Source organism: Sciscionella sediminilitoris (assembly GCF_000737195.2).
GTDB lineage: Bacteria > Actinomycetota > Actinomycetes > Mycobacteriales > Pseudonocardiaceae > Sciscionella > Sciscionella sediminilitoris.
Genome location: NZ_JALM01000042.1, coordinates 1 through 57,671, shown reverse-complemented (window position 1 = coordinate 57,671; position 57,671 = coordinate 1). Strand labels below are relative to the sequence as shown.

The window sequence follows — 57,671 nt, the reverse complement described above, 5'->3', positions numbered from 1 at the left end:
TGGGAAAGCTGCGCGTCCGTACATTTGCCGCTTGATCAGCTTTGTCTTGTTCGGTTCGTCCATTGTGGAATGAGTGCGTGAGGGCGGCATTGACGGCGTGGCGATCGAGTTCGAGTCCGCGAGTGAACGCGTGTAGATGGGGCAGGTTTTCGGCCCGGGCCAGCTCGATCCAGTCGGTGAGGCGCATATCGTTGCCGGTGGCAGGAGCCAGAAGCGCGGCGAAGTCGCCGACGAGACCGGCCAGGGCTGTATCTCGGGGCAGGCGCTCACGGCGGCGTCGAGCCGTTCTCGCTGGTGGGCTTTGAGTCGGTCTGGTCGTGTGAGCAGGTAACGGGCCAGGCGCCGTGGGGAGATCGCTGGTCGGTCGGATTCGACGCGGCCTTGGGTGATGTAGCGGTAGAGCAGGTTGTGACTTCCTGGGTAGCCGAGCTGTGTGATCTCGGCGAACAGGGTCTTCACCGGGACGGCGGGATCGGCTTCACGGCGACGGCGTAGATGCTCCCGGTAAGGGTCGACCAACGTGGGGCGGTATTTCGGCGCCCGAACCAGACTGTCGGCGCTCACGGATTTCCCCAGGTTAGGGTGGTTTTCGCTCACGTTATTCCCCAGGTTGGCGTTCACGTAATTCCCGTGTGGGTGTTGAGCGTGTCGCTGTTGGTGTGGTCCTCGCAGGACGAAGGCTGCTCTCGTTGGATCGAGCTGACGGGAGCCTGGATTGGCGAGGAGACGTTCAACGTGGTCGACGTGACCGAGATTCTGGTTCATTGGTATGCGGGCCGCTCGCAGAGTGAGATCGCGACCAGTCTGGGAGTGGATCGCAAGACGGTGAAGAAGTACGTCACTCCGGCGGTCGAGGCTGGGTTGGTGCCGGGTGGTCCGGCGAAGCCGGTGCTCGAGTGGGAAGAGCTGGTGCGGGGCTGGTTCCCGGAGTTGGCTGATTTGCGGCTGCGGCAGACGACGTGGCCCGAGATCGAGACCCACCGTGACTATATCGTGGCGATGCTCGCGGCCGGGGTGTCCAAGCAGACGATCTGGCAGCGGCTGGCTGATGAGCATGGACTGGTCGCGTCGGTGGCGTCGTTGAAGCGCTATATCGCGGCGAATCTGCCCGAGGACGACCGGCGGGCCCGGGTGACGGTGTTGCGGGAGGATCCGCCACCGGGGCAGGAAGCACAGATCGATTACGGCTATCTGGGGTCGTGGACGGATCCGGTGGGTGGCCGGAAACGTCGGGTGTGGGCGTTTGTGATGGTGCTGGCCTGTTCGCGGTTGATGTTCGTGCGCCCGGTGCTGACCATGGATCAGCAGGCCTGGACCGAGGCTCACGTGGAGGCGTTCGCGTTCTTCGGTGGGGTGCCGCACCGGCTGGTGCCGGACAACTTGCGCACCGGGGTGGACCGCACTGATCTGTATGACCCGAAGATCAACCGCTCGTATGCCGAGCTCGCGCAGCATTACGGGACGCTGGTGGACCCGGCCCGAGCGCGCAAACCGAAGGACAAGCCCCGGGTGGAGCGCCCGATGCCTTATGTTCGGGACTCGTTCTGGCGCGGCCGCGAGTTCGGTTCGTTGCAGCAGATGCAGGAGACCGCGGTCCTGTGGTGCCGGGAGGTCGCTGGCCGCCGGTCCTGCAGGCCCCTGGCCGGTGCGTCCCCGGTCTCGGTGTTCGAAGCGGTCGAAGCCGAAACACTGCTGGCGTTGCCGCGCAAGCCGTTCGTGCTCGCCACGTGGTCGAAAGCCACCGTGGGCCCGGATATTCACGTCAAGGTCGGCAAGAGTCTGTATTCGGTGCCGTGGCGTCACATCGGCCGGAAAGTGGATGCGCGGGCGACCGCGACCATGGTGCAGATCTTCGATGACGGTCAGCTGATCGCGACGCATCCGCGCAAGCAGGCCGGGAAACAGACCGATTTCGGGCACTATCCACCGGAGAAGATCGCGTTCAAGATGCGCACTCCGGTGTGGTGTCGCACCCGCGCCGCCGAGATCGGGCACGCGTGTGTCGCCGTGATCGCTGAGCTGCTCGAGGTCAATGCCTTGTTCCGGTTGCGCGGTGCTCAAGGAGTGCTCGGGCTGGCCGACAAACACGGCCCCGAACGGCTCGAAGCGGCCTGCGCCAAAGCGATCGCGGTCGGCGACCCCTCGTATCGCACGATCAGGGGCATCCTCGCCGCTGGGTTGGAAACCGATCCCGCGCCGCCACCGACCGGTGACGGTGGTGCCGCGGCGTTCCTGCATGGTCCTTCGCGGCTGTTCCGCAACGTCATGGCCATGCCCACCGCGGACGCCACGCTCGCTCAGGACCGGTCCACCGCGAGCACCGACCGCGATCCCAGCGGGGACAACGAGCCGGGGGTGTCGGCATGATCGTCGATGTCGCGCTCGAGCAGGCACTGCGGAATCTGAAACTGTCCGGGATGCTTCAAACTCTGGAAGCCCGCCTCGCCCAGGCCCGCGCCGGGGAACTCGGTCATATCGAGTTCCTGCAGGTGCTCTGCCATGACGAGATCGCCCGCCGGGAATCCCAGGCCATCACCCGCCGGATCCGGCGAGCGCAGTTCGAACAACAGGTCACCCTCGAGGGATTCGACTTCGCCGCGAGCCCGAAACTGCCCGCGGCACAGATCCGTGATCTGGGTGCGCTGCGCTGGCTGACCGCCGGTGAGTCGGTCATCCTCTACGGGCCGGTCGGGGTCGGAAAGACCCACGTCGCTCAAGGCCTCGGGCACCTCGCGATCCGCCAGGGCGCCGACGTCAAGTTCGCCAAAACCAGCCGCATACTAGCCACCCTCGCCGGCGGACACGCCGACCGCAGCTGGGACAAACGCCTACGCGAACTGGCCAAACCCGCCGTGCTCATCCTCGACGACTTCGGCATGCGCGAACTGTCCACCACCCAAGCCGACGACCTCTACGAGCTGATATCCGAACGCGCCACCACCGGCCGCTCCCTGGTTCTGACCTCGAACCGGTCACCAGTCGACTGGTATCCACTGTTCCCCAACCCCGTGGTCGCCGAATCACTGCTCGACCGGCTCATCAACACCAGTCACCAAGTCTTCATGAACGGCCCCAGCTACCGGCCCAACAAACGCCCCACCCCGGGCGACTCAACCACCAAGGAGGCCACCGGGTAAAACAACACCACAAGGACCCACCACCTGCGGAATAACATGAGCACAGGCGCCGGGAATTACGTGAGCGCCGACACGCATCAAGGCCCGCAGCGCGGTCTGCGGCGAGAGCGCGACTCCGAGCCCGCCCAGCACCCGGGCGCCGGCACGTCCGGCCAACTCCCGGACGACGATGCCCACCTGCGTGGTCAGCCGCACGGTCCGTCGCTGATACCACTCGATGACGCCAGCAGGCTGCTCACGGAAAGTCTGCCGTGGACAGTCAAGGCTGGGGCAGCGCATGCGCCGCGCCCGCAGGCAGATCAGCACGCGCCGCCCGCCGACTGGCAGGTCGGCGATCTGCCGATGGATGTAGCCATGCACCCGGCCAGTCCGAGTCGCGCATCCCGGGCATGCCACCGGATCGGGCCGAGTTGACGCCCACACTGCCAGAGACCCTGCGTCCTCATCTACACCGTCGATGACCAGGGACGGCAGTCCCGGGAACACCAGCTTCAGAAGGTGATCAGCATCGCACTGGCCTCACACTGGCCCGAGGTACCCGATGCGACACGCACCGACACGCACAGCCACCACCGGATTCGGATCAGAGCCGTTGATCTGACACTCCCCTGTCCGGACGAGCGTTGGTCATGCGATGACCTTGTTCGGGGTTTCTTCCGTACGGTCAGATTTCCGGTGGGGGCACGATGCCGGAGAGTACCGCTCCGCTGATGCCGCCGTCGATCACAAGCGGATGCCCGTTGATCCAGGAGGAATCCGGCGAAGCCAGAAACAGGATGGCGGAGGCGACCTCGTCGGGCGTGGCGTGTCGGCCGAGCAGACCCTTCAGCCCGTCCAAGGTGTCCTTGCCCATCGACTGTTCGAAGTCCGGCAGGATCGGGGTCTGCACCGGCCCGGGAAGTACCGCGTTCATCCGCAGTTCCTGCTCGACGAGGCCGGTCGCCATCGCCATCGTGTAGACGGTGACGCATTCCTTGGCGAAGTTGTACGCGTTTCCCTCTTGCGGGTGCTCTTCGAACCAGCGCAGCCCTGACTCGAAGGTGTCCTGCGTCAGGAGTTCACGGATGGCGCCGAGACGCTCGGCCCACTGGAAACCCGCGGTCGACGAGACGTTGACGATGGTTCCGCCCGGTTCGAGCCGGTCGAACATCGCCTCGGACAAATGACGCATGCCGAGGAAATTCACCTTGAAAACGAGCGTCGGATCGTACGTGCCCGGCAGTCCGGCGACGTTGATGTGCGCGTTCCATCCGGTACCGAGCTGTTCGACGGCCTGATCGATGCTCGCGCGATCGGAAAGGTCGACGGTGATGTGCTCATCGACGGCGGCCGCTGGTTCGTTGCGGTCGAGACTGGTCACGCTGGCCCCGCCCTTGATGAGCTGTTCGGCAACCGCGTGGCCGATACCGGAAGCTGCGCCCGTCACCACGCAGCGGAGCCCGTTCGTACTCGTCATTGAGATTCCTTTCGCTGCACGCCACGCTTACGGTAGGCATGCTATCGCAGTTGTTTAACGTAGACTATAAAGTGCGGTACGCTGTCGCTTCAAGGGTGGCCCGGACCGGTCCCTGATGGCTGTAGCAAAGGAGCAGAGCAGTGACGTCTGACCTGACGAGCGGGACACCGAAGGCGCCGACCGTCGCAGCCGTGCAGCGGCCGGACTCGTCGGCCGTGACAGAACTGGTAAGTAGGCTGCGCGCCACGTTCGCCGCCGCGAAGACCAAGGATGTGCAGTGGCGAATCAGGCAGCTTCACGGTGTCGAGCGGTTGCTCGAAGAGCATGAGAAGGCGATCGCCGATGCGCTCTATGCGGATCTCGGGCGCCCCTATGGCGAAGCGTGGCTCGGTGACATCGCCTCGTCCAAAGCGGAGGCCGCGTTCGCGCGCAAGCGAGTACGGCGCTGGGTCAAGCGCAGGCGCACCTCGGTCGCGTTGACGTCTCTTCCTGGGCGCGGCTGGTATGAGTACGAACCACTCGGCACGGTGCTCATCATCGGTCCGTGGAACTACCCGGTCTACCTGACACTGGGGCCGTTGGTAGCCGCGATCGCAGCGGGGAATTGTGCGGTGATCAAACCGTCGGAACATGCGCCCGCAACGGCGAGGCTGCTGGCCGATCTGCTGCCGAAGTATGTCGATCGGCAGGCATACTCCGTGGTGCAGGGTGAGGCGGAACTGACGAAGGCATTGATCGGTGAAGGGTTTGACCATGTCTTCTTCACCGGTGGAACCGAGGTGGGCAGGCGCATCATGGAAGCCGCCGCACCGAACCTGACTCCGGTCACGCTGGAACTTGGCGGCAAAAGCCCGGTAATCATCACGGAGAGCGCGAATCTGGCCGTTGCCGCGAAGCGGATCGCCTGGGTCAAGTTGCTGAACTCCGGGCAGACCTGTATTGCTCCCGACTACGTACTGGTGCAGCACTCTGTCCAGGACCGATTCCTCGAAGAGTTGACGAAGGCGGTGCGCGCTTTGCGTGCACACCAGTCCTGCTCGACCCAGCCGATCGTGAACAGGCGGCAGTTCGAACGGCTCACCGCGGCGCTCGATGGTTCGGACGGTGAGCGGGTGGTCGGGGGCGGCTATGACGCGGCAGCGCTCGGGATCGAGCCGACGATCATCCTCGATCCGGCGCCGGACTCTCCGGTCATGGCCGAAGAGATCTTCGGTCCGATCCTGCCGGTGCTCACAGTGGACTCACTGGATTCTTCGGTTCGTTTTGTGAACGAACGGCCCAAACCGCTTGCGATATACCTATTCACCAAATCGAACGCTCAACGGGAACGAGTGCTGCAGGCGACGAGCTCCGGAGGTGTCGTGGTCAACCACGTCGCCATGCATTGTCTCGAGCCGAACCTTCCGTTCGGGGGTGTGGGCGACAGCGGTATCGGTGCCTACCACGGACGGTGGGGCTTCGAAAACCTCAGCCACCGGAAGGCTGTGCTCTCGAAACCGTCCAGGCCGGATCCCGCGCTGCTGTACCCGCCGTATACCGAACGGAAGCTGCGTTTGTTGCGCCGATTCTTCTGAGTACCTCCACGTTCTCCTGATTGTCGCTGCGATTGGCGCCGTAGCGCCGGTGGCCGACCATGGCGAAAAGGGCGGTCCCGGGCGGACTGAGCGCGGGCATTTCTACCAGGGCGCCGAATTCCGCAGGGTTCCGCCGATCCCGTACCTGAACAAGGGACGGTCCGGCTCCGGTGCGGCTGTCGGCGTCCCGAACCCGAGGGCGCTTGCTTTTTACTTTAATCTTGACTATAAAATCTGTAGCAGTTGGCCACCCGAGGGCTTCAGCGGTGCGTGGCCAGCGGGTACGCAATGAGGCGTGGGAGCGATGACGATGAGTATCCGATTACGTCGATGCAGGGGCCGTTGCGGCGTTCCGATGCCGGCTCGAGACCTATTCTCGGTGCGGCGATACCGGATTGCTCTGGTTCGTCCGGTGCGGCCTGCCGGTGGCCAGTCATGAACCGGCTCGCACCGGAGGCAGCGGCAGCAGAGCACGGCGGGCAGGGGGCACAACTTCGGCGCGCCGTGCTCGTCGATGACCACCAGCTGGTGCTGGACGGCCTGGCGCGCTTGGCGAACCGCTTCGGCATCAAGGTCGTCGCAGCGTTCCTGGACCCGGCCGAGGCGATACGATTCCTGACTTCACGGACGATCGATCTGTTGGTCGTAGACCTGCGTCTCGGCTCTCTATCAGGTGTCGATCTCGTCCGAAGCGCTCGCCTGCTCAGCCCTGGCGTTCACATCGCCATGTTGACCAGTTATGACGACCCCACATCGGCGGCCAGTGCCCTTGACGCCGGGGCGCGGAGCTTCCTGCTGAAAAGCACACCGTCCGAGGAGCTGGGAAAGCAGCTCCGCGCCGCGGCGGATGGGCAGAGCGTGATCGATGTGACGGCGGTGCCGGAAGACCTGAGCGAGGCCGAGATTTCCTTGACCCCGAACGAACGCGCTGTGCTGGAGCTCGTCGCCGAAGGTCTCACCAATCGCGAAATCGGCGAAAGAATACATTTGAGCAGATACACCGTCAAAGATCACCTCACCAGGGTCATGCGAAAACTCGGAACCGGAACCAGAACGAAGACGGTGACCCGTGCTGTCCAATACGGACTACTTGAGGAGATGGCCGTAATATGATGAATCGTGGCGCGCTCCGTCGGCCTTTTTACCGTATCGATCTTATGGCGTGGGCGGAACATGTCGATGCGCCCGTGTTGGTGCGTGGAGCGTCTCGCGGTTTCACCCTTTTCGTTCTCGGCGGTCTCGCGGAGCCTCTGGTGGCAGATCTCGTTCCGTCAATCGGCCGGTACTGCCTCATCGCTGTCGCCGTCTTGGCTTTTGTGTCGGCTTCCGCGCGTATAGGAGAGGCGGAGTGGCCGATTTTGCACGGGGCCATTGCCTCGCTTTCTGCTTATCTTCTCGTGTTGCCATTGGTGATACTCGGCGGGGGACTGCACGGGGGACAGGTTGCTCTGACCGTGTGCACCGGAATTGTCATCGGCGGTCTTCGCGGATTTGCTTCAACTATTATGCGATCGCGAAAGGCGCGGCGGTGATACCTCCATGTGGGGGTTCCGAGACCGACAGCCGGAGGTTTTCGGGGTAATCGTGTGGAAATATAGATTCTGATCGGGTTCACTTTGTAGCAATGTCGGAGCGAGGAGCGAGGAGCCTGCGTTGACCGTTTCCAGGGTTTCGCTTGGCCGGCGCCGGGCGTTACGTATCCGTAAGGCCCTGGATGCCGTGGCGGCGCCGCTCGCCGATGCCGGCGATATCGTCCGGTTCGGCGCCAAGGTGCTGTGGTCGGCCGCGCGGCATCCGGTCGGCTACTGGGGTGAAGTGCGCAACCAGCTGTTCGACGCGCTGAAGCTGTGCTGGTTTCCCCTTTTTCTCTCCAGCACGGCGTTCGGGCTCGGTGTCGTGGGGATCCAGGCAGGCAACCTTCTTGCGCTACTCGGTGTCCCCGAACGGCTCGGATCGCTGATGGTGGTCGGTAGCGTTCGTGAGTTCGGGCCGTGGATCGACGCCATGATCGTCGCGGGCGTCGTCGGTACCGCCTTGACTGCCGACCTCGGCGCTCGGCGTACCCGCGAGGAAATCGACGCCATGGAAGTGCTCGGCGTCGACGCGATACGGACGCTCGTGGTGCCGAGAGTAGTGGCGATGGTGATCGTGACGGCGCTGATGGATCTGCTCTCCCTCGCCTGCGGTGTCATCGGCGGTTATGTAGGAGCGGTACCGCTGCACGGGGCGGACGCGGCTTCGTTCTTCTCGCTGTTCTTTGCCAACTCGACAACGACCGATATATGGGCCACGGTAGCGAAAACTGCACTGTTCGGACTCATCATCGGGGTTGTGTGCAGTTACAAGGGATACCGTGCCGCCGGCGGTCCGGTCGGGGTCGGCCGTGCGGTAAACCAGGGGGTCGTGATCGCCTTCGCGTCCACATGGATCTTCAACGCCGTCTTCACGGCGATCCTGCTCGGGCTCAACCCCGGCATGCAGGCATTCAAGTGAGGTGGAACTGCCGTGACGACTACCGATTCGCAAAACGGGCGTGAAAGCAGGTCACCCCGGAGTCCACGAGAGGACTACGTCGAACTCTCGCTCTCCGGTGCCCTTGGCAAAGTACGTACAGCCGTAGGAACAGGTGGTGAGATCGCCAAGTTCTCCGGGCGCACCGTCCGGTCGTTCGGTGACCTTCGGCATTTCGTTCCCGAGATATTTCATCAGACCGGGATCATCATCCTATCGAGCGGGCTGATTATATGGCTGATGCAGTTCGTCATCGGCTATGAGTGCGGCCTGGAAGGGAAATACGTACTCGATCAGATCGGAGCGCCGCTCTATTCGGGTGTGTTCAACGCATGGTGCCTGCTGCGGGAAATGTCGCCGTATATGTACGGTTACATCTTCGCGGCGAAGGTCGGCTGTGGACTGGTGGCGGAGATCGGTTCGATGCGTATATCGGACGAGATCGATGCACTGGAGGTCATGGGCGTCAAATCCCGGAGCTATCTGGTCGGCACACGGGTGGTCGCGGCATGGCTGGCGATCCCTTTTCTGTTCGTCGTCGGTCTCGGGATCTCCTTCATCGGCGGCTACCTGGTGACCGTGCAGCTGCTCGGCGGTGTCTCGTCCGGGGGTTACTCGTTCATATTCTGGCTTTTTCAGAATCCGCTTGACCTGTTGTACGCGCTGATAAAGGTCATTCTCATGGCCACGGCCATCATATTTGTCGGCTGTTATTACGGATACAACGCGGGCGGTGGACCCGTAGGTGTCGGGAGAAATACTGCGAGATCGATGATGCTGAACATGGTGCTGGTCCACGTGATCGCGTTCCTTTCGACCCAGTTGCTCTGGGGCGGAAACGTCAATGCGCCGGTTGCCAACTGAGGAGTCGAACACTTCGGAGGAACAAGTGTACGGGAACCGCGCCGACACCGGAACGATCAACGGTGAAGTAGATTCCGCCGCCATGCGCGGTGATCAGCGGCTGGATCCGGAGCCGTCGACCATGCAGGTGCGAAACTTGAAGAAGTCTTTTGGCGATTTTCAGGTCATGAAAGATCTGACGCTGAACTTCAAGGATAACGCGATCACCACTATCCTTGGTCCTTCGGGTACTGGGAAGAGCGTCTTGATCAAACATCTCGTCGGCCTGCTCGAACCCGATGAGGGTGAGGTGATCGTCTTCGGGAAGAACATCTGGAATATTCCGGAAGCCGAACGTTACGAGATACGAAAGAATTTCGGCGTCCTGTTCCAAGACGGTGCGCTTTTCGGATCTATGAATCTTTACGACAACATAGCCTTCCCGTTGCGAAAGCATACCGATATGAGCGAGGATGACATCGAGGAGCTCGTGATGAGCCGGGCGAAGGAAGTCGGGCTGGAGGCTTCGATCGGCAAGACGCCCTCCGAGATTTCCGGAGGAATGCGTAAACGCGCCGGATTCGCCCGTGCTTTGGTGCTGAACCCGAAGATCGTACTTTTCGACGAGCCCGACTCCGGCCTTGACCCGGTGCGGACGAGTCTGCTCTGCGATTTGATCCTCGATATCCACAAAGAATACGGCGGTACCTACCTCGTGGTCACTCACGATATTCGGAGCGCGAGGAAGTTGAGCGACTATGTGGGCCTGATCTGGCGAGGCGAGGTCGTGCATTACAGCGGGGCCGAGGAGGCCTTCGCTTGTTCGGATCCGTTCGTCCGCCAGTTCCTCGCGGGCGAGTCGGCCGGCCCGTTGGGAATGGACTGACGATGCGTAGAACGCTGCTTGTCGTGATCGCGGTGGCCGTCGTGCTCGGTGCCGCCGGATTCGTCTTCCTCGGCGGCGATTCGTATCGGGTGACGGTGATGCTGGCTTCGGCGACGAACCTGGTCCCCGGGGGAACCGTGCAGATGCACGGATTCGAGGCAGGAACCGTCGAGTCGATCGAGGCCGAGAACGGCAAGGCGAAGGTGACCCTCGATCTGGACTCTTCCCACACGCCGCTGCACGCCGGTGCGAGCGTGGTCGTGCGCTGGAAGGCCCTGGTAGGGGAACGGCACCTGGATCTCACCGATGGTCCCGCTTCGAACATAGTGATCCCCAGTGGGGGGATGATCCCGGGCAGCATGCCCCAGCCGATGGAGATCGACCAGGTGTTGGCTGCACTGGACAAGCCGACACGGGACAAGCTCAACGCGCTGGTCAACCGGCTCGACGGAACGCTGAAGGGGCATGAGCAGGACGTCAATGACACGGTGCGCTCGGCGGGCCCCGCACTCGGTGCACTCGGCGAGGTACTCAAAGGCCTGGGGACCGACGGTCCGGCGATCAAGGCACTGGTGACGCAGGTCGAGCAGATGCTCTCGACACTGTCTAATCGGGACGGACAGGTGCGCGATATCGTGGACCGGCTCTCGCAACTGAGTTCGGCGACCGTCGATCAGCGCGGCGCACTCGCCGCGACGCTGCGCAAGTTGCCTGGGACGCTGGACACCGCCAAATCGACGCTCGACACGGTACCTTCTGCCACCGACCGGGCGGTACCGCTGCTCGATGAGCTCAAACCGGCCACCGATCGGCTTCCCTCGGTGGCGGGGAACCTTCAACCGGTACTGAGCGATTTGCGTCCCCTGACCGCGCAGCTGCGCCCGACACTGGCCTCGGCGAGCACACTGCTGCGCTATACGCCCGGTCTGCTCGACCGTGCGCACGCTGTGGTTCCCGGGGTGAACTCGCTGGTGACCAACCTGACGCCGGCCGTGGACTTTCTCCGGCCCTACACTCCCGAGCTCGCCGGGCTCGTGTCGAACTGGGGTTCGGCGATGGGGAACTACTCGGGTACCGGTCATTACGCGCGGGTTCTCGCGCAAGTCGGGCTGAGCAGCGTGAACATCAACCCTGGCATCACACCGCCCGGATTCAAGGTCGAACAGCAGCCGTCCCCCGGTGCGCTCGCCGGCCAGCCGTGGACCGATGCCGCGGGGGAGGGAGTCCGGTGAACGCACGTAAGTCGAGTATCAAGCCCGGCCTGCGGCGGATGCCGGTCGGAAAAACGGTACTGCTGGTCGTCGCGGTCTTGCTCGCGGCCTCCGGCTGGACGGTAGTGGGCACGACAGCCGATCAGCAGGGCGGAGTGCTTCGTGCCCAGTTCACCGATGCGAGCCCGTTGCTTGAGGGCAGCGATGTGAAGGTGCACGGGGTGAAGGTGGGGTCCATCTCGGCTATCCGGCTCGCGAAGCCGCATGAGGCCGTGGTGTCGATGAAGCTCGACAGCAGCGCATACCCGATCCACACGGACGCACACGCGACGATCCGGGCAGTGAGCCTGCTCGGCGAACGTTATCTTGACCTCGATCGTGGCTCGGACGCGGCGCCTGCGCTACGGCCCGGTGAAGTGTTGCCGACGAAGCAGACGGCCCAGAGCACCGATCTCGACCAGGTGCTCGACACGGTGGACCAGCCCACAGGTGATGCGCTGAGCGCGCTGATCGGTACGCTGGGCGAAGGCCTGGACGGGAACGGTCAGAACGCCAGGAAAGCGATTGCCGCGCTCGAACCGGCGATGCGTGACACCGGCAAGTTTTCCCGGATCCTGCACGATCAGAACGGTGTGCTAAACGATCTGGTCGACAAGCTCGGGCCGGTGACCAAGGCACTCGCCGACGACCACGGGAAATCGCTCGACGGCCTGATGTCCTCCGCGAATCAGGTGACGGCTGTCACCGCTGCGCGGCAGCGAGAGTTGAATGACACGCTGGAGCAGTTGCCCGCGACGCTGACGGATGCGAGCCGCACCCTCTCGACGTTGACCTCCACGGCGCGCCAGACGACGCCCTCGCTACGGGCGTTGCGCCCGGCAACGGACAATCTCGACCGGATCAGCGCGGAACTCCAAGGATTCACCGCGTCCGCGAATCCGGCGCTGGGCAGCGCCGAACCGGTGCTCGACCACGCCAAGCAGCTCCTCGAGCAGGCCCGCCCCGTAGCCGATCAGCTTCGTGCCGCGAGCCCGAACCTTCGTGGTGTGGTCTCGAATGCGCGGCCGGTGGTCACCGATCTTTCGGACAACTTCGGCAACGTATTGAACTTCTTGCGCTACTGGGCATTGACGACCAACGGCTACGACGGCATCTCGCACTACTTCCGCGCCCACCTGAGTTTCGACGCCAACATCACCCTCGGCAGCGTACTGCCCGAACTGCTCGGCAAGAAGGCGACCGGAATTCCCTCGCTCAACCAGCCGCCGCCTGGTGCCGCCGGTGGCGCCCAGCCACAACGTCCGGCGCCGGGACCGATCGCCCAAGAGCAGCCACATGGACTCGGCGGTGTGCTCTCCTCGCTGTTGGGTAAGCAGGGCAGCCAGCCGAGTGGATTGCTTGCACCGCAGAAGAAACCGGACGGAAGCGCCACAGGCCTGAGCGCGCAGCAGGAATCGAACGCGATGCAATTCCTCATCGGAGGCGGGAACTGATGGCAGCACGCAAGCGCACCAAGTCAGTGGTCATCGGTGGCGTTGTCGCTGCTGTGTTCGCCGCCGCGGCGATATTCGCAGTCTCCGCCCAACACGGGATCCCGGGAACGACAAGACTGACGGTGCGCGCGGCCTTCAGCGACGTCGGTTCGCTGCGGCCGGGCGATGACGTCAGGATCGCAAGTGTCCGCGTCGGCCAGGTCGGCGATATCCGCCTGGTGCGCGGTGTGGCGATAGCGGATCTCAACCTGAGCAGTACCGACAAGATCTACCGCAACGCCAATGCGACGGCGGCCTCGGTGGGCGCGCGCTCGGCCCTCGGCCTCAAGTTCGTGAACCTGAATCCCGGAACACCGGACGCCGGCGCGCTCCGTCCGGGGCAGTTGCTCGGACCTGCGGATACGACCGGGGCACAGGATGTCACCGACCTGCTTGCCGTCCTGGACAAACCGACTCGCGACGCACTCGGCTCGACGATTCGCCAGACCGGACGCGGGCTGGCCGGACACGCGAAGGATCTGCACGACACGGTCGGAGCCCTCCCCGACGAGCTGCCGGATGTCGGTACGATCTCACGGGCGCTCTCGTCGCGTGGCGGAGCGGGAACGGCAAGAATGCTGCGTGCGGTGGATGCGTTCGCCGGGCGCTTTCAGGGACGCCAGCAACAACTCGCCGGTCTGGTCAGGCAGCTCGATACCACGCTCGACGCCGCCGCGACCGACGGCGGGGCGCCGTTGTCCGCAACGCTGCGAAAGGTGCCGGGCACGCTGACCGAGGCACGGACCGCGCTGCGCAAGCTGAACCCTCCGCTCGCCGATACCGGCTCCGCGATGACGCAGCTGCGCAGTGGGGCAGAGGCACTCGGCAAAGCGACTCCCGATGTCCGCGGCGTGTTGCGGGAAGGGGTCCGGCCGCTGAACAAGGTGCCGCCCGTGGCCACCAAGGCAGATCCGGCCGTCCGCGATCTGACCGGTGTCATGCGGGATGCCCGGCCGTTGGCGCCGAAACTCACCAAGACCGTGAACACGGCCGCCGATCCGGTCGCGACGTTGCGCGCCTACTCCCCGGAGATCGCGGACTTCTTCACCTACGTGACGCGTGCGCTCAGCGACGGGGATGACTCCGGACATTGGGCACGGTTCTTCATCTTTCCGAGCACCGAGTTGCTGACCGGACTGGTCCCAGGCCTCAAGGATCCGACCGTGTCACGGAATCCCTACCCGGCCCCTGGACAGGCGATCAAGGACCGCAAGACCAGCCTGCTTGGGCAGAACGGCGGAAAGTGATGGCACGTATCGGTTTGCGCAATTCGCGGGGGATCCGGCCGCTGACCCTGGGCTTGGTGCTGATCACGGCTACTGCCGCGATCGGCGTGCTGATCTTCTACAAGCAACAGCTGGAGGTCGCGTTCAGCGGTGAGCCCACGATCACGGCGCGGTTCAGTCAGGACTACGGCATCGTTCCGTACGGCAGCCAGGTCAAGATGTCCGGGATCGACGTCGGTACCGTCACGGCCGTGGACCGGGATCGCTCCGGTTCGGCGATGGTCACGATGCGCGTCGGTGACGATATCCCCGATAAGCTCCGCAGCCGACCGTCGGCGAGAATCCGGCCGACCACGCTGCTGGGTGGCAACTACTACATCGACCTGGTCCCGGGCGGACCCCCAGGACGCTCGGCTGCCGGGATTCCGCAGACACGGACCACAGTCCCGGTCGAGATGGACAAGATCACCAGGACACTTCAGCCCGATACGCTGCGATCATTGCAGGGAACGGTCCGAAATGGAGCCGAGACCTTGGATGGCCGTGGGCACAAGGCGCTGCAGGATTTGCTCGCGGACGCGCACAGCACTCTTACCGACGCGGGACCGGTGTTCACTGCGGTGCAAGGGAACCGTCCAGGTAGCGATCTTCCCAATCTGGTCGACGGGCTCGAGCAGACGGCGGCGGCGCTGACCAGACAGCAGGGGCAGCTCGACTCGATCACGGCCGATCTGGACCGCACCGGGACCGTGCTCGGAAACCGTTCGCAGGATCTCGCCGGCACTCTGCACAAGCTGCCCGCCACACTCGATTCGACCGATTCCGGGCTGGCGGAGCTGAAGGATTCCCTGGTCAAATTGCGCGAAACCGCGGGGCCCGCGCGTCCGGCAGTGCGGGAGCTGAACACCACGCTCGCCCATCTCGACCCCGCCCTGACCAAGGCACGCCCGGTGGTCGGTGATCTCAAGAATCTGCTGACCAATGCCCGCCCCCTTGTCGACCAGCTGACCCCGACCGCGAAGCAGCTTTCGCCGGTGCTCGACGACTTGCGTGGACCGGTGCTCGACCGGTTGAACGGTCCTGTCACGAAGACGGTGCTCTCGCCGTATCACGGCACCGGTCACTACAAGAACAGCGGCGGGAATCAGCCGTTGTACAAGCAGCTGGCCTACACGGTCGCCGGGATGGACCGGCTCGCCTCCGTCACTGACAAGAACGGCGCCACGATCGGATTCGGCATCGGGGTCAGCGCGGGAACGGTCAGCGGCCTGCCGATCAGCCTCGAACAACTGCTCGGACATCTGACGGGTATCAGTGAGAAGGGCGATAGATGAGTAAGCGCGCCAAGCTGCGCAAGTACTGGCAGCGCATCCGTACCGAGCCGAAACTCGGCCGTAATGTCGCGATGTTCGTCGTGCTGCTCCTGCTCGCCGGGGTTGCCGGTGGGATCATTCTCGGCCACCAGGGCTCCGGACTGACCGCGTGGCCGTGGACGAACCGGTTCGTCTTCCACGCCAAGTTCTCCGATGCACAGGGTGTCGCGGCGGGACAGGGGCAGGAAGTCCGGATTGCCGGTGTCACGGTCGGTGCCATCCAGGCGGCCAGTGTCGCCAAGGACGGCACCGCCGACGTCGAACTCGGTATCGACCCGAAGTACCGGGTGTACTCGAACGCGGCGCTGGTGTTGCGCCCCAAGAGCCCGCTCAACGAGATGTACGTGGAAGTGAACCCAGGCGACGCCCAGCACGGGAAGCCGCTGGCTCAGGGAGCGACACTGCCGTTGGGCAATACGCGGAGTCCGGTGACGATCGACAAGGTGACCCAGCACCTGGATCGGGGCACGAGAACGGCGCTCGGCGCGCTGATCAACGAGTCGGACACGGCGCTGGCCGACGCGCCCCGTCACCTGCCCGGTGGCCTGAGCGCGACCGACAAGGTGGTCCGGGATTTGCAACCGGTGATGTCCTCTCTTCGAACGCGCAAGCAGGAGATCGCGGCGCTGGTCAGTGAACTGGCCACGATCTCGCAGGCGGTCGGGGGCAATGACCAGCGGCTCTCCGATCTGGCAGGCAACCTCCAGCAGACCCTGCGGACGGTCGCCGACAAGGGGGGTCCGCTCGACTCCACCCTGCGCCGTCTCCCCGATTTCACCGACCAGCTGCATCAGGCCACACAGGTGGTGCAGGAGCTGACCGGTCAGCTGAACCCGACGCTGGACGACGTCCGGCGCGCGTCGGGCAAACTACCCGGTGCGCTTGCCGGGCTTTCGGATACTGCCGATCGACTCGGATCCGTCGCCGACAAGGCGAAACCCGTTGTGCAACAGGCAGAGCCGGTCGTGTCCGATCTCAGGCCGGTCGTCGGTGACGTGAACGCCGCGCTCCCCGACCTCCAACAGATCAGCTCGCGGCTCGACCCCGTCACTGGTTCGCTGGTGCCGTATCTGCAGGACTTGCAGGCCTTCGTCTACAACACCGGATCGGCCACCAGCGTCACCGACGGGGACGGCGGCATGCTCCGTGGTATCGGGCAGGTCGGTCCGGACACCATTCCGCTGTTGCGCACGCTCGGGAAACCGGCGAAGTGAGGGCCGCATGAAGATCAAACATTCCACGATGGTCCACATCCGGCTCGGGATGGTTCTCGCTTTCGCGGCGGCATGCCTGGCGTTCTTCGGTTATCTGTGGGTTGGTTCTGGTGGCCGGATACCACTGGTGACCAGTGAGGGTTACCGCATCTCGGTGGACATCCCGCACGTCTCCAACCTGGTGGAGAATTCGGAGGTCATGGCGGCCGGGGTAGGGATCGGCAAGGTCGTGTCCATCGAGCCGGACGGCGGGCAGGCGCGAGTGACCATGCAGCTCGATGCCGGTCCGCGCCCGCTGCACAAGGGGGCGACCGTCCGCGTGCGGTACAAGACTCTGTTGGAAGAAAGCTTCGTCGAGGTACACGACGGTGCCGGTGCACCACTGCGCAACGGAACTTTGCTTCCCGACGGGTCTGGACAACCGGCTGTCGAACTCAACGATGTGCTCAATAGTCTCGACCGCCCGACACGGCAGGCATTGGCCAGCTCGGTCCGGTCTCTTGGAAAGGCCACGTCGAACAGCCAGGACAGCCTCTCCGCGGCGATGGCCGGTGTCGGCGATATGTCGCGGGAGGGCCGGGGCGCGCTAGATGCGCTGGCAGGCCAGTCCGGCGACCTGCGCAAGCTGACCGGGGACGCCGCTACGCTGGTCGCCGCGCTGGACAACAAGCAGGGACAGATCGCGAAGCTCGTCTCGGACGCCGACCAGATCAGCAAGGTGACGGCCAACGGGCAGGGTGATATCCGGACGACGCTGCGCAAGCTGCCAGGGGTGCTCGACAGCGCGCGCCGTGCGACCTCGGGGCTCGGTTCGCTTTCCGATTCGCTTGCTCCGGTTGCCACGAATCTGAAGCGATCGGCACCGCAAGTCAGTGCGGCACTGCGGCAACTCCCGGCGACAGCCTCCGATCTGCGCGGACTCCTGCCCTCCCTGGACCGGACCCTCGACAGGGCACCGGGAACGCTGGACAGGGTGCCAGCCGTCTCGAAGGACGTGTCCGCAGCGATCCCGCATGTGGACGTGGCCCTGCGCGATGTGAATCCGATGCTTTCCTACCTGCGCCCGTACGCGCATGACCTGACCGCCTTCTTCACGAATTTCGGCCAGTCGCTCAACACCGACAGCGGGGTGCTGAAGGTGGGGCTGATCGCGAATGAGAAGAGTGCCCCCGGACTGCCGTTGACGACGCAGCTTCCGCTGTTCAACCGGAACAATCCCTATCCGGGGCCCGGTTCGGCTGTGGATCCGGCGCCGTTCACCGGGAAATACCCGCACATCAAACAAGAGGGAAAGTAGATGTTCGGCCAAAGGCTGTCTCGGATGCGGGCCAGACTTGCCCCGCGGCGCGTATGGCTTTCGCTGCTGGGCGGGCTGGTGCTGGCGGGATTCCTCGCCGGGGGGCTGGCGCAGCTGCAGGTTCGTACCGACCTGGACTCGTTCCTGCCCAACAACGACAGCGTGCTGCGCCAGACCGACGAACTCGCCCGCTCGTTCGGCGCCGACCCGATCGTCGTGCTGGTCCACGGGCGCAAGCCTGATCAGCAACTCGACGGGCAGCACCTGATGCCCCTCGTGCGGCTAGAGGGCAAGCTCTCGAAGCTGCCCGACTCCGCTGTCGTATACGGGCCGGGCACGACGTTGAACCAGATCGCCGGCCAGACCCAGGACTTGCTCGCGGAGCTGACCGGACGCCGGGACGGCATCCGCGACCAGGCGATAAGCGCGGCCAAGCAACGCGGCCTCGGCGAGGCAGGTGCGAAGGAGGCGGGCGAGGCCGCAGCCGCGCAGTTCGACGCCAGATACGGCAAGTTGCTCGTGCAGGCGTTGCCCTCCGGCTTGCCGACCTTGCACAACGCGAATTTCGTCAAGGCAGCCGTCTACGGCGCCGGGGGCAGCCCGAAACCTCAGTGGCGGTTCATCATCCCGAACAGGGACTCGGTCGCCGTGCTCGTCCGGCCGCGTCAAGGGCTTGATGAGGCGGCCGCGCACCGGCTTGTCGCACAGGTCCGCCAGGCCGTCGCGGATGCGAAGCTCGACGCGGCGGACGTCCACGTGTCCGGTGTTCCGGCGCTGATCTCCGCACTCGGAGACAAGGTCCGCTCCGAGATCCCCCTGCTGGGCACCGCCGCGATCATCGCGGTAGGGGCGTGTTTTCTGCTGATCCCCTGGACGCGGTGGCGACGCAGGTTGCTCCCGGTGTGCAGCACCGTGATAGCCGTCGGCCTGACACTGGCCGTGTTCGGCTGGCTCGATAAACCGGTCTCGCTCGGAGTAGCCGCGTTCTTACCCGCCCTGCTTGGTATCGGCAGCTATTATCCGACCTATTTCGCGCAGCGGGCCGGCAAACGGCTGGTCTTGGCCGTTGTGGCCGGTACCTCGGCAAGTTTCGCCACGCTGCTGTTCACGCCCTTGCCGTTCGTGCAGGATCTTGGTCTCTCGATGGCGATCGGCGTGCTGCTGGCCGCGCTCAGCGGGATGGTTCTTTACCGGCTGCTGCCCGTCGAATCGGCGCCGGTTGCCGAGTGGCGGATCGAGCGGCAGCGCGGTTACCTCGCCAGATGGGGACCGTTGGCGCTTCTCGGAGTAGCCGCGGTGGCCGGTTGGGCGCTGCTGCCCGGACTTGGTGTCGAAGCCAGCGTGGACAAGCTCGCCGCCGGTCTGCCCGAGATGAATCAGGCGCGTTCGGTAGAGTCGACGATCGGTTCATCGGGTGAGCTCGATGTCGTGTTGCGCGGACCGGACGTATTGTCCCCGGAGGCGGTCGGGTGGGCGCAGCGCGCCCAGGACGTCGCCATCGCGAAACACGGTGACCAGCTCCACACCGTCGTGTCCCCACCCACCTTGCTCCCGTTTCTCGGGGCGAATCCCTCGGCGGAGCAGATCCAGGCAGGTGTCCGGCTGCTGCCGTCCTATCTGACCGGATCGATCTTCCGCAGTGACAACAAGGTCGCGTTGCTCAGTTTCGGGGTCAAGCTTGATGACCTCGGTACGTTGCAGGGGCTTCGGGATGATCTGCGCGCATCCTTGCCGCCCCCGCCGAAGGGATACCACGTTCAGCTCAGCGGGCTCCCGATGGTCGCGGTGCACGGCAATCAACTGCTCTCGAAGGAGCGCGTATTCGGCAATATAGCCGGAATCCTCGCCGCGGGCGCAGTGCTCTCGATTGGGCTGCGCCGACGGGCCGACGCCGGCCGTGCCGTTCTCGCGGCGGCGTTAGCCACTGGAAGCGGGCTGTTTCTGTTGTGGTTGTTCGGTATCCCTCTGAGTCCGATCACTGTCTGCCTCGGGTCGCTGACCGCGACGGTGGGGTGTGAGTTCACCGTGCTGCTCGCCGAGGCGAGACGATCCCGAAGCGCAGGGCTGTACCGCTCGGTGCTACTCGCGGCGACCAGCTCGGCTGTCGGCTACGCCGTGCTGCTCGTCTCCGGGCTTGCGGCGATCGCGCAGTTCGGAGCCCTGCTCGCGGGCTCGGTCGTGCTGGCCCTGATCTCGGCGAGTTGCGTCGTGGCGGCCACCCGGGTCAGACCTAACCCACGAATCCCAGGCGGAAAGGCAGGCAACGAAACAGGACGACTAGCCGTGGTTGGAGCGCAGTCATGAAACTCGAGACCGATGTGGCACCCCGCCGTAGCGAGACCGGGGAACAAGATTACGGGCCGAAGGCGCGGCGTGCGCGCGAACGACTGCTCGAGGCGCTGGGCGAGCCTACGGAGCTGGAACCGCAGTACACCGAACAGATCGACGAGCCTGTGTCCAAAGCGGAATCGGCCAGAGCGCGCCTGCGGGCGGCGCTTGACGGCGAATCCGAACCGCAGCAGCGCACTCCGGAGCCCACCGGTCGGCCGATCGGAATCCGTAGAAAGCTTTCCAGCCTCGTGCAGTCGAGCCGACGCTCGACAAGGGTGGCCGTAGTGGTCGTGCTGGTGGTGATTCTCGTGTTCGGCGGCAGCTTCTTCTGGCTGCGTTCGGGCAAATCGCTGCTCGGGATGGAGTCCGGAGAAGGAGTTCTCTCGTTCCTGCCGACCTGGCTCCCGCGGGGCGTGGCCTTCGAATACGGTGACAATGACATCACCGTGGACCAGCTTGATAAGCAGGTCGACACGATGCACGCGTTGTACGGCGTCCAAGTGCCGGCTGACCAGAAGCGGCTGGCGCAGTTTCGCAAAGACGCCGCGAAATCCTACGTCGTGAGTCTCGTCCTCGATAAGGCGGCGAAAGACAACGGATTGCAGGTGGCCGATAAGACGGCCAGGGACACGCTGTCGAAGTTCGTCGCACAGAAGCTCGGTGACGGCCCCGATGCCTACAGCAAGTTCGTATCGGCACTCGGGAACCAGGGAACCAACGAACAAGCGGTCGTTCAGGAGCTGAAGCGAAGGCTGGCGTTGTCACGCCTGTTCGACAAGGTGACCGCTGATGTACCCGCGGTGAACGACCAGGATGTGCGCTCCGCGTTCACCAAACGCCGCGCGCAGCTGGCGACCCCGGAAAAGCGCCAAATCAGTAATATTGTGGTGCAGGACAAGGCAAGCGCCGATAGCGCCATCTCGCAGATCCGTTCGGGTAAGCCGTTCGACGCTGTCGCTCGTCAGGTGAGCCGAGACGCCAGCACCCGCGAGCAGGGCGGTGCGCTCGGGGCAGTGACAAAGGACCAGCTCGACGCGAAGTTCGGCGGCGCGGCCTTCGCGGCCGGTCAGGGTACGGTGTTCGGGCCTGTGCAGAGCAAGTACGGCTGGAACGTCGGCGAGGTAACCGGGATCACACCGCCGCAACCGGCGCAGTTCGACAAGGTCAAGGACCAATTGAAGCAGGATTTGCAGATGCAGCGTGCGCTGGGCAAATGGCGATCCTGGCTCACCGGGAAACTCGATGACGCGGACGTCCGTTACGCCGACGAGTACCGGCCGGTCGATCCGACGGCTCCTCCCGGGGATGCGGCCAGTGGGGGTTCCCCGATCGGTGGCGAACAGCCCGGAGGGCGATGAGCAATGGGAACGGCGGCGCTGTTTCTCGCCTTTGCTATGGCTTTGTTCCTGGTCGGGCGATGGGGCCGTAGACGGGTGGCCGGCCTCGTCTGGCCGGGAGCCGAGCACGCGCCCGAGCGTGGGAAGCGTGTGCGGGTAGCCAGACGTGGCGCGATGAGCTGCTATGTGATGGCGGTCGTGTTCGCGGCGTTCGCCGCGCAGACGGTCATCCTGGACGCGATGGGCATCGGAAGGTGAGTATGTCGCTTTCCGAGCCCCGCGACATTGTCCGGCTCGATCAGCCCGTCGGACGGATCGACGGCGCAGCGTCGGTCTGCAGGCAGGGATTTTCTGGTCGTGATCAGAGCCTCGCCGAGGATCTGGTCGGCGCGAGTTTTGTCCGTGTCCACCCGATGACCGATGCGATCACCGGGCATCGCGGGGCGTTTCGGCTTCGGCTGCCCAGAATCGCACGGTGGCTGCTGTCCGGAGAGGGCGGTTGGGCGAGACCTCGGAGCAGGGCCGCCGCTCAGGCGGCTTGGCTTTTCTCCGCGAGGCACGAGGCCGCTGGGGCCGGCTGTGCGAAGAACCGTGGCTGACCGGGCGGCTGAATGAGACCGGCTGATCCGCTTGGGGTCGTGGGTTTTCCAGCGTGTACGGGCCGGTGCTCGACCGGCATGGCGAACAAGGCGAAAGAAGTTGCTCGGGAGCCATTCCGACGTGCGGCAGGAGGGGGCGGGATCGGCACTGGCCGCCAGGGTGCCGCCCGCCTCTCCGCAGGCGATACCGCACTGGATTGAATAGGAATTAAAAATCAGCTAACATCGCAGCGATCCGGATCGGTCCGAGACGATCCACTGATGCCACAGAGACGTGGAGGGCATTGTGTCGTTCAGCGATGATGAAGAGGTGCGTCGTTACATCGGCGGCATCTTCGAAACAGCGTTCAAAGACGAGGAGATCGGCCCGAAATTGGCCGATACGGGACTCGTACTCAAGTTCGCATTCACGGAGCCGGATTCCGTCCTGATCGTCGACATGGTGGGGCAGCGCGTCCACCAGGACGCCGAGAGCTCCAGTCCGGGCGCGACGATGTCGATGAAAGGCGAGACCGCCAACGCCTACTGGCAGGGCAAGGTCAATCTGCCATTTGCCATGGCGAGGGGACGGATCACCGTCGACGGCAACGTCGCGGACCTGTTGAAGCTTGCTCCGATGGCCAAGAAGCTCTATCCCGTATACATCGAAAACCTGCGCAATGACGGTCGTGAGGATCTGCTGGTCTGAGGGTCCTGGATGGCTTGGGGCGCTGGTCCGGCGCCACCGCGATGTGATTCGCGACGGCAAGCATCGCAACACCGGACGGCGGCCGTCGCGGACCGGCTATGCGGCGGATTGATGGACGGACGATTTCGAGAGGCGGATTCCCATGTACCCGGGTACTCACGCGCAGCAAACCCCCGACAAGCCCGCCGTCGTCATGGCGGGGTCGAAGCGGACACTGACCTACCGTCAGTTGGATGAGCGTTCGGCGAAATTCGCCGCCGCGCTGCGCGATTCAGGTCTGAACCGGGGTGATGTGCTCGCACTGCTGTCCGAGAACACGCTCGAATGTTTCGAGGTGTACTGGGCGGCGATACGATCGGGCCTGCACATCACCGCGATCAACCGACACTTGTCCGCGGACGAGGTGGCTTATATCGTCGCTGACAGCGGAGCGCGTGTCCTGGTGGTGTCCGCGACGATGCAGACCGTGGGAGAGCAGATCGTACCTTCCACTCCTCGGGTCGAGCGCCGTTTCGCCTTCGGCGGTGCGATACCGGGCTACGAATCCTATGAGCAGGCGCTGGAATCGGCGCAGCCGGTACTCGACGATCAGCCGCGAGGCGCCGAGATGCTGTACTCCTCCGGTACGACGGGCCGTCCCAAAGGCGTGAAACAGCCGCTGCCGGAACGGCGGGTAGACGAGGCCGGGGACGTACTGCTGCCGCTGGTCCAGAAGTTCTACGGAGCCAGCGACGAGGACGTCTATCTCTCGCCGGCGCCGCTCTATCACACAGCCCCGCTGCGTTGGTGCGGTGTCTTCCACTCCCTCGGAGCCACCGTCGTGGTGATGGAGAAATTCGATGCGCAGCAGGCGCTGGCCGCGATCGAACAGTACCGGGTGACGGTGACCCAGATGGTGCCGACCATGTTCGTGCGCATGTTGCAGCTGCCGGAGGAAACCAGGTCCGCTCACGACCTCTCCTCGCTCAGGGTCGCGGTCCACGCCGCGGCACCGTGCCCGGTGGAGGTGAAGCGCCGGATGGTCGAGTGGTGGGGCCCGATCGTGCACGAGTACTACGCCTCGACCGAAGCGAACGGCATCACGTTCATCGACACCCAACAGTGGCTGCGCAAACCGGGTTCGGTCGGCCGCGCCGCCCTGGGGACCATCCACATCTGCGACGACGACGGGGATGAGTTGTCCTCCGGTGAGGTGGGGCTGGTCTACTTCGAACGGGATGAGCTGCCGTTCGTATACCACAACGATCCGGCGAAGACGAGCTCCGCGCAACATCCCCGGCATGAGAACTGGACCTGTGTCGGTGACATGGGCTTCGTGGATGAGGAAGGATATCTGTTTCTCACCGACCGCAAGGCGTTCATGATCATCTCCGGTGGGGTCAACATCTACCCGCAGGAGATCGAAGACGTTCTCACGCTGCATCCCAAGGTGCACGACGTCGCCGTCATCGGTATCCCCGACGCCGAGATGGGCGAGCAGGTCAAGGCGGTGGTCCAGCCGGCGCAAGGCGTCGATGCCGCCCCGGGACTCGGTGCCGAGCTGGTCGACTACGTCCGCGAGCGCATCGCCCACTACAAGGCACCGAAGAGTGTCGATTTCGTCGACGATCTGCCGAGGACGCCGACGGGCAAACTGCTCAAACGTGAGATCCGCGATCGTTATCTGTCCCCGGCGACCGCTTGAGCCAGGTGAGAGGAATTTACATGACCACCACACAAACACAGCGCGACTACGATTCCTTGCCGGTCTCTTCGCTGTCCTTCTGGGCGGCGACCGCGGAGGAACGGGAGACCACTTTTCGCGAACTGCGCGAAAAGCGCCCCATCAGCTGGCACCGGCCACTGGAAGGCTCACTCATGCCGCCGCAGCAGGACGGTATCTGGGCAGTGGTACGCAACGAGGACATCCGGAAAGTCAGCAAGGAACACGATATCTTCTCCTCGGCATACGGAGTGCAGCAAGAAGAGGTGCCGGACGAGATTCTGGACGCGGCGCAGTCCTTTCTCGGTATGGACCCTCCGCGGCATACCCGGCTGCGCAAGCTGGTCAGCGCCGCCTTCACGCCGAAACAGGTGGTGAAGATCGAGGAGCAGATCAAGAACCAGGCCACGCGGATCGTGGACGGTCTTCTCGATGCCGGTGACTGTGATTTCGTCCAGCAGGTCTCCAAGAAACTGCCGATGTGGACCATCTACGAGATGATGGGACTGCCCATGCAAGAGCGGGAGAGCGCCGCTCATGCCGCCGACGGTATGGTCTCCTGGGCCGACGAGGAGGTCGCCGCCGGACGTGAGCCCGGGACCGTGCTCAATGATTCCCTGGTGACGCTGCTCAGTATCGGACTGGAATTCGCCGAGCACCGCAGGGCACATCCCGCGGATGACCTGATGACCAACCTCGTTCAGGCAGAGGTCGACGGCCAGCGGCTGACCGACGAGGAGATCGGCGCCTTCTTTGTGCTGCTTTCCGTCGCGGGCAACGACACGACTCGCAACACCATCAGCCTCGCGACCAAGGCGTTCAGTGATTTCCCCGATCAGCGGGCGCTGCTGCTCGAGGACTTCGACGGCCGTATCGGTACCGCCATCGAGGAATTCGTGCGCTGGGTGACTCCGGTGATGACCTTCCGCAGGACGGTGGTCAAGGACGTCGAGCTGCACGGGCAGCACATCTCCGCGGGAGAGTGGGTGGTCCTCTTCTACTCCTCGGGCAATCGCGACGAGCGCGTCTTCACCGACCCCTACCGTTTCGATATCACGCGTAAACCCAATCAGCATGTCGGTTTCGGTGGCGGTGGAGTGCATTTCTGCATGGGCAACATGCTGGCGAAGACACAGCTTCGGGCGATCTTCGACCAGCTGCTGCACCGGGTCCCGGATCTCGAAGTCGGGGAGCCCAGCTATCTGGTCGGCAACTTTGTCCGCGGTGTCAAGTCGATGCCCTGCACGATCGGCTGAACATCGCGGCGGCCCCGGCCGAGTCTGCGAAGCAGGACAGACCCTCGGGAGGCGGGCTTCTCGCCCAGGAGGAGAACGTGATTCCAGCTGATGATCAAACGGAGATGAGCAGTACAGAGCTGCGCAGGGTGTTGCGTGTTGCCGCGGCCGAACTTCATGACGGTGTCGCCCAGGAGCTGTTCGCCGCGAGCATGGATGTGGAGGAATCGGCATGCGCTGCGGGCGTCCCGGCCGGTGTCGCGGATCAACTCGGTCGTATCGCCTCGAACCTGCACAAGAGCTCCCTGGAGCTGCGGGGACTGCTGACGGGCATGCTCGAAGGCAATTTGCCGCGGCAGAGGATGACGGTCGTGGACCGGATCCGCGCCTGTGTCGAACAGACGGCCAGTCGCGGGGACCTCACGGTCGACGTCAGACTTGAAGGGGCTGGGCCGGATCCGGGGCCTGACGGCGCCGAGCTTGTCGTGCGCACCGCGCGGGAAGGCATCGCGAACGTCGTCAAACACGCCGAGGCGAGCGAGGCACTGGTGACCGTGCGCAGGGGCCGTGCGTGGTGGACGATCCTCGTCGAAGATGACGGTACCGGTGAGGCCGCGGCGATCCGCGCGACACTCAGCAGGTCCGCGGGCCTGAAGATCGGGCTCGCGAGCCTCACCGCGGAAGCACAGCGGCTCGGAGGGCGGTTGTGGCTCTCGTCAGCGGGGCGGCTCGGTGGGGTCGGCCTGAGCGTCTCCGTGCCGACCGCGGCGACACCTGAACGCCTGTGAAGGATCCTCGCACGCCCGCGGGTTCCTCAGACACTCGAACCGGGCCGCCCCGCGCGTCAGCTCCAGGACAGCCCGGTCCGGTGGTCAGCCCTCCAGCTCACGGCCGATGATTTCCTTCATGATGGCGGTCGTACCGCCGTAGATGGTTTCGATCCTGGTGTCCAGAAACGCCCTGGCAACCGGGAACTCCGCCATATAGCCGTATCCGCCGTGCAACTGCAGGCAGCGGTCGACCACCCGGCTTTGCAGTTCGCTGACGTACCATTTCCCCTTGGCTGCGTCGACCGCGGTCAGCTCACCCTCGTTGAACGCGAGCGCGGATCGGTCGACATAGGATTCGGCGACATCGATCTCGGTCGTCATCTCGGCGAGTTCGAACCGGACGTGCTGGAATTCTCCCAGCCGCTGACCGAAAGCCTGCCGGTCGAAGCAGTATCGCCGGGTCTCCTCGAAAACGGCGCGGCAGGTGGCGATCGCCTTCGCCGATACTCCGAGGCGTTCTCTCGGCAGATGGCTCATCAGATGGTGTAGGCCCCTTCCCTCGGTACCGAGCAGGTTCTGTGCCGGTAAGCGCACATCCTCGAAGAACAGTTCCGCCGTGTCTTGAGCGGGCAGGCCGATCTTGTCCAGTTTCCTGCCGCGCCGGAACCCCGGCATGTCCCGTTCGACGACGAACAGGCTGAATCCTTTGGAACCGGCCTCCGGGTCCGTTCTGGCCGCCACGATCACGGCATCAGCCATGATCCCGCTGCTGATGAAGGTTTTCTGGCCGTTGAGTATCCAGTCGGCGCCATCCTTGCGTGCCGTAGTCCGGATGCCCCGCAGATCGCTTCCCGCTCCCGGCTCGGTCATGGCCAGCGCGCCGATGAGCTCCCCGGTGGCGAATCCGGGAAGCCAGCGCCGCTTCTGCTCATCGGTGCAGAGGTCGAGCAGATAGTGCAGCACCAGGTCGTCCTGTAACGATATGGTCAGCGCGAACGAGAGGGCATGGACGCGGGCGATTTCCTCGGTGACCACCATGCGGTACCGATAGTCGGGCTCTCCCGCTCCACCGTATTCCTGTGGGATCTGCAGCCCGTAGATGCCGTATTTGGCCGCCTCGGAGAACACGGAGCGGTCTATCCACCTGTCCGCCTCCCACCTCGGATGGTGCGGAACGACTTCGCGGGCGAGGAATTCGCGCACCGTCTCCCGGTATGCCTCGTGATCGTCGGTATACAGTCGCCTCCGCACGCGCTCACCCGAGCCGTTCGATGATGGTGACGTTTGCCTGCCCACCGCCTTCGCACATGGTCTGCAGGCCGTACCGTCCTCCGGTGCGCTCCAGTTCGTGGAGTAGGGTGGTCATGATCCTGGCACCCGAGGCACCGAGCGGGTGGCCGAGCGCGATGGCGCCGCCGTTGACGTTGGTTCGTTGCGGGTCGGCCCCGATCTCCCGCAGCCAGGCCATGACCACGCTGGCGAACGCCTCGTTCACCTCGAACAGGTCGATGTCGTCGGCGCTCAGTCCTGCCTTGGCCAGTGCCCGCCGCGTTGCCGGAAGCGGGGCGATCAGCAGGTTTACCGGATCGGCGCCGAGTACCGAAAGGTGGTGGATGCGCGCCCGTGGTGTCAAACCGTGCCTGCGGACCGCTTCGGGGGAGGCGATCAGCAGTGCCGCCGAAGCATCCGATATCTGACTGGACACCGCGGCTGTCAGCCTGCCATCGGGAACCAAGGTCTTCAGCCCTGCCATCTTCTCCGCTGTGGTGTCAGCCCGTGGTCCCTCGTCCTGCTTGATACCGTCGAGCGGTGTGATCTCCGCGTCGAAGCGTCCCTGCTCTTGGGCCTGCACGGCACGTTGATGGCTGCGCAGGGCGAACTGCTCCATATCGGAGCGCTCGAATCCGAACTGCTCCGCGATGGTCTCCGCCGAGTGGAACTGGCTGATCTCCTGCTCGCCGTACCGGTCCTTCCACCCTTGTGATCCTGACCAGGGGTCCGTGGCGCCGTACGGTTCCCCGGCGACGAATGAGCTCAAAATAGGAAACTGACTCATCTTCTGGACGCCGCCGGCGATGATCAGGTCGTCGGTGCCGCTCATGACCGCTTGCGCGGCGAAATGCACCGCCTGTTGTGAAGAGCCGCACTGCCGGTCGATCGTGACCCCCGGGACGGTATCCGGCAGGCCGGCGGCAAGCGCGCTGGTACGCGCGATGTCCCCCGCTTGGGAACCGATCGCGTCGAGACAGCCGAAGATGACGTCGTCGACCGCGGCCGGATCGAAATCGCCTCGCTCGGCCAGGACCCTGATCACATGAGCGCCGAGATCGGCCGGGTGCGTTTGTGCGAGACCGCCGTTGCGCCGGCCGACCGGTGTGCGAACGGCGTCGACGATGTACGCCTCAGGCATGGCTACTCCTTCGGTGGAGATAGGTAGGACTCAACGAATTTAACATATATTCAATTATTCTCGCACCGGTAATGTGGACAATCCGTGCCGGACGATGCTTTGCGCTGTGGAAACGGTTTCGGTGATTGATCCCTGTCGTTCATCCCACCACTCCGGCATCCAGTTCAGCGCACCCATCACCAGCATTCGTGCCGCCCGGAGGTCCACATCAGGCCGGATCTCCCGCGCTTCCCGCGCGTCCTCCAGCAGCCCCCTCCAGAGCGCGATGTAGGCTATTCCGTCGTTGCGGAGCCGTTCCTGTATCGCCTGGGGAAGCTGGCCGATGTTCCGGGTCACGGCGGTGGCGAAGTCCGAGAGCTGTAGCTCGACCTGCAGGTGCGCCTGTACCGCGGTGCAGATGCGGTCCATCGGCGTCTTGCGCTCCGGCAGTGCGGCGAGCGCGGATTCGACATGCTCGCGAAGCCTGAGCTGGCCCACTTTCATGACCTCGGCGATGAGCGCCTCGCGGGACGCGAAGTAGTAATAGACGGCCGGAGTGCGCAGTCCGGCCTGTTCGGCGATGTCGGTCAACCGGGTGGACGAGTATCCTTTCTCACTCAAAATCTTCGCGGCAGCGGCCAACAGGCGGGACCTGGTTGTCGGCGCGGTTTCCATATCGACTACCTTGTTGCTTGGCACTGTGTCGTGGCGTGGTTCACGGCATGGAGTAGCCGCCGCTGATGGAGAAGACTTGTCCGGTCATCTGCCGCGCGGCGATATCGGAGGCGGTCCATACCACGGCATTGGCGACATCGGCGGCGGTTGTCAGCCTGCGCAGCGGAATGCCCTTCGTCAAAGACGCGATCTGCTTTTCGTTGAACACCGAGTCACGGCCCCCGGCCCAGAGGCTGCCCTCTCCCACGGCGCTCTCGCTCTCCGGCAACACCAGGCCCGGGCAGACGACGTTGGCGCGGATGCCGTGCCTGCCGTGTTCTTTCGCGGTCGTGCGGGCCAGGGCCAACAGGCTCGCCTTGGTCGCGCCGTACACTCCCTGCCGTACCTCGCCGAATGCGGCGTCGCTGGCGATGAACACGATCGAGCCGTGTCCGCTCTCGCGCATCGGCTCGATTGCGGCCTGGGTGCACTCGATGGCGGCGAACAGATTGACCTCGACCAGCCGCTGCCAGCGCTGGCGGTCGGTGTCCTCGGCGAGAAAACCAGGGACGCTCCAGCCCGCGTTGTTCACCAGCACGTCGACCCCACCCCACCGTTCGATGAGCTGTTCGACCACCGCGGTACTCGCCGACTCTTTGGTGAGATCGACGGCGGCCACTTCGGCTTCGGCCGCGCCGAGATCCAGGGCCTCGGCGCGGACTTTGGCTGCCTGCTCGCCATCGATATCGCAGATCATGACGCGGGACTCCTCGGCCGCGAAACCGTGCACGATGCCCCGTCCGATGTTCGATGCGCCGCCGGTGATCAGAACGCGAGCGTCGCGCAGGCCGAGATCCATTCCTTACTTCCTTGTCTGAGGAGGGCCTTCGGTTGACAAGGTCATGCTATCGAATTTATGTTCAATTTAAAATATGGAGTCGCTGGATGGAGTATGTGGATGAGGGTCTTCGACGGCATCGCCGAGCTATCGGCTGCTGCCGGTGAGCAACTGGGCACCAGCGACTGGATGGTGGTCGACCAGCAGCGGGTGAACACCTTCGCCGACGCCACCGGTGACCACCAGTGGATTCACGTGGACACGCAGCGGGCGGCGCAGGGTCCCTTCGGCACGACGATCGCGCACGGTCTGCTCACCTTGGGCTTGCTACCGACATTCCTGCACGAGATCTACCGTGTCGATAACGTCTCGATGGCGATCAATTACGGCCTCGACAAGGTGCGCTTTCCGGAGCCGGTTCCGGTCGGCGCGAAACTGCGTGCGTCCTCGAAACTGGCCGAGGTGCACCCGCTGGACGGTGCCGTGCAGGCGAAGCTGTCCACCACGCTCGAGGTGCAAGGATCCGAGCGGCCGGCCGCGGTGATCGAGTCGATCGTGCGGTACATCCAGTGAGCGCTCTACTCGCCGGGCGCGCGGCCGTCGTCACCGGTGCCGCGCAGGGTATCGGGTTCGCCATCGCCGAGTCGTTGTACGAACATGGAGCGAAGGTGGCCGTCGCGGACATGGATGGCGACGCCGCGGCCGGGGCGGCCGCCGCGCTGGGATCTGCCGCGCTGCCGCTTCGCTGCGATGTCACCGACGAAGGCTCCGTGGACGCCATGCTGAGTGAGGCTCTCGAATCGTTCGGCTCGCTGGACATTCTTGTCAACAATGCCGGGATAACGCGGGACTCCTCGCTGCGGAAAATGACCATCCAAGATTTCGCCGCGGTCATCGACGTGCACCTCAAGGGAAGTTGGCTGGGGATTCGTGCCGCCTCGAACATCATGCGGGACGCGGGCGGCGGATCGATCGTCAATCTCTCCTCGCTCTCCGGTAAATCCGGTAACCCGGGGCAGACCAATTACAGTGCCGCCAAAGCGGGCATCGTCGGACTCACCAAGTCGGCGGCGAAGGAACTGGCACACAAGGGTGTGCGAGTCAACGCCGTGCAGCCCGGGTTAATCCGCACGCCGATGACCGCAGCCATGTCACCGGAGGTTTTCGCCGAGCGCGAGGCCGCGATTCCGATGCGCCGTGCCGGTCTGCCGGAGGAGGTGGCGGGCGCGGTGCTGTTCCTGGCATCTGACCTCTCGAGCTACATGACCGGAGCGGTGCTAGAGGTCGGCGGGGGGCGATTGATGTGACGATGGGTGAACGCGAGCCGGGCGGGGATGATGTGCTGGCGCTCGACGAGCCGGATCCGGGTGTCGTGCGCCTGACCCTGAACCGCCCGCATCGCTCGAATGCGCTGACCGCCGAGCTGATGAGTGGGCTCGGCGGTGCGCTCGACCGGATCTCGGGCGACCCGGACGTCCGCGTGGTCGTGCTCGCGGGTGCGGGAACGGCGTTCTGCTCGGGCTTCGATCTCGAGGAGATCGAAGGCACGTGGGCACTACCGTTGCCTGAGTTGCTTTCCGCTCAGCAGAACTGGGCGTTGACAACCGCACGGCTCGCCGAGCTCGCGGTACCGGTGATCGCGGCGGTCGATGGTCCCGCGGTGGGAGCGGGCATGTCGCTGGCGTTGGCGGCGGACCTGCGTGTCGCGACGCAGCGGTCGAGGTTCGCGGCGGCATTCGTGCGGATCGGACTCTCGGGTGCCGATCTGGGACTGTCGTGGACACTGCCAAGGGTGGTAGGAAGCGGCGTGGCAGCCGAGCTGATGCTGACCGGCAGAGAGCTCGGTGGAGAACAGGCCGCGCGGCTGGGCTTGGTCAACAGCATCTGCGAACCGGAACTACTGCACACAGCGGCGCTGGAGCTTGCCGGCGAGATCGGAGCCAACAGCCCCTTCGGTGTCCGGCTCACCAAACAAGCGCTCCGGACCGGGCAGGATGCATCCTCGCTGCGTGCGGCGATCGACAACGAGAACCGCAATCAGCTGCTCGCTTCCAGAAGCGAGGATATGGCCGAGTCGATGGCCGCCCGGACCCAACGGCGAACGCCCGACTACCGGAATAGGTGAGGCCCGTGAAGGAACAAGGCAACGTGGTCGTCGCGGGCAGGATCGAGGACGCGGTCGGACACATCCTACTCGACCGGCCCGAGGCCATGAACGCCGTCACGGTGGAACTCGGGTCTCAACTCGAACGGGCGCTGCGGGAGATGTCCGAGGCGGTGAACGTGATCGTGATCCGCGGTGCCGGGGGCAATTTCTGTGTCGGAGGCGACTTCCATGAGCTCGAACGGTTGCGGGACCAGGGTAGGGAAGGCCTGCGCCCCCTGTTCGAACATTTCGGGCGTGCCTGTGCGGCGATCGCCGAGTTGCCCGTTCCGGTCATCGCGGCTGTCGAGGGTTATGCCATGGCCGGTGGGTTCGAGCTCATGCAGGCCTGTGATCTCGCTGTGGTTCGCGACGACGCGCGGATTGCGGACAACCATGTCAACTTCGGTCAGGTGCCGGGCGGGGGGAGTTCGCAGCGCCTCCCTCGGCTGCTCGGCAGGCAGCGAGCGCTCGGGCTGCTGCTTTCGGGGGAGCGGCTTACCGGAGCACAGGCGGCCGAATGGGGACTGGCCTACCGAAGTCTGGCACCCGAGCGTTTCGAACAGGATCTCGAAGCGTTCACGAAGCGAATGGCGGACAAGGATCGCGGCGCACTCGCCACGATCAAAAAACTAGTGTATCGGGGGCTGGAGCAGTCCCTGGCGGACGGTATCGCGGGGGAGCAGGAGGCCGTCGTGGAGCATGTCGGCGGTTCGGCGGCGCACGCCGGTATCGCCGCATTCAAGCGGAAGGGAGCCTGATATGGCCGAGCAACTGATCGGGTCCGGCCCAGTGCTGTTGAATCTCGATGACCAGGGGATCGCCTGGCTTCGATTGAACCGTCCCGATGCCGCCAACGGCATGAACGTAGAGTTCCTGCGGTCGATGCACAGCGCCATCCTGCGGGTGCACGGGGAGCCGAGGGCGCGGGTGCTGGTTCTCTCCGGTGAAGGGGCGCACTTCTGCGCGGGCGGTGATGTCCGGACGTTCGCTGACAAGGGTGAGCAGTTGCCGGACTATCTGCGGGAGGCGACCGCCTGGCTTCAGATCACCGTATCCGCGTTGACCCAACTGCGCCCGCCGGTCATCGCCTCGGTGCACGGCTTCGCTGCGGGGGGCGGCGGATTCGGGTTGGTCTGCGCCGCCGATCTGGTCATCGCCGCCGAATCGGCGAAGCTCATGTCCGGTGCGGTCCGGGTAGGCATGGCGCCGGACGCGGGTGCTTCGGTCACGCTGTCGCGGCTGGTCGGATTCCGCAAGGCGACCGAGATCCTGTTGACCAATCCGACCCTGACTGCCGCGCAGGCCAAGGAGATCGGCCTGCTGACCGCGGTCGTCCCTGATGGGGAGCTGGCGGCCGAGACCCGCGCCCTCGCCGGTCAGATCGCGGTAGGGGCGCCCCGGGCGATCGCGGAAACGAAACGGCTGCTGTGGCGCGGGATCGGGGCTTCGCTTGAAGAACAACTTCCGGAGGAGGCCAGAGTCGTCTCGACGTTGTCCGGTACGGCCGACTCCCGAGAAGGCCTGGCGGCAGTGCTCGAGCGCCGTCCGCCTGAGTTCACCGGAGCGTGATGATGGGCTCCTGCGTACTCTGCGAGGATCACGGGGCTGTCCGTGTCGTCGCGCTGAACAGGCCTGCCAAACGCAACGCCATCGATCTCGAGCTGCGGGTCGTCCTGGCGCAGCGGCTGGAAGCCGCGATGGCCGATCCTCAGATCCGCGCCATAGTGCTGACCGGTCACGGCGGAACCTTCTGCGCCGGTGGTGACATCTCGACGATGCGCAGGCAACCATCGGAGCAGACGGTACCGAGGGCCGAGGCCGCGCAACGGGTCGTGCGGGCCGTCTGGACTGGTGGGAAGCCGGTGATCGCCGCGGTCGAAGGGTTCGCCTTCGGTGCGGGGACGGCGCTCGCCCTCGCTTGTGATCGGATTGTCGCCTCGAACGACAGCGTGTTCAGCACGACCTTCACCGGCGTGGGGCTCGCCGGTGATATGGGCATCTTCGCCTCCTTACCGGCTCGGGTGGGTGCTGCCCAAGCACGTCAGCTGATGCTTTTTCCCCGTCGTCTCCCCGGAGAACAGGCCTATCACCTTGGAATGCTCGACGAGCTTGTCGAGCCGGGGCATGCACTCGAACGGGCTGTCGAGGAAGCGGGAAGCGTCGCGGAAGGCCCTCCGTTGGCACTGGCCGAGATCAAGCGGATGCTCGCGGCCTGGCCAAGGGATCCGCTGGCGGTCCTCGAGGATGAGGTGCGAACACAGGCGGAGCTGTTCGACACCGAGGATTTCGAGGAAGGCGTGGCCGCCTTTCACGAACACCGTAAACCCGTTTTCCGGGGACGTTGAACGCGACGGTGCGGTTCACCGCAGACGGGGCAATTCCGCGCTCTCCGGGGCGCGGTTGAGGGCGATCTCGCCGGTCAAAGGGCAGCAGCCGAACCGACGGATGCGTGTGGGTCCATGGGAGAGGCACCAAGCCCCGGCTCGTTGCCTGTTCACGGAGCCGCGGGCGTCGCCGCGTATGACGTTCGGCATGTATCGAATCGGAAGGACAGTCCGGTCGGTCCCGAGCCGGTGGAGCCGCGACCGTGCCACGGCGGATCGGCACGCGTCTCCCTGTCGAGCCCTGGGTTGGGGGCGGGGAGCGAGCTGTCTCCATCGCGGGCTTGCGAAGTCGGGCCACAGTACTTAATCTAATTACGATTAATAACGGAGGTTGTCGTGAGTTCGGATGTGGAACAGCGCCGTTCTCGAATCCGGCGAGAGTTCGAGGTATGGGAGCCGCGCACGCTCGACTCCTGGTTGGAGCGCTGCGCCACGATATTCCATGATCGCCCCTTCGTCATCACCGACGAGCGCTCACTCACCTATGGTGAGACGCGATGTTGGATGCGCAGGCTCGCCGACGGTCTCGCGGCGCTCGGGGTGCGTCCCGGTTCGCGCGTCGGCCTGCTCTCGGCGAATTATCTGGAGTTCGTGCCGTTGAAGTTCGCCATCGCTGCCGCCGGTGCGGTGGCGATTCCATTCAACTACCTTTATCGCCAGGACGAACTGTCGTATGTGCTGGCGCAGTCGGAATGCTCGGTGCTGATCACGATGACCCGGTTCGGCGAGCTCGATTATCTCGCGATGTTGGACGAGATCGCGCCAGGCTGGGAGACCGGTTCGTGTGATTCGCTTCCGGCGTTGCGTCATGTCGTCACGTTCGACACCGGTGGCGGTGCGCGCGAAGGCGTTCGCACCATCGAGGGGCTGGGTGAACTCGGTGACGGCGCCCCCGGTCTGGCGGAGAACACGGTGAAACCGGATGACGTGGGCGACATGCTCTACACCTCCGGTACCACCGGCTCGCCGAAGGGTGTGCTCGTCAGTCATGACGCCGTCTTGCGTACAGCGTATGCCTCGGCCTTGACCAGGGCCTTCGAGGACGGCCGCAAGATCCTTTTCTCTCTTCCCTGCTATCACATGTTCGGTTATATCGAGGGACTGCTCGCGGCAACCGTGGTCGGCGGGGCTGTCGTGCTGCAGCCGTCCTTCGACGCGGTGCGCTACTTCGAGGGGATCCAGCGGCACAAGGTCACAGACATCCTGTGCGTACCGACGATGACGGTGGCGCTGCTCGAACACCCGCGCCGGAACGAGTACGACCTTTCCTCGCTTTCGGCCATTCTCTCCGGTGCGGCACCTGCTCCGGTTTGGCTGTGGAGCCAGGTTCGCGAGGCATTCGGTGTGGACGAGATCGTGACGGGGTACGGAATGACCGAGTGTGGTGGTGCGATGACGCTGACCCTGCCCGAAGACGAGCTCGCGCTGACCTCGGAGACGGCCGGTCGTCCCAAACTCGCCGGATCCGCTGGCGTGGCGGGCGAAGACGCGATCACCGTGTACAAAACCGTGGATCCGGTGACCGGTGACGATCTTCCGAGTGGCAGTGAAGGGGAACTCGCCTCACAGGGGCCGACGAACATGCTCGGTTTCTGGCGTAAGCCGGTGGAAACCGGCGAGGCGCTACGGGACGGCTGGGTCCTTTCCGGTGATCTCGGCAGGATCCGCGATGACGGCTACATCGAGATAACCGGCCGCAGTAAGGAACTGTACAAAAGCGGCGGAGAACTGATCATGCCGAAAGAGATCGAGGATGTCCTTGCGGTTCATCCGGCGATCAGCCAGGTGTTCGCCGTCGGGGTCCCGGATTCACGGTGGGGTGACGCGGGCTGCGTGTGTATTGTCCCCGCACCAGGCGAACGGATCGATACCAACGAGATCCTCACCATCTGCAAGCGGAAACTGGCCAGGTTCAAGGTGCCCAAGCATGTGCTCGTGCTGGATGCCTCGGAACTGCCCACGACTCCGACAGGCAAGGTGCAGAAGTTCCGGCTGACGCAGTGGGCCAGACACCGACTCGCCGAAGAAAACGATGATCGTGGGAAGAAGGTGGACGCGTGAGCGCCACGACCTCTCGGGCCGGTCGCACGACGGCCGGAATCGACTACTCGAAGCTCATTCAACCGGACCGTGTGCACGGTTCGCTCTATACGGACCCGGCGATTTTTGCCGAGGAGCTGGAGCGCATCTGGTACCAGGGATGGGTCTATGTCGGGCACACCAGCGAAGTTCCCGAGCCCGGCGATTATGTACGCAAGAGCATCGGCCCGCAGGACCTGGTGATGACCAGGGACAAGGACGGACAGGTCCACTTGCTGCTGAACCGTTGTGCGCACCGGGGCAACCTTGTCTGCGAGGATGCGCGCGGGAATTCGAACTCGTTTCGCTGTCCGTATCACGGCTGGACCTACCGGAACAACGGCCAGCTGCTGGGTTACCCGTATAACCAGGGTTACGGCGGCAAAGGCAAGCTCGACCTCGCCATGGGCAGTGTCCCGCGTGTCGAGTCCTACCGTGGTTTCGTATTCGGAAGCTTCGCGCACGACGGCCCCAGTCTCGCCGAACATCTCGGTCCCGCGGCCGGTGAGATCGATCGTCTCGCGGCGCTGTCCCCGGAAGGAGAGATCGAACTCAACGCGGGCTGGCTCAAGCACCGGACCCGTGCCAACTGGAAGTTGCTCGCCGAGAACGAGACCGATGGATATCATCCCCAGTTCGTGCACGGTTCGATTTTCAGCGTCACGGGGAGCCCCATCGGGGCCCTCTACAGCGACAAGTCGACAGCGGTCACCCGCAATCTCGGTCACGGACACAGCGAGAACGACCTGCGCCCGGAATTCCGGAATTTCGCGGAGCCCATGCGCTGGTTCGGGACTACGGAATCGCGCGTCCCGGAGTATGTCGCGGCGATGCGCGCGGCGTACGGCGACGATGCCGAGCGGATCCTCATCGAAGGCGCTCCGCACGTGATGATCTTCCCCAATCTGTTCATTGCGGAGATCCAGGTCTTCGTGATCCAGCCGATCGCGGTGAACGAATGCATCCAGCATGCCACCGCGGTGCAGCTGCGCGGTGCGCCGGAGCTGAACAAGCGGATGGTGTCCCAGTCGATCGGTTCGGTGGGGCCCGCCGGAATGCTGTTGGCCGACGACACCGAAATGTATGAACGCAACCAACACGGCGTGGAGCAGCTCCGGCCAGAATGGCTCGATCTCAGCCGGGGGATGAAGCGCGAACGGGTCGACGAGCGAGGACTCACGATCGGCACCGCGACTGACGAAACCGGAATGCGCGGATTCTGGTCCAACTACAAGCAATTGATGGAGGAAGGTCGGTGAACGGGACGACCGAGCAAGAACTACGTAGTATAGAACTGTTCTTGTACCGTGAGGCGCGCTATGCCGACGAGCACGACTATGACGCGTGGGAGGCACTGTGGACCGACGACGCGCTCTATTGGGTTCCTGCGGACGAGGACGCGAACGACCCGCGCACACAGGTCTCGGTGATCTACGACAATCGAAACCGGATTTCGACGAGGCTCAAACAGCTGCGCACCGGTAAGCGATATTCGCAGTCACCGCCGTCGAATCTGCGTCGCCTGCTCACCAACATCGAAGTATTGGGTGTCGACAAGGGAGACACCGTCGTCGGCGCGAATTTCTTCGTTGCCGAGTCGCGAGAGCGCGGAACACAGTTCTGGGCCGGCAGAGTCACCTATCATCTGCGGATCGTCGATGGCGAGTTCCGCATGTCCTACAAGAAGGTCAAATTGGTCGACAGCGACCGCGCCCTGCCGACGATGGCTTTCCTGATCTGATTGGTTCCCTTGCACAGCCAGGAGTTTGTTCCATGAACGACAAGAACGTCCACGGCGTCGTGATCGGCAGCGAGTTCGCCGAGATCGGTGTCATCGTGGACGATGAGGGGAACGGTCCGCGGCTTCGCCTCGAGGACCGTCGCACCGGCCGGGTGCGCCACGTCGACGCGCTGGAGCTCGAAGCGATCATCTGGCTGCCCGAGGGGCATCTGCGCCAGTTGCTCGATCCCTCGGCGGACCGCTGGCGAGAAGACATCGGCCGATGAACGAAGTGCCCCTCGAGCAACTCGATCTGGCCCACTACGTGCACGACGGTGACACCATTGTATGGGGGCAGGCGTGCGCCGAACCATGCAGCCTTACCGAGCTGCTTGTCCGTCAGCGAGCGGAGATCGGCTCGGTGCGCTGTTTCGTGGGTATCCCGGCCACCCGGACCATGCTGGCTGAACACGCCGACCACATTCGGTTCGTCTCGTACTGCGCAAGTGGGGCCAACCGGGAACTGGCCGAGGCGGGCGTCCTGGACGTGCTCCCGGTGCATTACTCGACGCTGCCCCAGCTGCTGAGTACGGGATCGCTACACGCCGATGTGGTGATGCTGCAGCTGCCGCCTGCCGATGAATCCGGTCGTTATTCGCTCGGTCTCGCCGATGACTACGTCTCGGCGGCGATCGGCACGGCTCGCGTCGTGATCGCGGAGGTGAACGATCGGTTGCCGTGGATCTGCGGAGCACGGACCTTGGACACCGGTGAGCTCGACGTGGTGGTGCACACGTCCCGTGCACCCGCACAGCTGCCTACGCGCCGGGGCAACGAGACCATGCGGAGCATCGCCGCGCACGCCGCCGATCTGATCGGAGACGGGGCGACGCTGCAGTTCGGTATAGGTGCCCTCCCCGAGGCGGTACTGGCCGAACTGACCGACCGGCGGGCGCTCGGAATCCATTCCGGTCTGCTCAACGACACCGCCGCCGAGCTCATGGAGGCAGGGGTGGTCACCAACGAGCGTAAGAACATCGATTCCGGCAAGACGGTCGCCGGTGTCCTGATGGGCACGACGAAGTTGTTCCGGTTCGCCGAGCGCAACAGCGCCGTCGTAGTGCGAGAGACCGGATACACCCACGATCCGGCCGTGCTGGCCGGGCAGGACAGGTTCACGGCGATCAATTCCGCCGTCGAGGTGGATTTGACCGGCCAGGTCAACGCCGAATCCGTGAGCGGACGTTATGTGGGAGCCGTCGGAGGATCGGCGGACTTCCTGCGCGGCGCCGCGCGTTCGCGCGGCGGGGTGCCGATCGTCGTGCTGCCCGCGACCGCTGGTGCGAACAGCAGGATCGTGACGCGCCTTTCCGGGCCGGTCAGTGTCGCGCGATCCGACGCCGCCGTGATCGTGACGGAGTTCGGTGTGGCGGATCTGCGCGGTCAACCGCTGCGGGCCAGGCAGGAGCACATGCTGGCTATCGCGCACCCGGAGCACCGCCGTGCCTTGGAAGCAGCCATCGAGGGACAAGGAGCAGTGGCATGAGGCGAGCCGCGATCGTCAGCCCGTTGCGGACACCGGTCGGGGCCTTCGGGGCAACCCTGCGCCCGATTCCGGCACAGGATCTGGCCGCTACGGTGGTGCGTGGCCTTGTCGACCGCTCCGGTGTCGATCCGGAATGGATCGAGGATGTCGTGTTCGCCCAGTCGTATGCGAACTCGGAGGCTCCGTGTATCGGCAGATGGGCGGCCCTTCATGCCGGGCTGCCGATCGAAGTCCCCGGGACACAGACGGATCGCCGTTGTGGCGGCGGTCTGCAGGCGGTCGTGACGGCGGCGATGATGGTGCAAACGGGCGTCGCGGATGTCGTTTTGGCCGGTGGTGTCGAGAGCATGAGCAATATCGAGCACTACACCACCGGTATGCGCTGGGGAAGCCGTTCGGGCAACGTCGCGCTCTACGACCGTCTCGACCGTGGTAGGCAGCGTTCGCAGCCGGAATGGCGATTCGGTCCCATCAGCGGCATGGTCGAGACCGCGGAGAATGTAGTGGACCGTCAGGGGATCACCAGGGAACAGTCAGATGCCCTGGCCGCCGCGAGTCATCAGCGTGCCGCCACGGCACAGCGCGAGGGGCTCTTCGACGCCGAGATCGTGTCCGTGGAGGTGCCGCAGCGCAAGGGCGAGCCGGTGTCGTTCGCGCGAGACGAGGGGATTCGCCCGGACTGTACGGCCGACGCGCTCTCCCGGCTGCCCACCGTGCTGCCTGGTGGGACGGTCACCGCGGGCAACGCAAGCCAGCAGAACGATGCGGCGGCCGCATGTCTCGTGGTCGCTGAGGACCGCCTTGGCGAACTCGGCCTGCGGCCGATGGGTTTTCTACGTGGCTGGACGGTGGTCGGTTGTGACCCCGCGATGATGGGGCTGGGTCCGGTGCGTGCGGTCACCAAGCTGCTGGACCGTACGAAGGTCACCTTCGACGAGCTGGACCTTGTGGAGATCAACGAGGCGTTCGCCGGTCAGGTGCTCGGCGTGCTGAAGGGGTGGGGCCTACGGCCCGGCGAACTCGATGACCGCCTCAACGTCAACGGTTCCGGTATCTCGCTTGGTCATCCGATCGGCGCCACCGGAGTGCGGATCCTGAGCACGATGCTGCACGAGCTGGGGCGCAGGAAGGGGCGATTGGCCCTGGAGACCATGTGTATCGGTGGAGGACAGGGAATGGCTGCTTTGTTCGAGGGAGCGTCCGCATGAGCGGCAAAGGGATCCTCGCGTATGCCTCGCACCTGCCCGTGGGACGGTTGTGGCTCGACGAGCTCGGTGCGGCGCTGGGGACCGGGGCCGGGTCCGGCACTCGGCCGGTGGCCTCGTTCGACGAGGACAGCACGACGATGGGGGTCGAGGCGGCTTCGGCACTGCTGCACGCGCATCCGGCCGAACCCGGTTCGGTCTATTTCGCGACGAGCTCTCCCGTGTATGCGGACAAGACGAACGCGACAACGGTTCATGCCGCCGTCGCTTTGCCGGAAACGGGGTTCGCCGCGGATGTCGCGGGATCGGCGCGCTCGGGCGTCGCGGCTTGCCGCGCCGCGGCGTCCTGCGACGGCCTCGCGGTATTGGCCGATATTCGGACCGGCAAGCCGGGTTCGGTGGACGAAAGCGCCGGAGCCGATGGCTCGGTCGCGCTACTTTTCGGGCCCGCGAGTGATTCTCTCGCCGAGATCCGGCAACAGCACTCGCTCTCGGTCGAAATACTCGATCGATGGCGCGAACCGGGATCGATGGCGGCCGCACAGTGGGAGGAGCGGTTCGGATTCGAAGCGTACCTGCCGCTGCTGCGTCGGGTGGCGATGCGAGTACTGGACGCGGAAGGCATCGAACAGGCCGACCATGTCGTGCTCACCTCCCCCAATCGCGAGATCCGCAAGCGCGGCGTCAAGGTGGTGACCGGAACGCTGTCCACCGAGACCACGGTGGCCGGGCATGCCGGTGCCGCGGATGTCGGCCTGGCGATTGCCGATGCTCTCGACCGGGCCGAACCGGGCGAGACGATTCTGGTGCTGCAGGCCGCCGACGGCTGCGACGCACTGCTCCTGCGCACGACGAGCTTACTGGCCGACCGGCGTCAGCCCACTCCCTTGCGGGCGCGGCTCGGGCAGGGGAACAAGGTCTCCTACCTGACCTACCTGAGCTGGCGTGGGTGGTTGGAGCGCGAACCCCCGCGCCGGCCCGAACCGGAGCGCCCCGCGGGGCCGCCGAGCGCGCGCGGCCGCGCGTGGAAGTTCTCCTTCACCGGAAGCGTGTGCGCCTCGTGTGAGTTCGTGCACCTGCCGCCGGCGAGGGTGTGCAAGCGCTGTGGATCAAGCGCTCCGATGGCAAGCAGGTCCCTGGCCGGTGCCGGGGCGACGGTGGCGACCTACACCGTCGATCGGCTCGCGTTCTCGCCATCACCACCGCTGGTCGAGGCCGTCGTCGATTTCGACGGTGGCGGGCGCTACACCCTGGAAGTGGCGGATGCGCAGCAGGATGCTCTCGCCGTCGGGACCAGGGTCGGGCTCTCCTTCCGGCGGTTGTTCACCGCGGGCGGTGTGCACAACTACTTCTGGAAAGCGCGAGTGCCCGCGGACGGTGCCGCTTCCGGAGTTGAGCAGGAGCATTCGGATGGAGGACGACAGTGAGCAGCAGGGGAATATGTGACCGGGTGGCGGTCGTCGGGATGGGGTGCACCCCTTTCGGCGAACACTGGTCGTCCTCGGCAGAGGATTTGCTGGTGGATGCGGCCGAGGAAGTGCTCGCTGGTGCCCGCATCGCGAACCAGGATATCGACGCGTACTGGCTCGGTACGCTGGGTTCCGGGCAATCCGGTCTGACGTTGAGCCGTGCTCTCTCGGTCGACTACAAGCCGGTGACCAGAGTGGAGAACTACTGCGCGACGGGCTCGGAGGCGTTCCGCAACGCCTGCTACGCGGTGGCTTCCGGAGCCTATGACCGAGTTCTCGCCGTGGGCGTGGAGAAGCTCAAGGATTCCGGGTTCTCCGGACTGCTTCGTTCGGACCCGCCGGGAGACGGCACCGCCGCGGAGCTGAGTCTGACGGCCCCGGCGGCTTTCTCCTTGCTGGACCCGGCCTATTGCGCGCGTTACGGCGTGGATTCGGCCGATGTGCGCGCGGCTATGACTCATATCGCGTGGAAGAACCACGAGAACGGTTCCCGCAACCCGAAGGCGCAGTATCGGTCTCCGGTCAGCAAGGAGAAAATCGAGCAAGCACCGGTGGTCGCGGGCAGACTCGGCGTACTGGACTGTTCCGGTGTCTCGGATGGGGCCGCCGCCGCGCTGATCGTCCGGGCCGAGCATGCGGCGGATTACACCGATCGCCCGATGTATGTGAAGGGGCTCTCGCTCGCGGCCGGGCCGGCGCGAGGAGCGATGGATCCAGATTATGACTATACGACGTTCCCGGAGGTCGTGCACAGCGTGCGCGATGCGTTGCGGCAGGCGGGGGTGGGTGACCCGAGAGAGGAACTTTCCCTTGCCGAGGTACACGATTGCTTCACACCGACCGAGCTCGTGCTGATGGAGGACATGGGGTTCGCCGAGCGGGGGCAGGCGTGGAAAGACATCCTGGAGGGGGCCTTCGAGCTCGACGGTAAGCTACCGGTGAACCCCGACGGGGGGCTGAAATCCTTCGGCCATCCGGTCGGGGCGAGCGGACTGCGAATGCTCTACGAATGCTGGCTCCAGTTCCGTGGTGAGGCAGGCCGTCGCCAGCTGCCGGATCCGAGGCTCGCCCTGACCCATAACCTCGGGGGTCGGCCGGGAAACTGCGTGTCCTTCGTCTCGGTCGTGGGGTCTGAACCGACCATGTGACTTGACGCGGACACAATTTTTTATTTATATTAAATTCATTAATGATGGAGGTTGCGTGGTGGGACCCAAGGATGCGGTGAATCCGGTCCGAGCACGTGAACTCGCGGCCGGGCTCTACCGTGCACTGGCTTCGGGTGATCGCGACGAGCTGGACCGGTTGCTGCACCCTGAATTCGTTGGGCGGGCGACCGAAGGGCTGCCCGGTTCACTCGGCGGGACCTACCAGGGCCCCGATGCCATGCGGCGCCGATTCTGGGGCGGCATCGCCCGGCGGTTCACGGCCCGCGCCGAGCCGGAGAGCTTCGTCATGCTCGAAGACGGCAGGCTGCTGGTCGGCGGGCGCTACACCGGCACGGCGAACAGCACGGGCGCCGAGCTCGACGCGGAGTTTCTGCACCTGCTTTCGTTCGCCGAGGGGCGGATCGTCGCGCTTTCCCAGCTGACCGACAGCGCGCGCTGGGAACGGGCGCTCGAAGGTGAGGGCGAGACGCTGGAAGCCGTCGAGTTCAGCGTCGACGATGGGCTGGCCACGATTCGGCTCAACCGGCCGGATGCCGGTAACGCGCTGAACCAGCAAGCCGCGGATGAACTGTACGAAGTGGCCACGCGCTGCGCCGCGCGCACCGACCTGCGGGCCCTGCTGATCATCGGATCGGGGTCACGGTTCTCGGTGGGCGGTGACATCGCCGAGTTCCAGAGCCCTGGTGGCAGCAGGGGTATGGCCGAAGTGCTGCGGCGGATGACGACTCCGTACCACGATGCCCTGGCGATCATTCACGAACTCGACGTTCCCGTTATCGCCGCGGTGCATGGCGCGGTGGCCGGAGGAGGCCTCGGGTTGGTGCACGTGGCCGATATCGTCTTCGCGGCGGAGGGGACCCGCTTCGCCACCGGCTTCTGCGCGCTCGGGCTCTCGGGGGATGGCGGCAACTCGTGGTTTCTGCCGCGGCTGGTCGGCATGCGCAAGGCCGTCGAGCTGTATTTCGAGCAGCGGGTACTCGATGCGCATGAGGCCGAACAGTGGGGGCTGGTTTCGCATGTGGTGCCCGCCGAGGAGCTTGCCGAACGGTCGAGGGAGCTGGCCGTCCGGCTGGCCGCCGGGCCGACCAAAGCGTACGCCGAGATTCGGCAACTACTGCACGCGTGCTGGGCTTCGGGGCTGACCGAACAGCTTTCCGCGGAAATCGAGGCGATCGCGCGCGCCGGAGCGACAGACGACGCCGCGGCTGCGGTGCAGGCCTTTCTGGCCAAGTCAACACCCACGTTCGAAGGACGATAAGCATGGCAGGACTGGTCGTCGACGGTGAGGACCACCGGCTGATCCGGGAGAGTACGGCGAAGATCGCGGCGAAGTACGGCCGCGAGTATTTCGTGGAGCGCGCCGAGAAGGGCGAGCACATCGACGAGCTCTGGAATGAGCTCGGCGAGGCCGGACTGCTCGGTGTGCATCTGCCCGAGGGATCCGGCGGCGGTGGGGCGGGGCTCGCCGAGCTTGCCGTGGTGATCGAAGAACTCGCGGCGCATGGGCTGCCGCTGCTGATCGGGGTCATCTCTCCGGCGATCTGCGGTTCGATCATCGCCGCGCACGGCTCGGTGGACCTGAAAAGCCGATGGCTGCCGGGACTTGCCGACGGGTCGAGGAAGATGGCTTTCGCGTTGACCGAACCCGATGCCGGATCCAACAGCCACAACATCAAGACCGGTGCACGCAGGGACGGTGACGGCTGGGTCGTCTCTGGCGGAAAGTACTATATCTCGGCGGCCGATGAGTGCGAGGCGCTGCTGCTGGTCGCCGCCGACGCGGACGCCCCCGCGGACAGGCGAAGGCCGTTGTCGTTGTTCGTCGTGCCGAAGGACGCGCCCGGTGTCAGCCTGCAGCGGATCGATACGGCGCTGGTCTCCCCGGACCGGCAGTTCACCGTGTTCCTCGACCAGGTGCGGCTGGGCCCCGAAACACTGATCGGCGAGGCGGGTCAAGGACTGCGCCAGGTGTTCGCGGGCCTGAACCCGGAGCGGATCCTCGCTGCGGCGATCTGTACCGGGGTCGGCCGGTACGCCGTGGCGAGGGCGGCCGAGTACGCGTGTTCCCGGCAGGTGTGGGCGAGTCCGATCGGAGCGCACCAGGGAATCGCGCATCCTCTCGCCGAAGCACATATCTCGGTCGAGCTCGCCAGACTCGCCGTCATGCGGGCGGCGGAGTTGTTCGACACCGGTGAGCAGGCGGCGGAGGCGGCCAACATCGCGAAATTCGCTGCTTCCGAGGCCTCGCTCAAAGCCCTCGACCAGTCCATCCAGACTCACGGCGGGAATGGTCTTTCCCGGGAATATGGGCTCGCCGATCTGTGGTTCGTCACGCGGCTCATGCGCACCGCTCCGGTGAGCAGGGAGATGGTCCTGAACTTCGTGGCCCAGCACAGCCTCCGGCTGCCCGATTCGTACTAGATCGAAGGAGAAAAAATGCCTGGAGTTGCAGATCGCGTTGTCATCGTGACCGGCGCTGGCGGCGGGCTGGGGAGGCGCTACGCCCTGCTACTCGCCGGCTCCGGAGCACGGGTAGTGGTCAACGACCTTGGCGGGGCCCGGGATGGCTCGGGTAATGGCACGGCGATGGCCGACGGCGTCGTCGACGAGATCCGCGCGGCCGGTGGTGAGGCGGTCGCCAGCTATGCCAGTGTAGCGACGGAATCGGGAGCGGCGAGCATCGTCGAGGATGCCGTACGTGCTTTCGGCCGGGTCGACGGGCTGGTGAGCAATGCGGGCATCCTGCGCGACAGGGCATTCCACAAGATGTCAACGCAAGACTGGGACTCGGTGATCCAGGTCCACCTCTACGGTGGATTCCATATGGCGAAGGCGGTCTGGCCGCATTTTCGCGAGCAGGGGCATGGCCGCATCGTCGTTGCTACCTCGACCAGCGGGGTGTACGGCAACTTCGGCCAGGCGAACTACGGATCCGCGAAGGCCGGGCTGATCGGCTTGATCAATACGCTGGCCATCGAAGGGCGCAAACACGGAATCCTCGCCAATGCGGTGGCGCCGATGGCCGCCACCCGGATGACCGAGGACGTTGCGCCACAGGAGTTACTCGACAAGCTGCCCGCCGAACAGGTCGCCCCGATCGTTGGCTATCTCATCAGCGACGAGTGCACGGACACCGGCACGGTGCTTGTAGCCGGGGGAGGGCAGGTGCACCGCGTGCAGTACTTCCAGTCCAAGGGCGTCACTTTCGGCGATACACCGACGGTCCAGGAGGTCGCTCGTCGCTGGCCGGAGATCACCGATATGGACGCTTCCGTTCCGGGCACGAACCCGGTTGGTTGAGAGGAGGAACGTTGGCCAGTACGGAGCATTCGTTCGATGCCCTGGTCGTCGGTGCCGGTGCGGGTGGACTGTTCACCGCAGCACGACTGTCCCACCTCGGTTACCGGACGCTGGTGGTCGAGCGGCTGGAGCATCTCGGCGGTCGCGCGTCCACCCGGGACATCGACGGTTTCAAGGTGAACAACGGTGCGATCGTCATCGAGGTCGAGGGCATCACCGAGCAGACGTTCGAGGAGGTCGGCGCCAAATTCGACATTCGAAGGCCGGATCCGCCCATCCTGTACCGGATCGGTGCAAAGGATGTGGACGTCACCGGTGGTGGCTGGGGCTTTCTGCTCTCGAAGCTGACACGGCAGGGAGCGAAACTCGTCAAGGGGCTCGGTGCGGCGCGTAACGACGAGGGGCTTCCCGAGAACGAGCTTTCCACGGCCGAGTGGGTCGCCAAGTACACGAAAAACGAGTCGGTACACGGAATCTTCCGGAACATGTGTGGTTCGGTATTCGCCGTGGGTTCCGAAGAGCTTCCCGCACGGGTGTTCCTGACTTATTTCACGAGGAAGAGCGCGTTCAAGAAGTTCGGCTTCTGCCCGGAGGGGACCGTCGGAATATGGCGTTCGCTCGCCGAGACGATCACCGCCAACGGCGGCGAGGTGTGGCTTTCCGCCGAGGTCGAGGCGCTGCACATGCGCGATGGCTCGGTCAGCGGCGCGACCGTGCGCAGGAACGGTGAACCGGTCGAGGTGCGGGCCAGCTTCGTGGTCAGCGACGTGGGGCCGGCCGCGACCATCGATCTCGTCGGTCCGCAGCACTTCCCGTCCGACTACCGGAACGCGGTCAGCAAAGGAGACCGTCCGTGCGCGATGATCACCGTCAACTTCGCCAGCAGGGAGCGGTTGGTTCAGGCGCCGGGAATGCTGAGCTTCGCCAATACGCGCAGGCTCTGCTATGTCGCCAATTTCACGGATTCCTGCCCGGAGATGGCACCGCAGGGGTGGCACCTCTACGTGGGTACCGCCGTGCCGAAGCCCGCTGTCGGAGATTTCGACGAGGCAGCCGAGACGGAGCTGCTCTTCGAGGAACTCCGGCAGCAGATTCAGGGATTCGACAACGCCAGGATCCTCTCGACCGAGGTGACTCGGGACGGGTGGCCGCCACAGCGCGCGGTCGCCGGGTTCGACATGTCGCGGACCACTCCCATCGCTAACCTCTGGAACGTCGGAGATGGAGTCAAAGAATACGGAAACGGCGGCACGACGGCATGTGCGGAGACCGCGAAGCTCGTCGTGGACGAGATCCTCGCGGGCTACCCGCTCGCTGGGCGGTCCTGATCGAGGCGACAATGAGGAGTCAACGATGAAGATCATCGTCGATCGGTGCAAATGCACGGGGCTTGGGATCTGCGAATCACTCGCACCCGATGTTTTCGAAGTGGACGACAACGGCGATCTGGAGCTGAAGTCCGAGCTGGTTCCCGACGGGCAACTGACCGATGTGCAGGACGCGGTAGCCGGTTGTCCGACCGAGGCGCTCCGGATCGAGGAAGACTGATCGCTTGTGCCGATGGCCTGCACGGGGTCGGCATCGTGGAGTGGAAAGGGATGGGATGGCGCGAAAGAACCTGGTCGTCGTGGGCGCCTCACTGGCCGGTCTGCGAGCTGTCGAAGCCGCGCGGAATAGCGGCTTCGACGGTTCGATCACGCTTGTCGGCGCCGAGGAGCATCTGCCTTATGATCGGCCGCCGCTTTCCAAGGCCTATCTGGACTGGAACGAACCCGGGGCAGAGCCGGAATCGACCACGTTCCGCACGGAATCGGCGCTGCGGGAGGACATGAACGTGCGGCTGGTGCTCGGCCGGAAGGCGACCGGCCTCGACATCGAGCGGAAACGCGTCCTCTTGGACGGAACGTCACTGGACTACGACGCTCTGGTGCTGGCGACAGGGGCCCGCGCGAGGACATTCCCCGGTTCGGAGCGGCTGCGCGGGGTGCATACGCTGCGCACTCTCGATGATGCGGTGGCCGTCCGCTCCGCGCTCGACGAAGGTGCGCGGACCGTTGTGATCGGTGCCGGGTTCATCGGCTCGGAGGTTGCGGCCGGTGCGCGCAAACGAGGACTCGACGTCACGGTGGTCGAGGCTTCTCCGACACCACTGGCCAGGGCGGTCGGCTCGGCGATGGGGAGTGCCTGCGTAGCACTGCACCATCGCAACGGTACGGATCTGCGCTGCGGCGTGGGAGTGGACGCGATCGAAGGCGAACGCGGTGTGGAGCGGGTCGTTCTCTCCGACGGGACGGCCATTCCCGCGGATCTCGTCGTCGTCGGAATCGGGGCCGATCCGTGTACCGAGTGGCTCGAGGGATCGGGACTGCGGCTGGACGACGGCGTGCTCTGCGACCAGCACCTGTCCGCGGGTGCCGACGGGGTTTTCGCAGCCGGCGATGTCGTACGCTGGCACAACGCGCTGTTCGACCGGCCGATGCGGCTCGAGCACTGGACCAGTGCCGCCGAACAGGGTGCGGTCGCCGCACGCAACGCGATCGACCCCGGTTCGGCCAAGGCCTACCAGACGGTGCCCTATTTCTGGTCCGACTGGTACGACAGCCGAATCCAATTCGTCGGCGTGCCGGACGCCGATGAGGTTCGCATAGTGGAGGGCGATCCGGTACGGGACGAGCGTGTGGTGGCGCTCTATCGTCGTGGGGACCGGCTGGTCGGCGTGCTGACGATCAACGGCCAGAACGTGATCATGAAATATCGAGCTCTCATCATGAAACGCACCTGCTGGGACGATGCGAACACCTTCGCCGAAAGCCGGGCGCGGGTACGAGCCCAGTCCCGATGAGGTGTGCGCGCTACTTCTTCCCCCGTCCCGGCCGGGACGGGGGGCTCGCCTGTTCCGATTCCGGCTGGACGGACAAGCCACCGCGCACCAAGGACTTCGCGGTCCGGATCACGTGATCGAGGGAGCCGCGGCGGGGATTCCACCATTCCGCCGCCCAGTTGAGTGCACCCATCACCAGCATCCGCGCTGCGCGCTGATCGAGATCACCGCGCAGCTGGCCGCTGCGTTTCGCGTCCCGGAACAGCTTACGCCAGATGTCACCGTACCGATTGGCTTCTGCGGTATAGCGAACGCGGATGTTGTCCGGTATCTGTCCGGCATTGCGAATGGCCGCGGTGGTGTAGTCCGATATCTCCAACTGGTACCGCAGGTGTTCTTCCACCGCAGCGTCGATCCTGTCAAGGGGATCGGTGTCCGATGGCAGCGCGTCGAGCTGAGCTTGGACGTGCTCCCCCATACTGGCAATACCCGACCACATCACTTCTTCGATGAGGTCTTCTCGGGAAGGGAAGTAATAGTAGATCGCCGGCGCCTGAATCTCGGCCACGTCCGCGACATCCGTGAGCCGGGTACCGGCGTATCCCTTTCGGCTGAGCACGTGTGCCGCCGCATCCAGGATTCGTTGACGTGTGCGCGCCGACTTGGAACTGTGCTCGTCGGTCGTCTCAGCCTCAGCCTGAGTGGATTTTCTAGCCACGAATCAATACTAACCTGTGGTGACCGCACTTTGTCGTCACCTGGTCACCTCGGTACCAGATAACACCTCTTCGGAGGATCTCCGCGGTGATCACATTCGGCTCGGTCCACGTCTGCACCGCGCCGGGCGCGCTGAGCGGGTACCGGGGAGCGTGTGCACGGTCGCACTTGGTCGCTGTGGATAGGCACGGCGTCGATCGCCCTGACTGTGATGGTCGGGTCGAGGCCCGACCGAGTCCCTGTCCGTACCGCAGCGCTGTCGGTCCCGCCCAGCCCTCAGCCGTGCGTGGAGAACCGTCTGCGCGGGAAGCGAGACGAAAGATGCCCCGTGTTTCCACAGCCTGTGGATGGCCCCGGTGACTCGGCCGAGGCGTTCGGATCGCAGTCCTGCTCGATGGACTGGTGGTCCGGGCCCGGTGCGTGGGCCCGCCCGCCTCGGTGCTGTGTGGAGTGAGGGAGGGGCCGGTCACAGCAAGGATCTCCAGTCCTCTAATCGGTGATAAACTTTTCGTGTTCCGCATTGGACGGCGGAATTGGCCGACCGGATGTGGTGATGTATGAGGCGGGAAGCGTTCGAGCAGCCCTCGGACTGGACCGAGCCCGGAGCGCACCCGGTCGCCACAGGGGTCTACCGGATACCGTTGCCACTGCCACTGAGTGGTCTCTCTGCGGTGAACGCCTATGCGGTGGAATCGGCTGACGGCGTGGTGCTGATCGACCCCGGTTGGGCGAGCACGGAGAACGAGCGTATCCTCGGCGAGGCGCTTCGCAGTATCGGCTACCGGTTCGCGGACATCAGCTGCTGCCTGGCTACCCACCACCACTGGGATCACTACACCCAGGCGTACGCCTGGCGCGAGAGGTTCGGAGTCGAGTTGTTCACCGGCCGCGGTGAGCGTTTCAGTATCGAGACCTATGAACGGCAGTCCGGCCGGTTCCCGAACCATCCGGAACTGCTCTATCGCTGTGGCGCCGACGACCTGGCCAGCCGTCTCGCGAATGACTACCTGAGTCCCGAATACGAGGTCGATGTCCCGTTCGGCTCGCCGGACGGCTGGCTTGACGACGGACAGCGTATCCAACTCTCGGGCGGTGAACTCGATGTGTTCGCGACCCCTGGGCACACGCGAGGACACGTGGTGTTCCGGCATCGCGAAGCGGGGATCCTATTTTCCGGGGACCACGTGCTGTCCACGATCACGCCCTCGCTGGGGTTCGAACTGGCTCCCGAACCGCACCCGCTGCGGTCGTTTCTCGCCTCGCTCCGGCTTCTGCTCGCGCAGCCGGACGGACTGCTTCTGCCGGCGCATGGTCACGTGGTAGCGAGCACGCACGCACGGGTCGACGAGCTGCTGCAGCACCATAGGCAACGCCTCGAGGACGTGCGCGTGCTGGTTCATTCCGGTGCCACCACGGCTTATGAAGTGGCGAGGGAACTCCCATGGACTCGGCGCAACCGGCGGCTGGAGAGCCTCGCGGTCGAACACCAGATGTCGGCGGTCATGGAGATCGAGGCACATCTGGACGTGCTGGCCGTGCACGGACTGGTACGGGCCGAGGAGACCCCTTCCCTGCGCAGGTATCTGGTCGCCTGAGCGGGCCCTGTTCGCGCGCTTGGTCCCATACTTGCTGACTTCCACAGCGATGGCGTGGCCGCGATACCCGGAAGGCGACGGCTCTTGGCCCCTGCAATGGCGAGCTTCTCCCCTTTCCCGCTCTTGTACTGCATCTGTCTACAGTGGATTTATCGCGCACGTGCACCGTGTGGCCGGTTACGATTCCGCCGACGTGCGACCGCGGAAACGGACGACCTCGATTGGCCTTTAAGATTGATTAGATTACGTGTATGATCTCGAGGCGTCGTGATTGCCGTCCATCGGCCAATGGAGGTCGACGTTCGTGACCGTTCGGAAGTCCGAGCATGTTCTGCTGCACGAATCCCTGTGGGAGAAAGAGGAATCCTCTCCGCTCGTCGAGCATACGGTCGGCTCCTTGCTCGCCGCGCGTGCGCGGGACTGTCCCGACTCGCCCGCTCTCGTCGGCACGGTATGCGGTACCACGCGGCAGCGGCGGCTGACATACCGGGAACTTCACGCGCAAGCATCGCGGGTCGCGCGCGCACTGCTGCGTATCGCCCGCCCTGGCGAATTCGTAGCTCTCTGGGCGCCCAACGTCCTCGAGTGGCCCATTGTCCAATACGGCGCCGCGTTGGCCGGAATGCGACTGGTTGCGCTGAATCCGGTACTGCGCGCGAGCGAGTTGATATATGCGTTGAATCATTCGGAGTCGAGCGTGCTGATCCATGCGGATCGCAGCCGCGACTACGATCTGGCCGCCGTGGTCTCCGCGGTCCGCGGCGAATGCCCGAATCTGCGCGGTGTGGTCAGCCTGTCCGAGTGGGACAGCTGGCTGGACACCGGCCGGGACTCGACCGAGCTCATAGCCTGCGATCCGGATGATCCGGTGATGCTGCAGTACACCTCGGGTACGACGGGACGGCCGAAGGGAGTACTTCTGCGGCACCGGGCACTGGTCAACGTCGCGAAGCTGACACTGGAGACGGCGGGGGCCGCACCGGGGCTCAGGGCGGTGAACCCGTTACCGATGTTCCACACGGCGGCATGCGTGATCGGCACGCTTGGGCCGCTGTGGCTGGGTGGTTGCGTGCTTCTCATCGAACGGTTCGAACCAGGCATGGTGCTTGATGCCCTCCGCGATGAGGACGCCGAGCTGCTGTTCTTTGTGCCAGCGATACTCGGGGCGATAATTGAGAAAGCGCGCGAATCGGGCGGTTCCGCCTCGAGCCTGCGGATCGTGATGGGTGGCGGTGCCGATGTACCGCGGCCGATGATCGAAGAGGCCGAAAAGTTCTTCGGTGTCGAGGTGTACAACCTTTTCGGCCAGACCGAACTCGCGCCGGTGTTGTCGATGACCCGCTGCGGTGACAGCCACCATGATCTCGTGGGCACGGTCGGCAGACCGCTGCCACAGATCGAATGCAAGATCGTGGACCCTGAGACCGGTCGGACACAGCCACTCGGTACGCCGGGTGAGATATGTGCGCGCGGCTACCAACAGCTGATCGAGTACTTGCACGACCCGGAAGCCACCGCGGACGCCGTCGACACCGATGGCTGGGTGCACACCGGTGACCTCGGCAGTATGGACGAACGCGGAATGATCACCCTGACCGGAAGGGCCAAGGATCTGATCATCCGGGGAGGGGAGAACATCGCTCCGCGCGAGATCGAGTCGTGCCTCGCTGAACACGAAGCGGTCGCCGAGGCCGCGGTGATCGGCGTTCCCGACGAGCTGTGGGGTGAGACCGTCGGGGCCGTCATCCGTCCACGTGGAGAGTCGCGGAAGGGAATGCGCGGAGAACTCGAGGCCTATTGCCGTGATCGGCTCTCGCCGTTCAAGGTTCCCGAACATTGGTTGGTGGCGGAGAAGCTGCCCGTGACCCCTACCGGGAAAATCCGAAAATTCGAGCTGGTCGAGGCCGCCGCCAAGGGGAGGCTGACACGGCTGATGTGAGGGAGCGCTTCCGTGTCGTCCGGCTCCCCGTCAGGTCGGGGAGCCGGACGTATCCGAGACCACCGCGTGACAATGAAGAGGCCATGGTATGCGGCTATTACAAGACTGGCTCGTCGACAGCGTGCCCGGGTTTGAACCGCCTGCCGCTGTCCGGAGAATGGGCGTGGGGCAGTCGAATATCACCTCGCTGATCGAGGACAGTGGGGGGCACAGCTGGGTGCTGCGCCATCCGCCCCCGGGCAGCCATGATCCGAGCGCTCACGACGTCCACCGGGAAGCTCGGGTTCTCAGCGCTCTCGACGGGTCACCGGTTCCGGTGCCCGCCGTGATCGCTACCGGTAGCAACGAAGCAGGTATCACCACTGCGTTCTACGTGATGCAGCGCGTCCCCGGTGTGGTGCTTGCCAGTGAGGACGAGGCTGAGGGGCTTTCCGGCTCCGAACGGCTCCGAGTAAGCGATGACGTGCTCGGTGTGCTCGCCGCATTACATGCGATCCGGCCGGACGAGATCGGCCTCGGCGACCTGGGACGAACGGAAGGCTATCTGGAACGGCAGATAGTCCGTACCGCGCGCAGCTGGGACGAGTGGGGGAAGGAAAGCAAGGCAGCGGTGGTGTGGGAACGATGCCGCACCCGGCTGGCCGCGCGGATGCCCGCGCAGCAGCGGACAGTGATCGTTCACGGGGACTATCGTCTCTCGAACCTCTTGGTCGAGGCGGGGAAGGTGACAGCCGTACTCGATTGGGAACTGTGCACACTCGGCGATCCGCTCGCCGACTTGGCGTGGCTGGTCGATGACTGGCGCTCACCGCTCGAACCGGCGATCGCCATCCCGAGCCCCACCAGGGTGGGCGGGTTCCACGATCGGGAGCACCTGATCGCGGAGTACGGTCAGATGACCGGCCTCGATGTTTCCGAAATCGGATACTACCGCGCCTTCACCCATTGGAAGGCGGCCACGCTGTTGCAAGGCGTGCTGCTGCGGCGGCGCACTGCCCGCAGGGATACATCCCCCTCGGAATCCGAGCTTGAAACGACGATCGAGACCTTGCTGGACGAAGCGCTCGAACTCATGTCAATCGGTTGACCCCAGGAGCCTTGATGCGACCCGAAGACGACTACAACCATCCGGTCGGCGCCGAGCTCAACTTCAATGAGTCGATGTATTTCCATTTCCACGATGCGGTCGTGGAAATGGGCGGCTTCGTGCGGCTGGCCAACCGCCCCAACGAGGGGCGGGGGGAGATGACGGTCTGCCTCTATCTCCCCGACGGCAGACTGGGATTCGCTTATGCCAGACCAGAGGGAAGATCGAACGAGCGCTTCGATGCGGCAGGGATGCGGTTCTCCGTGCGCGAGCCGGGACATCGCATGGATGTGACATTCGCGGGCGAGATATCTGTGCTGGATGACGCGGCACGGCTGGACGACCCTTCCCTCGCGTTCCGATCCAGTCCGCGAATGGTGTGCTCGATCGATCTCACGGTCGACGGGCTCGCCGCACCGTTCGATCACTCCTTCGACGCGAGCGAAGACTCCTTTGCGCCGAATCACTATGAGCAGCTGATCGCAGCGAAGGGAACCCTGGCGCTCGCGGGACGGAGCATACCGATCGAAGGGTACGGCCTGCGCGATCACTCCTGGGGGCCGCGTTCCTGGCAGGCACCGTGGTTCTATCGGTGGATCCACGGGTGTGGTCCCGAGTTCGGTTTCATGGGCGCGTGGTTCGGCAGCCCGCAGGGACCACCGACGCTGGGCGGATTCGTGTGGGACGGTGCAGCCTTGTTCGAGGTCGATTCCCTGGAGATCGGCACCCGGCGAAATGCGCGCGAGGAGCAAGCTGACGTGACCGCGGTGTTGTGCGCGGGTGACAGGGAGTGGAAGATACACGGATCCGCGAAGGCGACCGCGCCACTGCGCAACCGCCGGACCGACGAGCACGGCGAACTGCGAACCACACGGATCGTCGAAGCACTCATGCGCTGGACGCTTCCCGACGGGCGCGTCCTGCAGGGCATGTCCGAGTACCTGGACCAACTCGTGGACGGTCGGCCCGTCGGGCTCGCGGTCTGATCCCGTGAACTCGCCACACTACCCGTGTCATGGCCCAGGTCTCGGAGAAAATTTCACAATGATTCTCGTGTAGTTTTCGTTGGGGTTGAGCCATGTTGAGCTCTCTGGTGAGTGATTGTCGTTTTTGTGCCTGGCGATTCGTGGGCGCATGCCGACCCAGCGATGCCGCCGCGGCCGGTTCGTAGGCAGCGGTTTCCGGCCGGTGGCAGTGTGTCCGCATTCACTCGAGACCGAGGTATCCGGGATGTGAATATGGACGGTAACCGGCCGAGTGCTCGACGAAAGGCCCTTCCGGTGCCGTCTTCGCCGATCCCGGCCAGGTGTGTCAGCTGGTTGGCTCTGGCCCGAGTCCGGTGGTGACGTCGTGTGGTTCAGTCGAGGTGGATGCGGTGGTGTAGGAGTGGGGAAGTTGCGTGTCCGTGCGTCTGCCGCTTGGTCGTTTTCGTTTTGGTGTTCACGCTTTCGGTTCGTCTGTTGTGGAATGGGTAGGTGGGGGTGGTATTGACGGCGTCGCGGTCGAGCTCGAGCCCGTGAGTGATCGCGTGCGGATGGGGGAGATCCTCGCTCCGGGCTTGGTCGATCCAGCCGGTGAGGCGCAATTCGTTGCCGGTTGTGGGGGTCGAAGGGGTAGCGAAGTCGCCGGCGAGACCGGGTAGCGCTGTCGTCTCGGGGCAGGCGGTGTGGACTTCCCCTGAAATCGTGGAG

The 57,671-nt window shown here is 64.7% G+C and carries 50 protein-coding genes and 2 pseudogenes (1 of these 52 running past the window's edge); 43 read left to right on the top strand and 9 right to left on the bottom strand.

Annotated features, from left to right (window positions below; translation table 11 throughout):
- Positions 1-540, bottom strand: a pseudogene (locus tag AD72_RS35755) (transposase) (its annotated part extends 30 nt beyond the left edge of the window); the annotation flags it as partial.
- A gap of 195 nt (positions 541-735) precedes the next feature.
- Here AD72_RS35755 and istA point away from each other — a divergent pair.
- Positions 736-2,367, top strand: coding sequence for an IS21 family transposase (gene istA, locus AD72_RS19045; RefSeq protein WP_231644893.1), 1,632 nt, complete (start codon positions 736-738; stop codon positions 2,365-2,367).
- The gene (istB, locus tag AD72_RS19040) at positions 2,364-3,137 is read left to right on the top strand and encodes an IS21-like element helper ATPase IstB (RefSeq protein ID WP_031467876.1); all 774 of its coding nucleotides are present in this window, start codon (positions 2,364-2,366) and stop codon (positions 3,135-3,137) included. Before istA ends, istB begins: the two co-directional genes overlap by 4 nt.
- On the opposite strand, the gene AD72_RS35750 is transcribed toward istB, so the two are convergent.
- Both AD72_RS35750 and AD72_RS19035 read right to left on the bottom strand, forming a co-directional pair.
- Positions 3,111-3,533: a transposase family protein gene (locus tag AD72_RS35750; RefSeq protein ID WP_255357167.1), complete on the bottom strand. Its 423-nt coding sequence runs from the start codon at positions 3,531-3,533 to the stop codon at positions 3,111-3,113. The genes istB and AD72_RS35750 overlap by 27 nt on opposite strands.
- A 268-nt stretch (positions 3,534-3,801) precedes the next feature.
- The gene (locus AD72_RS19035; RefSeq protein WP_020497560.1) at positions 3,802-4,593 is read right to left on the bottom strand and encodes a coniferyl-alcohol dehydrogenase; all 792 of its coding nucleotides are present in this window, start codon (positions 4,591-4,593) and stop codon (positions 3,802-3,804) included.
- A 140-nt stretch (positions 4,594-4,733) separates the two neighbouring features.
- Here AD72_RS19035 and AD72_RS19030 point away from each other — a divergent pair, with 140 nt between their 5' ends.
- The 17 genes from AD72_RS19030 (at position 4,734) to AD72_RS18940 (ending at position 26,940) form a co-directional block, all read left to right on the top strand.
- On the top strand, positions 4,734-6,167 hold the full coding sequence (locus AD72_RS19030; protein WP_082469029.1) for an aldehyde dehydrogenase family protein: 1,434 nt from the start codon (positions 4,734-4,736) through the stop codon (positions 6,165-6,167).
- Positions 6,168-6,602: 435 nt separating this feature from the next.
- Positions 6,603-7,280 carry a response regulator gene (locus AD72_RS19025; RefSeq protein WP_020497558.1) on the top strand — a complete coding sequence of 226 codons (678 nt, stop codon included), beginning with the start codon at positions 6,603-6,605 and terminating at the stop codon, positions 7,278-7,280.
- A 540-nt stretch (positions 7,281-7,820) separates the two neighbouring features.
- Complete coding sequence (locus tag AD72_RS19020) at positions 7,821-8,660, top strand: MlaE family ABC transporter permease (RefSeq protein WP_231644891.1); 840 nt, start codon at positions 7,821-7,823, stop codon at positions 8,658-8,660.
- Positions 8,661-8,672: 12 nt separating this feature from the next.
- Positions 8,673-9,542, top strand: a complete 870-nt coding sequence (locus AD72_RS19015) for an ABC transporter permease (protein WP_026197253.1) — start codon at positions 8,673-8,675, stop codon at positions 9,540-9,542.
- A gap of 82 nt (positions 9,543-9,624) precedes the next feature.
- The gene (locus AD72_RS19010) at positions 9,625-10,407 is read left to right on the top strand and encodes an ABC transporter ATP-binding protein (protein ID WP_051898776.1); all 783 of its coding nucleotides are present in this window, start codon (positions 9,625-9,627) and stop codon (positions 10,405-10,407) included.
- A 2-nt stretch (positions 10,408-10,409) separates the two neighbouring features.
- On the top strand, positions 10,410-11,639 hold the full coding sequence (locus AD72_RS19005; protein WP_031467872.1) for an MlaD family protein: 1,230 nt from the start codon (positions 10,410-10,412) through the stop codon (positions 11,637-11,639).
- A complete protein-coding gene (locus AD72_RS19000; protein WP_156365262.1) occupies positions 11,636-13,111 on the top strand; it encodes an MlaD family protein in 1,476 nt (491 codons plus the stop codon). Before AD72_RS19005 ends, AD72_RS19000 begins: the two co-directional genes overlap by 4 nt.
- Positions 13,112-13,164: 53 nt before the next feature.
- Entirely contained in the window at positions 13,165-14,397 is a 1,233-nt protein-coding gene (locus tag AD72_RS18995) for an MlaD family protein (RefSeq protein ID WP_231644890.1), read from the top strand.
- Positions 14,397-15,710, top strand: a complete 1,314-nt coding sequence (locus AD72_RS18990) for an MlaD family protein (RefSeq protein WP_031467870.1) — start codon at positions 14,397-14,399, stop codon at positions 15,708-15,710. Before AD72_RS18995 ends, AD72_RS18990 begins: the two co-directional genes overlap by 1 nt.
- A complete protein-coding gene (locus AD72_RS18985; RefSeq protein ID WP_031467869.1) occupies positions 15,707-16,963 on the top strand; it encodes an MlaD family protein in 1,257 nt (418 codons plus the stop codon). Before AD72_RS18990 ends, AD72_RS18985 begins: the two co-directional genes overlap by 4 nt.
- Positions 16,964-16,970: 7 nt before the next feature.
- On the top strand, positions 16,971-18,260 hold the full coding sequence (locus tag AD72_RS18980) for an MlaD family protein (RefSeq protein ID WP_031467868.1): 1,290 nt from the start codon (positions 16,971-16,973) through the stop codon (positions 18,258-18,260).
- 24 nt (positions 18,261-18,284) lie between these two features.
- Positions 18,285-20,564 (top strand): MMPL family transporter, encoded by a 2,280-nt coding sequence (locus AD72_RS18975; RefSeq protein WP_037346440.1) that lies wholly within the window; start codon positions 18,285-18,287, stop codon positions 20,562-20,564.
- On the top strand, positions 20,561-21,949 hold the full coding sequence (locus tag AD72_RS18970) for a peptidylprolyl isomerase (protein WP_020497546.1): 1,389 nt from the start codon (positions 20,561-20,563) through the stop codon (positions 21,947-21,949). Before AD72_RS18975 ends, AD72_RS18970 begins: the two co-directional genes overlap by 4 nt.
- A gap of 864 nt (positions 21,950-22,813) precedes the next feature.
- Complete coding sequence (locus AD72_RS18955) at positions 22,814-23,215, top strand: SCP2 sterol-binding domain-containing protein (protein WP_020497544.1); 402 nt, start codon at positions 22,814-22,816, stop codon at positions 23,213-23,215.
- A 142-nt stretch (positions 23,216-23,357) separates the two neighbouring features.
- Positions 23,358-24,899: an acyl-CoA synthetase gene (locus AD72_RS18950; protein WP_020497543.1), complete on the top strand. Its 1,542-nt coding sequence runs from the start codon at positions 23,358-23,360 to the stop codon at positions 24,897-24,899.
- A 20-nt stretch (positions 24,900-24,919) separates the two neighbouring features.
- Entirely contained in the window at positions 24,920-26,173 is a 1,254-nt protein-coding gene (locus tag AD72_RS18945; RefSeq protein WP_020497542.1) for a cytochrome P450, read from the top strand.
- Between the two features lie 104 nt (positions 26,174-26,277).
- Positions 26,278-26,940 carry a sensor histidine kinase gene (locus AD72_RS18940; protein WP_020497541.1) on the top strand — a complete coding sequence of 221 codons (663 nt, stop codon included), beginning with the start codon at positions 26,278-26,280 and terminating at the stop codon, positions 26,938-26,940.
- A gap of 84 nt (positions 26,941-27,024) precedes the next feature.
- Here the strand turns inward: AD72_RS18940 and AD72_RS18935 are convergent, their stop codons facing one another.
- From AD72_RS18935 to AD72_RS18920, 4 genes are read right to left on the bottom strand one after another with little or no spacing between them, the layout of a single operon-like run.
- Complete coding sequence (locus AD72_RS18935) at positions 27,025-28,173, bottom strand: acyl-CoA dehydrogenase family protein (RefSeq protein WP_031467863.1); 1,149 nt, start codon at positions 28,171-28,173, stop codon at positions 27,025-27,027.
- A gap of 4 nt (positions 28,174-28,177) precedes the next feature.
- Complete coding sequence (locus AD72_RS18930) at positions 28,178-29,332, bottom strand: acetyl-CoA C-acetyltransferase (protein WP_020497539.1); 1,155 nt, start codon at positions 29,330-29,332, stop codon at positions 28,178-28,180.
- Between the two features lie 54 nt (positions 29,333-29,386).
- Entirely contained in the window at positions 29,387-29,986 is a 600-nt protein-coding gene (locus AD72_RS18925) for a TetR/AcrR family transcriptional regulator (protein WP_082469026.1), read from the bottom strand.
- Positions 29,987-30,026: 40 nt separating this feature from the next.
- Entirely contained in the window at positions 30,027-30,824 is a 798-nt protein-coding gene (locus tag AD72_RS18920; RefSeq protein WP_031467862.1) for an SDR family NAD(P)-dependent oxidoreductase, read from the bottom strand.
- A gap of 99 nt (positions 30,825-30,923) precedes the next feature.
- Here AD72_RS18920 and AD72_RS18915 point away from each other — a divergent pair, with 99 nt between their 5' ends.
- From AD72_RS18915 to AD72_RS18820, 20 genes are all read left to right on the top strand, one after another.
- Complete coding sequence (locus tag AD72_RS18915) at positions 30,924-31,376, top strand: MaoC family dehydratase (RefSeq protein ID WP_031467861.1); 453 nt, start codon at positions 30,924-30,926, stop codon at positions 31,374-31,376.
- Positions 31,373-32,110, top strand: coding sequence for a 3-oxoacyl-ACP reductase FabG (gene fabG / locus AD72_RS18910; RefSeq protein WP_020497535.1), 738 nt, complete (start codon positions 31,373-31,375; stop codon positions 32,108-32,110). The genes AD72_RS18915 and fabG overlap by 4 nt, the downstream gene beginning before the upstream one ends.
- Before the next feature lie 2 nt (positions 32,111-32,112).
- Positions 32,113-32,928 (top strand): enoyl-CoA hydratase/isomerase family protein, encoded by an 816-nt coding sequence (locus AD72_RS18905; RefSeq protein ID WP_031467860.1) that lies wholly within the window; start codon positions 32,113-32,115, stop codon positions 32,926-32,928.
- Between the two features lie 5 nt (positions 32,929-32,933).
- The gene (locus tag AD72_RS18900; RefSeq protein WP_051898772.1) at positions 32,934-33,707 is read left to right on the top strand and encodes an enoyl-CoA hydratase/isomerase family protein; all 774 of its coding nucleotides are present in this window, start codon (positions 32,934-32,936) and stop codon (positions 33,705-33,707) included.
- A 1-nt stretch (position 33,708) separates the two neighbouring features.
- Positions 33,709-34,518: an enoyl-CoA hydratase/isomerase family protein gene (locus AD72_RS18895; RefSeq protein WP_020497532.1), complete on the top strand. Its 810-nt coding sequence runs from the start codon at positions 33,709-33,711 to the stop codon at positions 34,516-34,518.
- Positions 34,519-34,520: 2 nt separating this feature from the next.
- On the top strand, positions 34,521-35,294 hold the full coding sequence (locus AD72_RS18890) for an enoyl-CoA hydratase/isomerase family protein (RefSeq protein ID WP_231644889.1): 774 nt from the start codon (positions 34,521-34,523) through the stop codon (positions 35,292-35,294).
- Between the two features lie 375 nt (positions 35,295-35,669).
- On the top strand, positions 35,670-37,394 hold the full coding sequence (locus AD72_RS18885) for a class I adenylate-forming enzyme family protein (protein ID WP_020497530.1): 1,725 nt from the start codon (positions 35,670-35,672) through the stop codon (positions 37,392-37,394).
- Positions 37,391-38,671, top strand: a complete 1,281-nt coding sequence (locus AD72_RS18880; protein ID WP_020497529.1) for an aromatic ring-hydroxylating oxygenase subunit alpha — start codon at positions 37,391-37,393, stop codon at positions 38,669-38,671. The genes AD72_RS18885 and AD72_RS18880 overlap by 4 nt, the downstream gene beginning before the upstream one ends.
- Positions 38,668-39,153, top strand: coding sequence for an aromatic-ring-hydroxylating dioxygenase subunit beta (locus tag AD72_RS18875; RefSeq protein ID WP_020497528.1), 486 nt, complete (start codon positions 38,668-38,670; stop codon positions 39,151-39,153). Before AD72_RS18880 ends, AD72_RS18875 begins: the two co-directional genes overlap by 4 nt.
- Positions 39,154-39,185: 32 nt before the next feature.
- The gene (locus AD72_RS18870; RefSeq protein WP_020497527.1) at positions 39,186-39,419 is read left to right on the top strand and encodes a hypothetical protein; all 234 of its coding nucleotides are present in this window, start codon (positions 39,186-39,188) and stop codon (positions 39,417-39,419) included.
- Positions 39,416-40,678 (top strand): acetyl-CoA hydrolase/transferase family protein, encoded by a 1,263-nt coding sequence (locus AD72_RS18865; RefSeq protein ID WP_020497526.1) that lies wholly within the window; start codon positions 39,416-39,418, stop codon positions 40,676-40,678. Before AD72_RS18870 ends, AD72_RS18865 begins: the two co-directional genes overlap by 4 nt.
- Positions 40,675-41,886 carry an acetyl-CoA C-acetyltransferase gene (locus AD72_RS18860; RefSeq protein WP_031467856.1) on the top strand — a complete coding sequence of 404 codons (1,212 nt, stop codon included), beginning with the start codon at positions 40,675-40,677 and terminating at the stop codon, positions 41,884-41,886. Before AD72_RS18865 ends, AD72_RS18860 begins: the two co-directional genes overlap by 4 nt.
- The gene (locus AD72_RS18855) at positions 41,883-43,310 is read left to right on the top strand and encodes an OB-fold domain-containing protein (protein ID WP_031467855.1); all 1,428 of its coding nucleotides are present in this window, start codon (positions 41,883-41,885) and stop codon (positions 43,308-43,310) included. Before AD72_RS18860 ends, AD72_RS18855 begins: the two co-directional genes overlap by 4 nt.
- Positions 43,307-44,500, top strand: coding sequence for an acetyl-CoA acetyltransferase (locus tag AD72_RS18850; protein WP_031467854.1), 1,194 nt, complete (start codon positions 43,307-43,309; stop codon positions 44,498-44,500). The genes AD72_RS18855 and AD72_RS18850 overlap by 4 nt, the downstream gene beginning before the upstream one ends.
- A 1-nt stretch (position 44,501) precedes the next feature.
- The gene (locus tag AD72_RS18845; RefSeq protein WP_231644888.1) at positions 44,502-45,779 is read left to right on the top strand and encodes an enoyl-CoA hydratase-related protein; all 1,278 of its coding nucleotides are present in this window, start codon (positions 44,502-44,504) and stop codon (positions 45,777-45,779) included.
- Positions 45,780-45,781: 2 nt separating this feature from the next.
- Complete coding sequence (locus AD72_RS18840) at positions 45,782-46,942, top strand: acyl-CoA dehydrogenase family protein (protein WP_031467852.1); 1,161 nt, start codon at positions 45,782-45,784, stop codon at positions 46,940-46,942.
- Between the two features lie 15 nt (positions 46,943-46,957).
- Positions 46,958-47,821, top strand: coding sequence for an SDR family oxidoreductase (locus AD72_RS18835; RefSeq protein WP_026197247.1), 864 nt, complete (start codon positions 46,958-46,960; stop codon positions 47,819-47,821).
- A gap of 11 nt (positions 47,822-47,832) precedes the next feature.
- Positions 47,833-49,149, top strand: a complete 1,317-nt coding sequence (locus AD72_RS18830) for a phytoene desaturase family protein (RefSeq protein WP_031467851.1) — start codon at positions 47,833-47,835, stop codon at positions 49,147-49,149.
- Positions 49,150-49,174: 25 nt separating this feature from the next.
- Positions 49,175-49,369: a ferredoxin gene (locus tag AD72_RS18825; RefSeq protein ID WP_020497518.1), complete on the top strand. Its 195-nt coding sequence runs from the start codon at positions 49,175-49,177 to the stop codon at positions 49,367-49,369.
- A gap of 55 nt (positions 49,370-49,424) precedes the next feature.
- Positions 49,425-50,663 (top strand): NAD(P)/FAD-dependent oxidoreductase, encoded by a 1,239-nt coding sequence (locus tag AD72_RS18820; protein WP_031467850.1) that lies wholly within the window; start codon positions 49,425-49,427, stop codon positions 50,661-50,663.
- Between the two features lie 10 nt (positions 50,664-50,673).
- On the opposite strand, the gene AD72_RS18815 is transcribed toward AD72_RS18820, so the two are convergent.
- A complete protein-coding gene (locus tag AD72_RS18815; RefSeq protein ID WP_051898770.1) occupies positions 50,674-51,360 on the bottom strand; it encodes a TetR/AcrR family transcriptional regulator in 687 nt (228 codons plus the stop codon).
- 556 nt (positions 51,361-51,916) lie between these two features.
- On the opposite strand from AD72_RS18815, the gene AD72_RS18810 reads away from it, so the two are divergent.
- From AD72_RS18810 to AD72_RS18795, 4 genes are all read left to right on the top strand, one after another.
- Complete coding sequence (locus AD72_RS18810) at positions 51,917-52,954, top strand: MBL fold metallo-hydrolase (protein WP_031467848.1); 1,038 nt, start codon at positions 51,917-51,919, stop codon at positions 52,952-52,954.
- Positions 52,955-53,258: 304 nt separating this feature from the next.
- On the top strand, positions 53,259-54,893 hold the full coding sequence (locus AD72_RS18805; protein ID WP_020497514.1) for a class I adenylate-forming enzyme family protein: 1,635 nt from the start codon (positions 53,259-53,261) through the stop codon (positions 54,891-54,893).
- Between the two features lie 88 nt (positions 54,894-54,981).
- Entirely contained in the window at positions 54,982-55,980 is a 999-nt protein-coding gene (locus AD72_RS18800; RefSeq protein WP_082469025.1) for a phosphotransferase family protein, read from the top strand.
- 107 nt (positions 55,981-56,087) lie between these two features.
- Complete coding sequence (locus AD72_RS18795; protein ID WP_231644892.1) at positions 56,088-56,966, top strand: DUF7064 domain-containing protein; 879 nt, start codon at positions 56,088-56,090, stop codon at positions 56,964-56,966.
- 371 nt (positions 56,967-57,337) lie between these two features.
- Here the strand turns inward: AD72_RS18795 and AD72_RS37640 are convergent.
- Positions 57,338-57,671: pseudogene (locus AD72_RS37640) on the bottom strand (ISL3 family transposase); the annotation flags it as partial.

Coding starts and splice junctions, on each gene's coding strand:
- istB (WP_031467876.1), top strand. CDS start 2,364: ATGATCGTCGATGTCGCGCTCGAGCAGGCACTGCGGAATCTGAAACTG.
- AD72_RS19035 (WP_020497560.1), bottom strand. CDS start 4,593: ATGACGAGTACGAACGGGCTCCGCTGCGTGGTGACGGGCGCAGCTTCC.
- AD72_RS19025 (WP_020497558.1), top strand. CDS start 6,603: ATGAACCGGCTCGCACCGGAGGCAGCGGCAGCAGAGCACGGCGGGCAG.
- AD72_RS19010 (WP_051898776.1), top strand. CDS start 9,625: ATGCGCGGTGATCAGCGGCTGGATCCGGAGCCGTCGACCATGCAGGTG.
- AD72_RS19005 (WP_031467872.1), top strand. CDS start 10,410: ATGCGTAGAACGCTGCTTGTCGTGATCGCGGTGGCCGTCGTGCTCGGT.
- AD72_RS18990 (WP_031467870.1), top strand. CDS start 14,397: ATGGCACGTATCGGTTTGCGCAATTCGCGGGGGATCCGGCCGCTGACC.
- AD72_RS18985 (WP_031467869.1), top strand. CDS start 15,707: ATGAGTAAGCGCGCCAAGCTGCGCAAGTACTGGCAGCGCATCCGTACC.
- AD72_RS18980 (WP_031467868.1), top strand. CDS start 16,971: ATGAAGATCAAACATTCCACGATGGTCCACATCCGGCTCGGGATGGTT.
- AD72_RS18975 (WP_037346440.1), top strand. CDS start 18,285: ATGCGGGCCAGACTTGCCCCGCGGCGCGTATGGCTTTCGCTGCTGGGC.
- AD72_RS18970 (WP_020497546.1), top strand. CDS start 20,561: ATGAAACTCGAGACCGATGTGGCACCCCGCCGTAGCGAGACCGGGGAA.
- AD72_RS18950 (WP_020497543.1), top strand. CDS start 23,358: ATGTACCCGGGTACTCACGCGCAGCAAACCCCCGACAAGCCCGCCGTC.
- AD72_RS18945 (WP_020497542.1), top strand. CDS start 24,920: ATGACCACCACACAAACACAGCGCGACTACGATTCCTTGCCGGTCTCT.
- AD72_RS18940 (WP_020497541.1), top strand. CDS start 26,278: ATGAGCAGTACAGAGCTGCGCAGGGTGTTGCGTGTTGCCGCGGCCGAA.
- AD72_RS18930 (WP_020497539.1), bottom strand. CDS start 29,332: ATGCCTGAGGCGTACATCGTCGACGCCGTTCGCACACCGGTCGGCCGG.
- AD72_RS18925 (WP_082469026.1), bottom strand. CDS start 29,986: ATGGAAACCGCGCCGACAACCAGGTCCCGCCTGTTGGCCGCTGCCGCG.
- AD72_RS18920 (WP_031467862.1), bottom strand. CDS start 30,824: ATGGATCTCGGCCTGCGCGACGCTCGCGTTCTGATCACCGGCGGCGCA.
- AD72_RS18915 (WP_031467861.1), top strand. CDS start 30,924: ATGAGGGTCTTCGACGGCATCGCCGAGCTATCGGCTGCTGCCGGTGAG.
- AD72_RS18905 (WP_031467860.1), top strand. CDS start 32,113: ATGGGTGAACGCGAGCCGGGCGGGGATGATGTGCTGGCGCTCGACGAG.
- AD72_RS18895 (WP_020497532.1), top strand. CDS start 33,709: ATGGCCGAGCAACTGATCGGGTCCGGCCCAGTGCTGTTGAATCTCGAT.
- AD72_RS18890 (WP_231644889.1), top strand. CDS start 34,521: ATGGGCTCCTGCGTACTCTGCGAGGATCACGGGGCTGTCCGTGTCGTC.
- AD72_RS18870 (WP_020497527.1), top strand. CDS start 39,186: ATGAACGACAAGAACGTCCACGGCGTCGTGATCGGCAGCGAGTTCGCC.
- AD72_RS18865 (WP_020497526.1), top strand. CDS start 39,416: ATGAACGAAGTGCCCCTCGAGCAACTCGATCTGGCCCACTACGTGCAC.
- AD72_RS18860 (WP_031467856.1), top strand. CDS start 40,675: ATGAGGCGAGCCGCGATCGTCAGCCCGTTGCGGACACCGGTCGGGGCC.
- AD72_RS18855 (WP_031467855.1), top strand. CDS start 41,883: ATGAGCGGCAAAGGGATCCTCGCGTATGCCTCGCACCTGCCCGTGGGA.
- AD72_RS18840 (WP_031467852.1), top strand. CDS start 45,782: ATGGCAGGACTGGTCGTCGACGGTGAGGACCACCGGCTGATCCGGGAG.
- AD72_RS18835 (WP_026197247.1), top strand. CDS start 46,958: ATGCCTGGAGTTGCAGATCGCGTTGTCATCGTGACCGGCGCTGGCGGC.
- AD72_RS18825 (WP_020497518.1), top strand. CDS start 49,175: ATGAAGATCATCGTCGATCGGTGCAAATGCACGGGGCTTGGGATCTGC.
- AD72_RS18820 (WP_031467850.1), top strand. CDS start 49,425: ATGGCGCGAAAGAACCTGGTCGTCGTGGGCGCCTCACTGGCCGGTCTG.
- AD72_RS18810 (WP_031467848.1), top strand. CDS start 51,917: ATGAGGCGGGAAGCGTTCGAGCAGCCCTCGGACTGGACCGAGCCCGGA.
- AD72_RS18800 (WP_082469025.1), top strand. CDS start 54,982: ATGCGGCTATTACAAGACTGGCTCGTCGACAGCGTGCCCGGGTTTGAA.
- AD72_RS18795 (WP_231644892.1), top strand. CDS start 56,088: ATGGGCGGCTTCGTGCGGCTGGCCAACCGCCCCAACGAGGGGCGGGGG.